Origin of the sequence: Frankia sp. Hr75.2 (assembly GCF_949319125.1) — a bacterium.
GTDB lineage: Bacteria > Actinomycetota > Actinomycetes > Frankiales > Frankiaceae > Parafrankia > Parafrankia soli.
The window spans coordinates 1-57,120 of the sequence record NZ_CASGGV010000255.1 but is presented as its reverse complement, the minus strand read 5'-3'; the positions used below and the strand labels follow the sequence as shown (position 1 = coordinate 57,120).

Sequence of the window (57,120 nt, the reverse complement as noted above, 5' to 3'; positions counted from 1 at the left end):
CGGCGTGGAGAAACATTGTGAGGCGTGCCGCTCCGTTCGGCGCTCCGGTCGCGTCGAGTTACTCGTGGCCGTTTCCCCTGTACAACCGCCTGTTTCTGGCGTCTACGCCCCCGAGAGTGCGCCTCCTGTCGGAGGCACACTCATGACCGGCGCGCAGCGGGTGTCCGCAGCTCAGGTGGAACGGCTGACCGGCCTGCTGGGGCCTCGCGACTGGCGCATCCTCGAGGACCTACGCCGCGTCCGCGTCCTTACCGGCAGTCAGCTTGACCGGCTGCACTTCGCGGATATCGCGCCCACGGCCCGCGGTCGGGTCCGTCGTCGGACCATGAGCCAGCTGGTGCAGCGGCGGGCGGTCACCAGCCTCGAGCGGCGGGTCGGCGGCGTCCGGGCCGGCTCGGACGGCCTGATCTTCTGTCTCGACACGGCCGGAACCAGGGTGCTGGAACGCCGGCAAACCGCCACCGGCCAGCCGGCCGAGGGCGGCCGCGCGCGGCGGCCCCGTACCCCACGCCCACTGTTCCTGGCCCATGCCCTGGCCGGAAGCGATCTGTATGTCAGCCTGCGGGAAACCGAACGCCAGACACCCGGCCTCACGATCGAGGCGTTCGACGCGGAACCGGCCTGCTGGTGGCCAGCCGGGGCTGACAACTGGCTGAAGCCAGACGCCTACGTGGCTCTGGCCACCGAGCAGTTCATTGATCACACCTGGGTCGAGGTCGACCGGGCCACGGAGAGCCTGCCGACGCTGCACAGAAAGTTGCTGACCTACGTCAGCTTCGTGAACCGTGGCGGCCTGGGTCCGGGAGGCGTCGTGCCAGGCGTGCTGGTAACGGTGCCGGACGACGCCCGGGCCGAGCTGATCCGGAGCGCGGCACGGCGTCTTCCCGAACCCGGGCCGGAGCTTGTCACGGTCGTACTCCACGACGAGGCAGCCCGCCTCCTCACGGCCAATATCGTGCCGGAGACCACGCTGTGACTCCCAAGCAGGGGTCGGGGGCCGTCCAGTCAGTCCGGGACTGGTGGATCACGGGCGGCATGGCGGTGGCGGCCCTGTCCGCAGCGATCAGCAGCTTCGCGGGGCTCAGAAGCCTGGCCAGCGCGGCTGGCTGGCCGGAGCCGCTTGCGCCGCTGCTGCCGCTCACCGTTGATGCTTACGCGATCACGGCGACTCGGGTGTGGCTGACTCGTGGTACCGGCTCGGCCGGTGCGCGGCGGTTCGCCCGCTGGAACGCGCTCCTGGCCATGGGCCTCTCGCTCGTCGGAAACGGCCTGTGGCACCTGGCCGAAGCAGGGATGCTCACGGTCGGCTGGCCAATCGTGGTCGGGACCGGCTCCGTACCGCCGATCGTTCTCGGCCTGCTCTCGCACCTGGCCGTCCTGCGCGGGCAGAACGGCGGACCGCCGGGGACAGCGGCCGTCCTCGGCGATCCGTTGAGTCAGGACGCCTCGAGGTCAGAGTCCATCGACGGCCCGGAAGCCGAGGACCCGCTGCTTGCGGCGGCCAGAGCCGCCGACGTCGAGTATCGGGCGTCACACGATGGGCGGCCGATCACACGGGATGCGCTACGGCGAGAGCTCGGGGTGAGTACGGGGCGGGCGGGCGAGGTGCTGCGGGAGATGCGACAGGCCCGAGATGAGGCATGAGAGGCACCACACGGCTGACGATCTGCTTACTTTTCAGGACGAGGCAATGCCAGGCACAGCGATTCGGAAGGGAACCAGTCCGGCCCCTGCCGATGCCCGTCGAGTTCACCTTTCGGCACCGTGTAGAGCCTGTACTGAGGAGGCGTGTCCGGACTATCCGGATGCTCGACACAGAAGCCGCCCGCGTGACGCTTGAAACCATCCCGATCAACCACGTACGCGTAGCCGTTCGAGCCATCTTCCGTGACGAAGTTTATCCCTTTGGAGTAGAGGCAAAACGCCATGCGGGATGAGAGAGGATAAGATTCCAGCTCCGACATCGATACATCGACGGGATCGCCGATCCCTCGCCGAACTTTCAGGCAGTCAACGATGATCTCCGATGCGGACTGGCGTGTACCATCCGACGTGATGTAGTAAGCGGAGTTGTCGGGCGCTCTCAGCATTTTGTTGAGGTATTGCTGCGGCCGTGGCGATCCGCTTGGGGCCGGAGTAGGAGGAGACGGAGCAGACACGACCTCATCCGCTCGCATCGAGCCCTCACGGGAAGCACTCTGATGCTCGCCACCGGCAGCCGATGGCATCATACTTGGACCGGTCGAAGTCTGCTCGACTGCAGCCAAAGGCATCGGGGTCGGCGCGTCTTCGCGGGCCTCCGTCGCAGCATCAGTGCCCGAGCCCTCCGTCGGAAGAGTCCCAACCCTCCAGGCAAGAAGGCAGCCCAGAATGACAGCGACCCCGAAACCGGCGGCGATATGTCCCTGTTTCAACCACGTGGGCTGGGTAAGCCATCCACCAAATAGCCCTCCCAGTACACCGACAAGGACTGTGAAGATAGCCAGGAAGCCCGGATCCTCAAACAAGATCTACTCCCGACAGGCAGAGCCTCTGCGACTCTAAGGTTGGCTCGTAAGCAAGAGATACAAGATCGCCCGAGGCAGCTTTAAGCCTGACCATTATCCAATGAAGTTGCCAGGCTTATCGTACCTGGCTGATCACAGCGAGCAGCACCGGGGGTGCTCGCTCAATGCGATCGTACGGCCCACCAAGGACTAGCGCGTGCGCTCCTCTTCTTCCTCGATCTTGATGGCGATGAGCAGGCCGATACCGCTAACGCATGCCCCCAACAGGACAGTAAACCCAAAGATCACAACGTTTACGGCAGGCGAAAGGCCGGCCTCCATCAAGCCCACCACGACGCAGACACCCCCGAGTGCCGCAAGAAGGCCGATACCTCGCCATCTCCACATCAACGATCTTCGCACCACGACGCTCTCCTTCAGAGCCGTCCATACCGGGACGGCGAGCGGGTTCATCCTTGACATAAAGGAGAACGGCGCGAAGCGAATGGGTATTATTGTGCGTTACGGGGATCATTATGTCAATTGATGGAAACAATCGTCAGAACATGTGACCACCAGAACCACTGATGACTCCACGAGAAGCCGGAAGCAGCGAAGTGGCTAGCGAGCGCGGTTCCTCGCACTAGTCGGATCAGAGGGCACGGGGCAGCGAGAGATACGTCGGAGAGAGCACAAGCACCATCGACCATTCATAGGAATGTCCTGTGGATGTCGCACGGTCAATAGGAACTCGTTGTAAATTATACTGTCCCAAAATCGGGAAGGGCCTGTTATGATCATAATGTAAACGGAGGAAATGCGTGAAACAGAACCCGAAACCAAAACCATCAACCCTTGGCGCCTTTCTGCGGCATGCCCGCACCGAAGGCGGCCTGTCATTCCGGCAAGTCGAGATGATGACGGGAATTCCCCGCAACACGATCTGCCGCCTTGAAAACGATGAAGTTGAGCGCCCAGCCCCGGAGAATCTGGCGCTGCTGGCGAGCGCCCTGGAAGTCAAGACCAGCGACCTTTTCCTGCTGGCCGGCATGCCACTTCCCGAAGGCCTTCCGAGTCTCCCCGTCATGCTGCGTGCTGAATACGACTTGCCTGATGCCGGCATCCGCGAGGCGGAAGCCAGCATCAGGGCCATCGTCGCCAAGTATGAAGCGCGTAGCGCATCGACGGGAAGCAACACGTAAAAATAGCACCCGTGCGGGTGGGCTGCGGAAGGAGGGAACACATTCCAATGGACCACAGCGAGAAAACCATCATCCAGCAACTGAGCCAGCTTGCTCCAGACCGGCCGCTGACTTTCGGCGAGGCCTATCAGGTCGCCGAAACCCAGGCCACGACCTTGCTGCACCTGCTCGATATCCGGCACGCACCGGCCGACGTGGGACGGCTGACTGAGCTGCCGCACATCGAAGTACAGGTTGAGCCACGCTGGCGGATGCCGACGCTGGCCGGCTTCTCCGAGTGGCGTAACGGCCATTGGCTGATCGTGATCAATCGCAACAGCGGCGCCGGTAGGCGGCGCTTTACCCTTGCTCACGAACTAAAACACGTGATCGATCATCCAGCACGGGGCACGCTGTACGCACAAGTCGGCGGGCGGGACGAGCAAGAGCGCAGAAAACGGATCGAGCGGATCTGTGACCACTTCGCCGCCTGCTTTCTGATGCCTCGTCCGTGGGTCAAGCGCGCGTGGGCCAACGGCATCCAGGATATCGACGCGCTCGCCGAGCTGTTCAACGTTTCGGTGTACGCCATGAAGATCAGGCTTGCCTACCTCGGATTCCTCGACGACGAGGACCGGCCAGTGATCAGCTACTTCCGGGGTGAGCAACCCCGAACATACTCGGCTATCTAAAATAGAAGGAGATCGATATGGAACAGTCAAGAAAACTGAGGACCGCCGTCTACACGCGGGTCAACCGGGACACCAGCGAGATCGATACTGTCGACAGCCAGGTCGAGCTGCAGCGTCGATGGTGTGAGCAGACAGCGGAGCGGCTCGGCGTTCGGATCATCCGGGAAGACCGGGGCGCTGGAGCCGGTGGGGGCACGTTTTCCCATCGGGAATCGTCGGAGCGCTTCGCATGAGCCGCTCCGCACGCTACTTCCGCGACGATCTTCCCCGCAGTGGCGGCTCGAAACGGGCCGTCGTCTACCTCCGGGTATCCACGCCAGGGCAGGTCAAGACCGACTACGACCCCGAGGGCATTTCGCTGCCAGCCCAGCGCCGCAAGTCGGCGGAGAAAGCCCGCGAGCTCGGGGTGGAAATAGTCGACGAGTACGTGGACCCAGGCCGCTCTGCTACCGCCATCCACAAGCGGCCCGAGTTCAGAAAGATGATCGCCCGCATCCGGCAACAGCGCGACGTCGACTACGTGATCTTCTACTCGCTCTCCCGGATGCACCGCAACTGGGCTGAAAACGGCATCACCTACGCTATGCTGCGCGATCTGGGCGTCACCATGGTTTCGGCTACCGAGAAGTTCGACGATACCCCCCTCGGCGAAGCCATCCACGGCATGCTGGCGGTATTCAACGGCTTCCAGTCGCGGACCAACGGCGAGGACATCCGCTACAAGATGGGCGAGAAGGCCCGGCGCGGCGGCACCCTCGGGCAAGCGCCCCTGGGCTACCTCAACGTCCGCGAGCAGTTCGAGGGCCGCGAGATCCGCACCGTCGCGCTTGACTCGGTGCGGGCGCCGCTCATCTGCCTCGCTTTCGAGCTGTACGCCACGGGTAGGTACAACTTCCACACGCTCCGCAAGGCCCTGACCGATGCCGGCCTGCGCACCCGTCCCACGCCGAAGCGGCCGGAACGACCCATCTCGATCCACAAGATCGGCGATCTACTGCGAGATCGGTACTACCTCGGCTTCGTCACCTACGAGGGCGTCGAGATCAAGGGACGGCACGAAGCGATCATCGACCAGGACGTGTTCGACCGGGTCCAAAAGATCCTGATCGCCGACCGCGGGGCCGGCACCCGGCAGCGCGTCTACAACCACTACATGAAGGGCGTGGTGTTTTGTGGCCGCTGCGAGCGAAGGCTGATCATCTCCGGCGTCAAGAACCGGCACGGCGTGGACTACTTCTACTACATCTGTCGCGGAAGACAAGATCACACTTGTGACTTGCCGTACTTGAAGGTCGAGGACGTGGAGGAGTCCGTGCTTCGGCACTACTGCCACGTGCGGGTGCCGGACGACGTCCAGCGACTGGCACGCGCCACCATGCGCGAAGCGGTCGCCGGCGGCGAGGACAACGCCCGACAGCTCCGGGCACAGCACACCAGGCGCCTCAAGGAACTCGACCGGCAGGAAGATCGCTATCTTGACTTGGTCGGTGACCCCGACTGGCCGAAGGCCAAGATCACAGCCCGGATGCGGGCTATCCGTGACGAACGGGCCGCTCTCAAGCGACAGCTCGACAACACCAACGCCGAGCTTGAGGTCGGCTACCAGATCATCACCGGCATGCTCGACCTCCTGACCGACCCCCAGGAGCTGTACCGGGTGGCGAAGAAGCGCACCCGCAGCGTCCTGAACAGAGCGATCTTCACCAAGCTGTTCATGGACACCGATGGCGATGGCCCGTTGGTGGTTGCCGACGAGCTGACCGAGCCGTTCGAAACAGTCGTGTACCTACGGCGGGAGACGCACACCGAGCTGGCGACTCCCGCAGCAGACACTCAGCCGGAGCCCCGAACCGGAGATGGCAAGCCAGGGGCCGCCGACGGCGACCGCGAGACGACAGACCGGCTGCGCCGGCGCTTTGCAAGATCGATAACACGGTATGAGCGCAGAAACGACAGTGGCGCCCTCCTTGCGGAGGACGCCACGATCTCGGAACTTGTTACCATTTCGGGCCTACTTGGACACTCTCTGTATCGAGAGGGTTCTAGTTGGACCAATATGGTGGGCTTCGGGGGACACGAACCCCGGCATGCCCGAACGCCACCGACCGAAAGGGCAACTGCGCCCGTCAGGGGCTCGGGGGGCTCGGCCCCCGAGCAGACATGATGAAGCCCTCAGGTGGAACGGGCTGGCAGCATCGATCTGTAAGCCAGGCGAAGATTGTTTTCAATGGATCATGTCTGGATAGACGCGCCAGGACGTCTCCTACGCCACGGAACGCGGGACGACGCGGACGTCGAGGTCTGCGTCGAGAGCCTCGGCGAGCCGTTCCAGCACCGGGAGAGTCGGTACGGTACCGCCGGCCTCGAACCGCGCCACGGCCGATTGCGTCATGCCCGCGGCGCGGGCAAGCTCGGACTGACTCCAGGAGCGCCGCCGGCGCAGTTCCCGTACCGACCGGCCCAGCTCGAACGCCAGCATTGCCGCCTGGTACGCATCCCGCGCACCCAGCTCACCCCTCCGCCGTTCCCGCAGCTCCGCCCAGCCTGCCCGCTCAGTCATCGCCGCCGCCCCCTCATCCTCGCCCACCGTGTGCGACTCGGTCAGGCAGCTTCCCAGCGCGCGCCTCGCGCGGGACACCTCGGCGGCCTCCCGCATCCGCGTCTTGGCGAACGCCGTCAGCAGCACTACCCGCCGGCCCGGTGCGATCCAGTAGGTGACCCGGACCGCTCGGCCCTCCAGATGGAACCGCAGCTCGCGCAATTTGCCGTCAAGCTGCCGCGTGTACGGCTCACCCAGCAATGGACCCTGCTCGGCGAGCAGGTCTACGTAGAAGGCAGCCGTCGCAAACTGTGCGGTCGGCAGCAGTTCCAGCCAGTCCCGCACTTCCGGTTCCAGCTCGACGGTACCCCCAGATCATAGCGTTGACGCTATAACCATGCGACGGATGTCCATGCGCCATGACCGGCTCGGACACCCGCCAGACCACGACACGCCGGACACAGTCGGCCGCAGCTCGTCCCTGCTGGCCAGGCGACACGGGGGGTTGAGCACCTCGGGGGCGATGGCCTCCTCGCCGATGTTTCCGGCTGGCCCCAAGACCGGGTCCTCGACGTGAACGAGTTCTTCGCCGCCACATGGGTGGCCGGCGGTGGTTCGGCGCTGGACCAGCACGTCGTGGGCACGCCGCTCGCGACGCAGGGCACGGTTGGGCCCGGCGCACCGCCGACATGCGCGAGCTGTCCGGGCAGCCAGAGACCTCAGTGGACCGATCGGTGCAGACCGCCTTGACTTTGGACTTTAAGACTTAAATACTCCAAAGAAATAAAGTCTCTTGCGTAGGAGTGTGAGGCATGACCGAGAAGATCGAGGTCGATGACGAGGTCTTCGCCTACCTGCAGGCGCAGGCTCGACCACTGATCGACAACGCGAACGACGTCCTCAGGCGTCTGCTGCTCGGATCGGGACATGCGGGCAAGGACGAGTCCGAGGCAAGGCGGGCAGGCAACCTCGCCCGGCTCGTGAGCGCCGGGCTGGTCCAGGCCGGCGACCGGCTGACACACACCCGCAAGAGGAGCGGAGAGACCTACCACGCGGTAGTGACTGCCGACGGCTGGACGGAGCTACCCGACGGACGATCATTTGCGGGGCCGTCCCCTGCGCTCAGGGAGTACGTCGGAACCCAGATCGACGGAAACAAGAACTGGACGCACGACGCGAGCGGCAAGAGCCTCCGGCAGTTGCTCGACATGCTCGAGTAGCCGGGTTGCCCCGCAGCTGGCAGTTGGTCCCTGCCACCTCGGCGACCAACCTCTCCCGACCCCGGCATGATCGAGAAGAGACGAGACCGGCCGCGGACGAACTCGTCCGCTGACAACCGCTCACGCCGAGACGCCACACCGATCAACCCCACCAGCGAAGATCAGAATGACGCCCGGAACGGCCGAGAGGCACCCGGCGAGGGGCGGACACCCAGGTCGGCCCGTGGTGTATGAGCGACCCTTGACCGGGCTCGGCCCCCGACAAAATGACGAGACGACACAACCTTCCAGAGGAAGGCACACGTCGCCCGAGTCGAGTGGAGGTCCGGGGAGTCGAAACTCCGCGACCTGAGACGAGGTGGTTTCCGCAATGCGCTGGAAAGTAAAGGGAGAACGCGAGGTTCTCCACACCCCGTGGCTCGGTGTCTGGTGTCTCGACGTCGAGCGGCCCGACGGCACGGCGGGCGAACACCACGTGGTCCGGCTCCGGGATCTCGCGGTCGTCGCGGCGGTCGACGGCCGACGGGTCCTCATGATGTGGCGCCACCGGATCGCCACGGACACCTGGGCCTGGGAATTCCCGATGGGGCTGGTCGAGGAGGACGAGGATCCACCGCGTGCAGCCGCCCGCGAACTCGAGGAGGAAACGGGTTGGCGCCCGGGGGCCCTCGCACCACTCCTCTACGCCGAACCCGCGGCCGGCGTCACCAATGCCCGGCATTTCCTGTTCCGAGCCGACGCGTGCGAGCTGGTCGGCCCGCCGACCGAGAAGAACGAGTCCGACCGCATCGAATGGATCCCGCTCGCCCGCATCCCGGAAATGATCAGGAATCGGGAGATCGTGAGCAGCGCCACCCTGGTCGGCGCGATGGCACTCCTGCTGGAATGACCCGGCCGACAGGCCGGCACAGGCCGCGGGCCACGAGAGCGGACCGGCGGCAACCGGCAACCGAGCCTGCCTCACGCCGACCCGGTAGCTCCGACCAGACAGCCTCTGCTTGCCGTCTCCCGGGGCCCCCGCTACGGTTCCCGCTCGCCCCCGGTCTCGCGAAGAAGGCCCACCCGTCGAACGGAACCACGAGAAGGCCACGTGTCCGAACAGCCGCCGGTGTACCTGGACGCCAACCACCCGCTGGGACGCGCGGCCGTCCACGTCATCCGCACCGGCGACGTCCCGGCACTGCGGCGGCTGCTGGCGGAGCACCCGGAGCTCAGCGTGGCGCGGATCGACGATCCGGCGGGTGCGTCGCGCTCGCTGCTGCACATCGCCACCGACTGGCCCGGCCACTTCCCGGACGGCCCCGAGACCGTCAGAACCCTGATCAAGGCAGGCGCGGACGTTGGCGCCAGGTTCACCGGCCCGCACACCGAGACCCCGATGCACTGGGCGGCCAGCAGAGACGACGCGCCTGCCCTCGACGTCCTGCTCGACGCCGGCGCGGACATCGACGCGCCCGGTGCGGTCATCGGCGGCGGCACGCCGCTCGACGACGCCGTCGCGTTCGGCCAGTGGAACGCGGCGCGCCGCCTGGTCCAGCGTGGCGCCCGGACCTCACTGTGGACGGCGGCCGCCCTCGGCCTGCTCGACCGCGTCGCCGCTCGCCTGCGGCAGGCGCCACCCCCCACCACAACCGAGATCACCCAGGCATTCTGGTGCTCCTGTCGGGGCGGACAGCGGCCCACCGCGGAGTGCCTGCTCGACAACGGCACCGACGTCAACTGGATCGGCTACGACGGCCTGACCCCGCTCGACGCCGCCGGGCACGCGGACGCCGCGGAGCTCACCACCTGGCTGCGCGCCCGCGGCGCCCGCACCGCCGCCGAGACAGAGACCGGGACCGGCCGGTCAGGCCTCTGACGCGGCGGGCTGGCGCAGCGGCGCGAGGGCGGTGCTCCAGGCGACGACCTGGTCGAGCAGCGTGCCCAGCGCGGCCAGGTTGTACTCGCCGGGCTTGAACACGCTGAAGTTCTCGAACTCGGTGAGTAGCGAGAGCACGACCTGCTGGCGAACGTCAGCCATCTGCAGCTCGCCGACGATGAGCCGGAGGTGCTCTGCGGCCCGGGCGCCGCCCGCCCCGCCGTAGGAGACGAAGCCGACAGCCTTGTTCGCCCACTCGGCGAACAGGTAGTCGATGGCGTTCTTGAGCACGCCCGAGGTGCTGTGGTTGTACTCGGGCGTCACCATCACGAAGCCGTCGAAGGACGCGATCCTGGCCGCCCAGCGCTTGGTGTGCTCGTTCTGGTACTGGCCCAGCGACGGCGGGAGCGGCTCGTCGAGGTGCGGCAGCGGGTAGTCCAGCAGATCGACGAGCTCGAACTCGGCGTCGGTGCGCTTCGAGGCGACGTCGAACACCCACTTGGCCACCTGCTCGCCGTTGCGGTTCGGACGGGTGCTGCCGATGATGATGCCGATCTTGATGGTCATTGGCGAACTCTCTCCCGGAGGGACATACGTGGGCCCACCGGGCCTGTCCGACCCGGCGGGCTTCGCCTGCTTACTTGCCGCGTCAAGCAAACAGGTGGGTGCTTGTCATGTCAAGCAAGTAAGCTGGCGGCATGACAGGGGCTGATCCGGGTCCTCCGACCCCGCTGTCCGGCGAGGAGGAGGCGTTCCTGCGCGCCTTCGGCCGGGCGCTGCTGATCGTGCCGCGCGCTCTCGACGCCGACCTGCTGCGCGAGCAGCACATGTCACTGAACGAGTACACCGCGCTCATGCTTCTCTCCGAGTCGCCCGGGCTACGGCTGCGCATGAGCGACCTCGCGGCGGCCTGCTCCCTGTCGATCAGCGGCATGACGCGCATCGTGAGCCGCCTGCAGGCACAGGGCCTGGTGCGGAGGGAGCAGTGCCCCGGAGACCGCCGCGGCTGGTACGCGGCACTAACCGATTCCGGCCTCGCCCGGCTCGGCGCGGCCTGGCCGACCCACGTGGCCAGTGTCCGCAGACACATGATGGACCACCTCGCTGAGGTCGACCTGCCAACGGTGACCGCCGCCTTACGACGCTTCGCCTCGGACGCCCTGAACTCCTCGGACGTCGCTCCGGTCGATGCCCCTCGGGTTCCGTACGACCCGTAGGGTTTAACGAGCGGACGTATGGCTCAGGTCAACGCCGCCCTTCGTGCGCACCCAAGTGCGTGAAACACACGCACTATAGCGAATTCCCGGGATCGGGATCAGTGTCCGGATCCGGGCCGTAATCCGGATTATCGTCTGGGTCGTTCGGTCCGGCCGCGGGTCCGACATCCATCGCCGCATGCCCATCACTCGGTGGGACGGACTCTCCGAAGTGTTCACGGAGCTCTTCCGCGATGCCTGGGTTGCCATGCTTCTCCAAGATCAGCGCGATCTGTTGACCGAAAAGCTCGCGCCTGGGATCGTCCGTCTCAAACTTCGCAAGATCTAGAAACCTATCGATAAGATCAGTCGGCCTCGGCTCACGCCGACTCTCTGACCAGAGGCCGTCCATCTTTAGCGAGTGCGCCGAGGAGAACAGGTCGTCGGAACCATTCGGCGCGTGACTTGTGCGCTGGAACCAGTCAGGCAGCTCCCGGTTATTAGCCGCGGCAGACAGGCGGGCGAGGCGCTCGATCTCCCCCACGGCGTTCTCTACATGATCTCCATTACGCGCCAGCCACCAGACGACCGCGCTTCCAGTGTCTTTCAGAACATCCTCGCCAAGGTATTTTCTCCTGTTCTCTTCCCAGCGGCGCTCATGGTTCCACACCTCCTCGTCCTTTCGAACCGCTGCGAGCTTCTTCAGACGTTCTCTATCCTCCGGCGGGAGACCGAGGACTACGTCGTCTGCGGCCACGCCAAGCAGGCCTGAACGGTCCGCCTCCACAACACCAAGGCGACCTTGCAGCTCTTTCTCCACGAGCGCGCTCCGACCTGGATCCCGCTGCTCCGTAATCTGCCTCGCCCGCGCGATGACCGAATCAACAGCAATACCACGCGCAGCCAGGGGTGGATACCCATCAGCCTGCCCGGACGGCCACCAGCGGACCGTAGCGGACAGAAGAAAATCATAGTCCGGAATCTTACTGGGAATCGGGACAGCACTGACGCGAAATTCGTCATTTCTGGATACGAAAATCGGCTCCGGCGCCGGATCCGACTGCGATGGAGAGTCGTACTCCAGTACGCCATAGGCCGACCGACGAATCGCCGCAAGGAAACCGAGAACGAGCACAGCGATCCCGAGAGGAACAAGTAGCTTCCGGTTTCCCCACACGACCACCACCACAAGGACGACCCCAACAGCCAGGGCCGCGCCCGTTAAAAGCTTCCAGCGATTCTTCTGCATAGTTCCTCCGCTTCTCCACGATTCTTCAGGCTCCTGGACCTATCACACTCAGAAGTTCCCAGCACGAAAATTCAGAGGTGCCCTAGGGCATGTGGGGATAGGCCGCTCGAGCACTGCAAATTCAACACACGAATGAAGATCCACTACAGAAGCTCGGCAGGGATTCCCTGAGCTACGCTGATCTTCTTAAGCAGATCATTGGCGATCGACTCCGTCCGGCCCGACCGTTCGCCACCGCTGTAGGCCGACCATGACCGCACCCAGGTGTGCAGCCTCGCCAAGGCTTCGATCTGGCCTGAACAGGCGGCGACCAAGACATCGAGGAGCGCCGCACGATGATGGGAATCGACACTGGCGGCCACGAACCAGTCGACCACTCTGCGCCTCACCGCTACGGCCTGATCCTGTGCGGAGAAGGCAGCACCCCAACACGAGGCGAGGTGCTCCTGGACCTCCTTCTCGTGTAGGAGCGGCATGCCGTCCTTGACCCAACCCGGTTGGGCGGGATCCACGATGTCGAGAAAAATCTCCACATCGATATCCCACTGCCATGGTTCACGCTGGTCAGGCTGCGGCGGGAGCCTCCGGGTCAGGCGCTGCAGCATCAACCGCCTCGCGCCCTGATCAGACTCCACGAGAGCTAACAGCGCCCTGCGCGGCTCCGGAGACTTTCGGCCGTGACGTCGCACGAGATGATGCAACCTTACGACAGCCTGGTCAGGATGCCTCACGGCGATGACCTCTTCGCACAGATTCGTCAGAACGCGGACGAGGCCGAGTTCGAGCTGAGCAAGCTGCGACCACTCGTAAATCTGCCTCCGAAAGGTCGGACCGGCAGTATCGTCGGCGAGTGCGCGCCCGAGCAACCGCCTCGCCGCATCACTAGTCGATTTGTGGCGCGCCCATTCCACGGACAGCTTCGCCAAATCACCCCAGGAGTTGCGACGGCCGTCACGAAGATACTGGTCGGCGAAGGATCCCAGCAGCCCATCTTTTGTCCCGCGCGAATATGCGTCTGACCGTAGGATCCGAGTGACCCATGAGATTATGCCTGGCCGAAGGTCAGGCCTGTATTCCCAGTAGTGTGCACCGACGGCGGCACCATAGCCGATTTTCTCGAAGTGCACACGGCCATCAAGATCACTACGCGCCTCGATCTCGGGCAGGCGCTCCATCAGATCCGGCTTTTCCAGGAGTGAATTTTCGTGCCCGGAGTATCCAGTCGCGTCGAGGAGCTCGTCCGCCGCTCGCAGGACCTGATCAGCCGGAGCTCCATGCATGAAGGCGACGGCCAGCAGGAGCGCCCGTTGCGGCCCTTTGTTCCGACGGACGACAAGGTCCGATATTGCTTTCGAATGATCCTGCAGGCTGTCTTCCACACGAGCGATCCAGGAATCCATACCGTCATCCTGGGAGGCAATTTCGCGTGCCTGGTGGAGGAGGCTCGCCAGCCGTGCCGTCCAATTCAACGACGGACTTGATCCCAGGAGAATATTTAATCTGTCCAGGGTTAATTTGTCCCCAATATTGCCAATTCCAACGACATCAAGGTGGCTACGCAACACCGCGCCCGCGGCCGGCTTCCCAGGGCGGACATAAAATCGCCTGAATTCGGGACTGACATCTGAATTCTCATCAGGGAGCACGATCACAAGATATGCGTCCCGCCGCAGGACAACGGATCGGAGTGAGAGCAGTTCACCCTGAATCTTAGGCCAGATGTCGCGGTCCAGGTTGGACAGGTCAATCCACATCTGGTCGCCACTTCCAACCCGCTCGGAGGCAGAAATTCCACTGCCGTCCGCTTGCTCCGGGAGAATTTCGTGAATACGGCCTACCGGAGTTGCGAGATGGTGGAGCAACATCTTTGCCGTTGTCGTCCGACCACTGCCCGGAGGCCCACCAAGGAGCACGGTCCGTAGCGTCATCAACCTATCGGCTGCTTCTAGAAACCTAGGTGGACACACAAAGATCTCATGCAAGGAATTTAGATCATCTAAGGCGACTTGTCGAGGATTTGACCGCCGGAAATTGACCGGACTATGAATGCCAATGTAATTGTTCTGAGTTCCAGGTCCGGAATGCACGGGTCCCGATAATTCCCAACCCGTCGACATCCATTCCGTCACTTTTCGCTCTCCGACCCCTTTGGAGTTCCGTATTGGTTCCCGAATCCACCATAGACGTCGCCAACGACAAAATGACCAGCTCGCCCTTCACCGGTCACATGCTGCGAGTTGTTGTACTGATCTCCCGTGCCGGTGTGCGTCGGCCCGGAGTTGCCCTTCGCTATAACGCCGCCATCACCCGATATCGTGTTTCCCAGCAGAGAAGGTCCGTACGCCTCGCCCAGATGGTTGCGGATGAGCGGCGAGGCCGTACCTGGTGCCGGTCGGGCACCGTCCGCCTGACGCAATGCGGGTACGACGTTCGCCAAGATGTCTCCGAGAGTAGTCAGGTCCCTACTTATGTTGTGCTCGTCGAGACGATACGACTGCACAGTTGCGAGCCACTTCAGGTCTTCCGGAAGTTCCCTCGTTCTCAGTCTTTCCGTCAGGCGACCATCATGTACAGGAATAACCGTAACCTTGCTTCTATGCGCTTCGAGTATCTCGCGCCGTACCCAGTCATCGGAATTACCAAGCTCCGATGATCGCGTCCAGTTCGGTCCTATGACTACGATCATAACGGCACTTCTTCGAGCTTTTTCGAGGAGCTCGTCCGTATAGATCTGACCCGGAACGATCGACTCCGAAGCACGAAAGATTCGCTCGGCCCCGAAACGATGCGATAGTTCTCTATGAATGTAGATGGCGGCCTTGTCTCCATCACCCGTACGATAGTTGATGAAAACGTCCTGCGCCGGGCTCTCTACTTCGGCGACGGCAGTCATGATTCCTCCGGGTCAATCAGGCTGAGCGACTCGCTCAGATCAGGAGCAAGGGCTTGAACCGAGGGGTTCCGATGATGGCGGCGCAACGTGTGAGCGAGGCGGCGGAGATCGGCCGCGATGGTCGCGGAGTCAACGGCAACGGCACTGGTCAACAGCCCTCGTGTCAGTTCGCAGGCGTGCTCGATGTCGCCCGCCGCCGCATAGGCGCGGGCGCGGCGAGTTCCGTAGCGGACGTGGGTACGCAGCGCACGGGCCGGGACCAGCTTCAACTCGCGGTCCATGATCTCGGCTGCCGGCTTGGGACGTCCGAGGTCATGGAGACACCACCCAGTGATCATTCCAACTGGGTCCGTCAGATTGGTTGTGCCGATGACCGGAGCTTCTCCGGCGTCCGCCGCGGCGGCGGCCAGCAGATCGCGTGCTCGGTCGAGGGAGCTCATGCAGGACCTGAGGTCGCCGTTTATCGCGTGCCCCTGTGCCTCGCGCTGGGCAGCCAGACCTCGTATCCGTGCAGGTAATGCGCTGTCCTGTGCCCGCCGTGCCAGTGCGACCGTCTGTTCACCGTCGTCCCGGTAGAGCGTGACCAGTGCCCGACGGACCATCGCGTAGGCCGCCAGATCCTGGTCTCCGCCCGCCGCCGCCAGTTCGACGGCTCGCTGGGTCCACCACAGGGCTCCTTCGTCGTCGCCTGTCTCCTGGACGAGCCATCCGACGTACTCCGCATACCGTGAGCCGAGGTGCAGGAGCTCCAGCCGAGTTTTCGGATCCGCATGGATGGCGAGTTCACGCATGGTGTGAGTCTGCGCAATGAGAGCAGGAAGAATAACCCCGGGGCTGACCGACTGGCCAATCACCCGATACTGGTCGAAAAGAAGGCGCATAGCTTCCACGGAGCTACGTTCACCAATTCCCCGTTGCGTTCCGACGGCACCGAGACCGATTGCGATCACAGAGACCGCTCCGGATGCCATCAGATCACGTCTGTCCATGGGCCGGAACGAGCTCGAGCCGTCTGGTGACAGCTGCATGACCCATACCTCCTCGCGACTCTCGAGTTTTTCCTCGTAAGCAAAGTCCGTATCAACTGAACGATGACCTATCAAGGAAACAAGCGCGCCGTCTCCGCCGAGGGCCGCGTCGCAGAGCTGGGCCAGTTCACGAGTCGCTGGCTTCAGTCCTCGCTCGACTTTACTGAGCTGACCTTTGCTGTAGTACACCTTCCCAGCGAGGCCGGTAAGGGTGAGGCCCGCGGCAAGCCGAAGCCTTCGTAGCTCACGTCCGAACTCGTGCGAGCGCGCCGACACGCCAGACCCCCCGGCCAGTTTCGATGACGTTGCTCGGTCCACGGTGCGATTCCTTGGCGGTCAGTCGCAACGTTGATCAGAGTTTGCCATCCGTCGTGGCAGGCGCGCGGAGTTTCCGACCGTTTCCCGTTTCCACCTCTAGGTGATCATGGTGGCCCAAGGTGCCATGCGGCCGGCGATGCCTCTTCGGTCATCAGCGCCGCGGCATAGGCCGCTACATGCTTTACCATCGCCACGAAAAGATACTTCGACGGGATCTACAGATTTTCCGCGGCGTCCTTCATCACATCGCGACGCCTTCGGCGGGCGCCGCGGACCGTCTTCACTGCGTCGAACGAGTCATCCTGAACGCACCTCGGGACGCCGCTTGTCGGGGGCGCTCGACTCAATCCCAAGTGGTCCGGGGCGGGTGCTGAGGGGGCGGCGGACCGGCAGCTGTGGTGACGGGCTAACCGGTGGGTAGGCCTGGGAAGAAGATGTGTCGCAGGCCGCCGCCGACGTGGGCGTATGCCCCCGGCGGGCGCGGCGCCGGCCGGCTCTGCTCGCCCTGCCGCCATCCTCGGCTTTGTTGCCGGCCGCCGAGCCGGTGCGGCGGGCGGGCGAGCCGGGCCGGGTGGGGCGCAGGAGGTGGAGAACGGCGGGCAGGAGCGTCGCCCGCAGCACGAACGCGTCGATGGCCATGCCGGTCGCGAGGCCGCACCCGATGACCTTCATGGTGCGGGAGGGCTGCGCGGCGATCGCCATGAAGAGGAACAGCATCACGAGGTTCATGGTCAGCATGACGTGACCGACGTCGGCGTGGCCGCGCCGGATGGGGGTGGTGTCGGTGCGGTGGCGCCGGATCGGGCCCGGCGTGCCGCCGCGACGTCCACGGAGCCGGGAACCGACGGATCGGCGGCGGACGGGCCCGGTGTCGGCACGCCGACGCCGCCGTGCGCGCCGTGTCCCGCCGGTGTTCCGCGTACTCTCCGCGCCCTGCATATCCCCCGTGCCCTCCGTGCCCCCCGTGCTCTGCGCGTCCCGCGTGGGCGGTTCGTTCCCGGCGCGGTCGGCGGGTTCCAGGAGCCGGACGAGAAGGCTGAGGTTCAGGCCTGGCAACAAGCCGAACACGGCGACCAGCACGAGTACCAGCATGGACGGCTCCACCGGCCCGGTCTCCAGTCCCAGCGCCGTGGTGAGCAGGTCGGTCTGGAACAGGATGGCGAGGACGCCGGCCGCCGCGAGCACGGCGAGCACGCTGGTCGCCGCCAGCGCGGCCGCGATCTCCACCGAGCGCAGGATCAGCAGGCCGAGGACCCCGACCACGAGCAGGATCACCAGCAGGAACAGTGTCGTCGCGCCACGGAAGTCCGCCGCCATGTCGACGAACAGTGCCGTGGAGCCGCCGATGTACACCCGGGAGCCGGTGCCGGCCACGGCGCGCGGGATGACGTCGTCGCGCAGCCGGTGCAGCAGGTCGACGGCCGCCGGCGATCGCGGGCCCTCCCGCGGCGCGATCCGGATCACGGCGAGCCCGGCGTCGGCCTTTTCCAGGTTGACAGCCGCTTTGACCACGCCGGGGGTCTTCGCGATGGCGCTCACCACGTCCGCCACGGGCACAGCGGACGGCCCGTCGCCCCGCTCGACCGCGACGAGCATCGGGCCGTTCAGACCGGGGAAGAAGTCGGCGCTGAGCAGGTCGTAGGCCCGCCGGGTGCTCAGGGACGTCGATTCGGCCCCGTCGTCGGCGCCGCCGAGGTCGAGGGTCACGGCGGGGACGGCGAGCAGGATCAGCCCGAGGCCGGCGGCGAGCGCCATGCCGGCCGGCCGGCGGTCCACCTGCCGGGCCCACCAGGCTCGCAGTCCCGGGCGGTGCGGCAGGCCGCGGCCGCTGGTCGTCAGGTGCTGGCGTTCGGTCCAGCCGAGCAGCCGCGGTCCGCTCAGCGCCAGCAGCGCGGGCAGCAGGGTGATGATCACCAGGCCGGTCGCCGCCCCAGCGGCGGCGGGGCCCAGCGCGACACCGTCGAAGAAGCTGAGCCCCAGCAGTGCCACCCCGTCCATCGCGAGGGTGACACAGAAGCCACCGTAGGCGACGGCGGATCCGGCGCGGGCGGTGGCCTGGGCCGCGGCCTCGACCGGGCCGACTCCCTCGCGCAGCGCGGACTGGGCCCGGTGCACGACGACGACGGCGCCGCCGAGGCTGGTCCCGGCCGCGACGACGGCCGCGAGCAGCGGAGCGAAGGCGGTGGTCGTGATCGTGTGGGAGATCAGGACGATGGCACCGAGGGCGGCCACCGTCGCCACCGCGGACGTCGCGGCGCAGACGGCGACCGCGCCGCGGGAGCGCAGGGTCACGCCGAGCAGCAGCAGGGCGGCGACGAGCGCGATGATGATCGGTCGTGGTGAGATCGTGGTCGCGCTCAGCGCGGTCGCGCCCGGGCCGGCGGCCTCGACCTGGAGGTCCGGCCCGTCATAGGCCCGCGCCGTGTCGATGAGGCGCCGCGCGGCGGCCCGGTCCGGGTTCAGCGCCGAGCCCTTCATGATCACGGATGTGACCGCGGTGCGCCGGTTCGCGCTGATCGGCTCGACGCCGAGGACGACCGCGCCGGCCGGGTTGAACGGGTCGATGACCCCGCCCACCTTGGGCAGCTTGCCGAGCTCCGCCGCCATCGCGGCGATCTGCTCGCGAACCAGCGGGTCGTCGACCGTCCCGCGGCGGGCGTGCAACACGATCGACTCGGTGTCCGGGAGACCACCGCCGGGTACGACCTCGCCGACGAGATCCATGGCCCGCGCGGAGTCCGTCCCGGGGACGGCGACGTCGGTGTTGAAGCGCGCGCCGGAGTCCCGCACAAAGACGAGAAGCGTTGCCAGGCCGGCCGCCCACAGGGCGACGACGATCCAGCGGTGTCGCGCGCACATGGCGGCTAGGGCCCCGACACCACCACCTGCGAGATCCGACTTTCCTCTCATTTTGGACAAGTTAGACCTAAGTGGTGGTCCAGGTCGAGGCCTTCCAGACCGTTCGATGCCAAACAAGGTCGAGCATGCCTTAAACGGGCTTAAGCATGTCCAAGACGTTCGAAGCAGGTCGAAGGCCGCCGAAGCGGGCTAACCAGGGTTGACTCGATCAGGGAATCCGACATCCTCGGAGACGCTGCGTCGACCTTCGGCGGCCGGGGCCTGTCATCAACATGCCTCACAGGACTTCTGGTCGAGTCTCGGACGCCGGCGGCCTACCATCGGCTGGTGAACCCGCGGTGCACGACCACGCTGCCAGCTCCCGGTAACGCGAGCGGTGACAAGGCTCCCGTCGCCGGCCACCCTCGCTTCGGAGGGGGGGCGGTGAACGGCGACGGCCTTCCACCCGCGGTCGCCGCGCTGCCGACACCGGGGACCGACTGATGGGGTTCTTCCGCCGCCGCTCCTCCTCGGACCGCGGCCGCCCCAGCATCGAACACGGCCGCCCCACCGCCGAACACGGCCGCGCGGTCGCCGAGCTCGGCCGGGGGCAGACCCCGGTGGCCCCGAGCCGCAGCGCGCGAACCCTGAGCCGGATGTTCGGCGTCTCCTGCGCCGAATGCCGCCTCGGCCCGGCCTCGTTCACCCAGGTCGCCGCGGAGGCGTACTCGTGGGCCAGCACCCACGACCAGCTCCATCACCCGGCCAGATCCTCGGCGCAGGTCATCAGCCGCCGCTGACACCACCCACCGGCGTCCTGGCGCCCGTAGACGTTCACGCCCGCCGGCCGTCCCCCGGCGGGCGGCACTTCGACGGCCACCCCAGTACCACCTGCCCGCGAAACCGCCAAGTCGACGCCGCCCGCGAGCAGGGCACACTGCGCTCCGACGTCACCGCCCTGGACGTCCGCATCCTGGTCGGGGGCTATGCGCGCGTCCTGTCCGATCTCGGGATCCGGGACCCCGAGGAGTGGCGCCGCTACGCAGGCATGGTCATGGCCGCCCTGCGCCCGTGACCAGCCAGCTCCTGGGCTGAGAAGTGTGGCGGGCGAGTGACACCCAGGACTCACTCACCCACCACAGTTCGCCGGGCCGGGCCGGGCCGGGAGGCCGGAGTCAGGGCTGGAGGGTGATCTTGATCCAGCCCTCGTCCCGGTGGTCGAAGTGGGCGTAGGCGTCGGGTGCGTCGGCCAGCGGCAGCCGATGGGACATGACGCAGGACGGCTGCGCCCGGCCGGTGATGATGAGATCGCGCAGGAACCGGTTGTACCGTTTCACGTTGGCCGGCCCGCTGCCCATCCGCAGCCCCTTCGCGAAGAAGGCGCCCATGTCGAACGGGAGTCGGCCGCGTGCGCCGCTCTCGTCGGCGGCACCGGGGTCGCGGGTGGGGTACACGCCGAGGACACCGATCGAGCCCGTCCAGCGCACGCAGTCGACGAGCTGGTTCAGGACGAGGCCGGCCTGCTCCTCGCCGGACGCCGTCCTGGCCTGGTAGCCGACGGCGTCGATGCCGCAGTCGACGCCGCGGTCACGGGTCTCCTCCCGCACCCGTTCCGCGACGTCCTCGGTGGACGAGTCGATCCCGGTGGCGCCGATCCGCTCGCACAGGCGGAGCCGGGAGGGCACGGGATCGACCACCAGCACGGTGGCGGCGCCGCACAGGGTGGCCGAGTACGCCGCCAGCAGGCCGACCGGCCCGGCGCCGAACACGACGACCGTGTTCCCGGCCTGGACGTCGGCCAGCTCGGTGCCGTGGAAGCCGGTGGGGAAGACGTCGGAGAGGGTCGCGAAGTCGAGCTCCTGGTCGTCGCCCGGCGGCAGCCGCAGCAGGTTGAAGTCGGCGAACGGCACCCGGAGGTACTCGGCCTGCCCGCCGGGGTAGGGGCCCATGTCCGGGCAGCCGTACGCCGCTCCGGCCCGGTGCGGGTCGGGGTTGGTGCGCAGGCAGAACTCGGTCCGGCCCCGCTCGCAGTTCGCGCACGTCCCGCAGGAGACGGTGCAGGGAACGGAGACCCGGTCGCCGAGCTGGACGCGGCTCACCGCCGACCCGCGGTCGACGACCGTGCCCATGTTCTCGTGGCCGAGGACCGTGCCGGGCCGCACACTGGTACGTCCCTCGTACACGTGCAGATCGGAACCGCAGATGCTCGTCGAGGAGACGCGTACGATCGCGTCCTGCGGATGCTCGACGCGCGGGTCGGGGACGTCCGCCACGGCCACCTGGAACGGTTCCCGGTAGACGACTGCGCGCATGGCGCTCACCTTCCCCGCCGGGGTTGCCGCAGCAGCCGCTCGAGCTCGTCGATCCGGTCGAGCAGGTCGAGCACGACCCCGGTGGCGGTGTAGGTGATCCCGAGGTCGCGGCGCAGCCGTTCGATGCGCCCGACGCGCGCCAGCGCGCCCGCCGCGAGCACGACACCGCGGTCACCGACGCCGGGGCCGGGGCCGGCGTCGAGCAGGCCGAGCGTCACCAGCCTGTGGACGAGGTCGGGGTGCAGCTGGGCGGCGGCGCAGAAGGACTCCAGGTCCAGCTCGCGGTCCCGCGGGCGGGTGCGGACGAGCGTCATGGTCATGACCGCTCCCTGGGGTTGAAGGACGAGACCCGGGCGAGCTCGCGGAACAGCTCGGTCTCCCGTTCCGCGGGGTCGGGCGGCACCATGATCCGCACGTGCGCGTACAGGTCGCCGGCCGCGCCACCGGGACCGCCACCACCGCCAGCGGCGCCGGCGCTGCCACCCGTGGCCTCCCGGGCCGCGTCCCGGGCCGCGTCCCGACCAGGCGCCGGCAGGCCCCGGCCGCGCAGGCGGAGCCGGCGGCCGCTGGAGGTGGCCGGCGGGACGGTGACCGTCACCCGCTCACCGGCCGGTGTGTCCAGCCCGGCCGCCGTTCCCAGGGCGGCTTCCCACGGGGCGAGCGGCAGGTCGGTGTGGACGTCGCGGCCCTCGACCCGGAACCGCGGGTCGGGAGCCAGGCGCACCACGAGGTAGAGGTCGCCGGGGCTTCCGCCGTCCCGGCCGCGCCCACCCTGCCCGGCGAGGCGCAGCCGCTGGCCGTCACGAACGCCGGCCGGGACGGCCACGTCGACCTCCCGGAGGCCGCGCGGCCCGGGCAGCGTGATCCGCCGCCGTGCGCCGCGGTAGGCCTCGGCGAGCAGGATCTCGATCTCCGCCTCCTGGTCGGCGCCGGGCACCGGGCCCACCCGGCCGCGCCGGCGGGCGAACCCGCGGACCCCGCCGAACAGGTCCTCGAAGTCGAAGCCCTGGAACCCCTCGAAGCCGAAGCCCCCTCCGCGCCCGGCGGTCCCGCCGGCGCCGGCGCCCGGCCCGGCACCTGGCCCGGCGCCTGGCCCGAAGCCGCCCCGTGGGGCGTCCGCCCAGCGTTCGGCGCCCTCCGGCACCCGGCGGAAATCGCGGCCGAACCGGTCGTAGCGTGCGCGGGTGTCCGGGTCGGACAGCACGTCGTACGCCTCGGAGAGGTCCTTGAACCGCTCCTCGGCGGACGGGTCGGAGTTGATGTCCGGGTGGTACCTGCGGGCGAGCTTGCGGTACGCACGCTGGATGGCGTCGGTGTCGGCGTCACGCGGCACGCCGAGCAGCTCGTAGAAGTCCGGGCTCGCGCGTCCCGTCGTCCCGGCGCTCATGTCGCCGTCCGCGGGCCGGCGCTCACCGCGACCGACGCCGGCCGCAGCACCCGCCCGCCGGCCTCGACGCCGGGGCGCAGGACCTCGACGACGGTGCCCGCCGGGGGCGGCTGCGGCGTCGAGGCGCTGTCGACGACGGCGCCGACCTCGTGCCGGGCCGGGTCGAAGGGGCCGGTCTCGTCGTCGAGCCGGGCGACGCCGGAGATCCGCAGCGCGTCGAGCGCGAGCTGGCGCACCCCGCGCACGCCGTCGACGAGGGAGTCGGGGTCGGCGTCCGCGTGGGCGAGGGCCAGCTCCAGGTGGTCGAGCACCGGCAGCCAGGCGAGGACGACGCGGTCCCGCTCGGCCGCCGTGGCGGCGCTGATCTCCCGTCCGGTCCGGCGGCGGTAGTTGTCGAAGTCGGCCAGCGTCCGCAGATGTCTGGCCTGCGACTCCTCCAGCTCGGCCGCCAGGTCCGCGCCGGCGGGGTGGTCAGTCATCATCGCGGGTGGTGAACTCGGCGTCGATCACGTCGTCCCCGCCGGCGCCGTGCCCGCCGGCTCCCGAACCGGTGCCACTCGCGCCCGAACCGGTGCCACTCGCGCCCGGCCCGGCGCCACCCGGGCCGCCGGTGCCCGGCCCGGCCGCCGCGGAACGTCCACCGCCGCCCGGCGCGGCCGCCGACTCACGCGCGCCGGGGGCGGGCAGCGCGTACAGCACCTGCTGGAGATCGTTGACGATCGGGCGGATCCGGTCCGCGCCGGAGTTCTCCGCCAGGGCCCGGTGGGCGTGGGCGACGAGCTGCTCGGCGCGGGCCCGCTCGTGCGCCGGAACGTCGTCGCCGAGCTCGGACAGCCGACGCTGGACCTGGTAGGCGATCGTGTCGAGCTGGTTCTGGGCGTCGGCGTTCTCTCTCAGCCGGGTGTCCTCAGCGCGGTTACGCTCGGCGTCGGCCACCATCCGCTCGATCTCGTCCGCGGGCAGGTTGGTGTTGTCCGAGATGGTGATGCGCTGCTCGGCGCCGGTGTCGGTGTCGCGCGCGGTGACGTTCAGGATGCCGTTGGCGTCGATGTCGTAGGTGACGTCCACCTGGGCCTGGCCGCGTGGCGCGGGCCGGATGCCCTCCAGCCGGAACCGGCCGAGGGTCCGGTTGTCCGCTGCCATCTCGCGCTCGCCCTGCAGGACGACGATGTCCACGGCGGACTGGTCGTCCTCCGCGGTGGAGAACGTCTCCGTCCGTCGCGCGGGGATCGTCGTGTTGCGCTCGATCACCTTCGTGCTGACGCCGCCGAGGGTCTCCACCCCGAGGGAGAGCGGGGTGACGTCGAGCAGCAGCACGTCGGAGACCTCGCCCTTGAGGACCGCGGCCTGGATGGCGGCGCCGACGGCGACGACCTCGTCCGGGTTGACGGTCATGTTCGGGTCCCTGCCGCCGGTGAGCCGGCGCACCGCGGCCTGCACCGCGGGCATCCGGGTGGCACCGCCGACCAGGATGACCTCGTCGACGTCCGGTTCGGCGATCTTCGCGTCGGCCATCGCCCGCCGCACCGCCGGCATGCACCGCTCGAGCAGGTCGGACGTGTTCATTTCGAACTGTGACCGGGTTACCGTGGTGTTGAGATGCTTCGGGCCGTTCGAGTCGGCGGTGATGAACGGCAGGTTGACCTGGGTCTGACTCACCGAGGAAAGCTCGATCTTGGCTTTCTCCGCGGCCTCGAACAACCGCTGCAACGCCTGCGGATCGTCACGCAGGTCGATGCCGTTCTGGTTCTTGAAGTCGTCGGCGAGGAAGTCGACCAGGCGGCGGTCCCAGTCGTTTCCGCCCAGGTGGGTGTCACCGGCGGTCGCCCGCACCTCGACAATCCCGTCGCCGACGTCGAGAACGGACACGTCGAACGTTCCGCCACCAAGGTCGAAAACCAGGACGGTCTCGTGCGAGCGCTTGTCCATCCCGTAGGCGAGCGCCGCGGCGGTCGGCTCGTTGATGATCCGCAGCACCTCCAGGCCGGCGATCCGGCCGGCGTCCTTGGTCGCCTGGCGCTGGGCGTCGTTGAAGTAGGCCGGGACGGTGATCACGGCCTCGGTGACCTTCTCCCCCAGGAAGCGGGCCGCGTCGTCGACGAGCTTGCGCAGCACCATCGCGGAGATCTCCTCGGGCGCGTACTGCCGCCCGCGCACCATGATCCGCACGGCGTCGTCCTTGCCCGGGGCGAGATCGAAGGTGACCGTCCGCAGCTCGCTGGCGACCTCGCTGTGGCGACGTCCGACGAAGCGCTTGACCGAGGTGATCGTGCCCTTGGGGTTCAGGATCGACTGCCGTCGGGCCAGCTCCCCCACCAGCCGCTCGCCACCCTCGGTGAACGCGACCACCGACGGCGTCGTGCGCGAGCCCTCGGCGTTGGGGATGACCGTCGGCTGGCCGCCCTCGACGACCGCGATGACCGAATTGGTCGTCCCCAGGTCTATTCCAACTGCCTTTCCCACGATGTCCTCCCGGTGGGAGTTCTTCCGGCAAATAGGTGGCGGGGACGCGGCGAAGTACCTTCGGCTACGCAAAGCGCTTTCGACTAACGGTAGGACCAGCCCGACGGGCCTCGCAACACCACGTACCGGACCGGGAGATCAGAAATGGTTGCCCGAACAGGAGATCAGAAATGGCCGCCTGAACGGGTCACGGCCGGGCGGCTTGCCGACCGGGCGGACCCCGCCGACGATTGACGGGTAGGCCGCCCAGGAAGTAGGCCGCCCAGGAACATGAGTAATGGCCAGGGAGTGAATCATGACAAACCCCGTGCGCGCAGGATCCGGCCGCCAGGTACCGACCATCCGATGGGATCCGCTCCGCGAGATCGAGGACGCCTGGACCCGCATGGGCAGCCTGCTCGGCGACGTCACCGGCGGCGGCGAACGGCGGCCCTACGGCGTGCTGGCCGGCCTGGCGCCGGCGGTGGACGTCGAGGAGACCGCCGACGAGTTCGTCGTGGAGCTCGAGCTGCCCGGAGCCCGGGCCGAGGATCTCTCGATCGACCTCCGGGACAGCGAGCTGTTCGTCACCGGAGAGATCAGGGAACGGGAGCGCCGTGGCACGCTGCGCCGCCAGACCCGCCGGGTGGGGCAGTTCGAGCACGTCATCCTGCTGCCCGGCGAGGTGGACCCGGACGAGGTGAACGCCAGCCTCGACGACGGCCTCCTGACCGTCCGGCTGGCGAAGGCCCGCCGTAGCCAGCCCCGCCGTATCGAGATCTCCGCGCCGTCGGCCGAGCCGGGCCGCACCATCGACAGCTCGGCCGGCGAACTCTCCCAGGACGACTCCGAAGATTCGGACTCCACGCAGGCTGACTCCCCGCGAGCGGACTCCACGCGAACGGACTCCGCGAAGGCTGGTTCCGCGCGGGCCGGGTCCTCGCGGGGCGGCCGTTCGGGAGCCGGGTCGAAGGGAGCCGAGTCCAAGGGAGGCGGCGGGAAGGCGCGGCGGGCCGAGGAGTCCGGCGGCGGCCTGCCGGACGCTCCGACGCCCTTCGGGCAGAGCTCCTTCGGAGCCGCCGACTCATCCGGCGCCGGCTGACCGAGCGCCATGTCGCATCCGGCGCCGCCCGCGGCCGATGCCCCGCTCGGCGACGACATCGTGCGCGCCTACTTCCAGCGCCGGGCGATGCCGGTCGGCCTGGATGCCGGGTTCTGGATGATCGGCTCCCGGTTCAGCCCGGACAGCCGCCGGCTGCGCGAGTTCGCCTGCCGCAACCGGCTGCCGTACCGCTTCGTCGACCTGGAACAGGACCGGGACGGCGAGCGGATGCTGCGCGCCGCCGACGTGCCGCCCGGCGACACCCCGTTGGTGATCTGGTTCGGCGGGCTGGTGCTACGCAACCCGAGCAACTCCGAGCTGGCCCGGGCCCTGGGCCTGCCGGCGGCGCGGCCGGGAGCCCCCATCCGGGACGTGCTGGTCGTCGGGGCCGGGCCCGCCGGGCTCGCGGCCGCGGTCCACGCGGCCGCGGAGGGGCTGACCACCACGGTCCTCGACGCGGTCGGGACGGGCGGGCAGGCCGGCGACTCGTCCCGCGTCGAGAACCACCTCGGGTTCCCGGACGGGATCTCCGGCCGGGAGCTCGCCGACCGGGCCGTCGTCCAGGCGAACAGACTTGGGGCGGAGATCAGCGTCCCGGCCACAGCCCTCGCCCTGCGGCCGGACGGCGACCTGCACGTCGTCCGCTACGACCCCGGCGGGCTGCCCCTCGAGATGATCAGTCGGACGGTGGTGATCGCCACCGGTGCCCGGTACAACGGTCTCGACATCGCGGGCACCGAGGCCACGGGTACGGATGCCACGGGTGCCGATCCCACAGGTATCGATACCCGTGGGATCGAGCGGTTCGAGCGCGCCGGCGTCCACTATGCGGCGACCCTCATGGAGGCCCGGCTGTGCGGTGGACGTCCGGTCGCGGTCGTCGGCGGCGGCGACTCGGCGGGGCAGGCCACCCTCCTGCTCGCCGACGTGGCCACCGAGGTCTACCTGGTGGTGCGGGAGGACGAGCCGGGTGAGCGCATGTCCCGCTACCTGGTCGACCGGATCAGCCGCCATCCCCGGGTCGTCGTCCTGGCGCACACCGAGGTCGCGGGCGTCGTCGGGGACGGCACGTTGCGGGAGGTCGTCGTCCGGGAGAACCACTCCGGGGCGCGGGGCACGCTCCCGGCCCAGGCGCTGTTCATCCTCACCGGCGCGCGGCCGAACACCGGATGGCTCGCGGGCGCCGTCGCGCTCGACGCCGACGGTTTCGTCCTCACCGGCCACGACGCCGGACGGGCGACCGGCCGGGACCGGCCGCCCCAGGTGCTGGAGACCAGCAGGCCGGGTGTGTTCGCCGTCGGCGACGTCCGCGTCGGCGCCGTCCGGCGGGTCGCCTCAGCCGTCGCCGACGGCGCGGCCGCCATCCGGCTCCTGCACGAGCACCTCGCGCGGACCGGGAGCCCGGTGTCCTGAGCAACGGCCGGGGGCGATCCGACGCGGGTTGTGACCGCTGGTCGCGAAGGCCTGCGCCAAATCATGATCCGGTTCATGGCGGCCCCGTCGCGCACCCGCGAAGCGACGCCTCCGCTCGGACGGCGTAGTGCACGGCGCCGGCCCGGCGGGCCAGCCGGGCCGACGGGAGCGGGCAGGCGGGCACGGTCGTCAGATGCCCGTGGGGGGCTCCAGCACCGCGCGGGCGGCCTCCATCCAGTTCTGGCCGGACAGTCTGCGGAACGCGCTGACGAGGGTGGCCCCGAGGTCGAAGTCCGGTGCGAGGAGCCACTGGGCGTTGAGGCCTTCCCAGGTGGCCATGACCTGCCGTGCCACCTCCACCGGGTCGAGGCTCGGGTGCGCCTGGCCGCGCCGTTGGCGTTCGGCGACGAGGCCGGCGTAGGTCTCGATCGCGACCCGGCGGTGGCGGGCGAAGTAGTCCGCGGCCGGATGACCGGGGGTCGCGGCAAGACCGGCGAGGGCGACGCGCAGCCGCAGCAGCGATTCCCGCCGTGCCGCGGCCTGCGCATGCTCACCGAGGACGTCAAGGTCGAGTCCCGCGAGGCCGGCGGCCGGCCGCACGCCGTCCCGCTCGGCCTGGAGCACCGTGAGTTCCTCGTCCCGCTCCAGCGCCGCGACCAGCAGGTGATCCCGGCTCGGGTAGTGGTAGAGCACCGTGGCCTCGCTGGTGCCGGCCCGCCTCGCGACCTCGGCGGTCGTCACCCCCGCGTGCCCCTTCTCCTCAACCAGGTCGAGGACGGCCTGGGCGATCTCCCGCCGACGCCCGGCCGTGCGCGCGTAACGGCCGCGCGCGCGACCGGCCGTGGAAGCCATGCCCAGACGATACGCATCCCAACATTGAGTTCGAGCTAACTTTCGCTCCTCATCGACACGCTCGACCCCACACACCGGCGAGTCTCAGCCTTGTTCGGGTCTTGCCTTTATGCTTTGCTCAATTTTTGTTGGGGGAAAGATCCTTTTCGCCGTGGCTGGTCCCGGATCCGAGGCGCCGCGGGGCGCGTAGGGAACGCCTGCCAGCCAACGGAGGACCTCGCCCGTGTCCTGGTCGTCCGACCAGCGGCAGCACTTCCCAGCGCGCCCGGCCGGCTGGCGCTTTGGCGACATCGGCGGCGCCGGATCGAAGGGAACGCGGTGACAGCGTTGGCCAGGTACCTCGAAACCAGAGGCACACGGGCGGCACAGGCCCGACCGAAGACGACGGAAGACGACCGAGGCTTACGAGGCTCCCGGGGGGACTCGGGCGCCGGTACGCGCCGGCGTCGCATCCGGCCGCTGCTGACGGGCTCCGCGATACTGCTGATCACCGGCGCGGTCTCGATGACGGCCTCCTGCTCGTCGTCATCGGACGACGCGGCGCCCGCCCCGCGACCGGTGTGGACCAACCTCGGGCACCCGTTGGACATCGACGCGGGGCCGCTCGTGGGCCCGTCCTGCGAGCCGGCCGCGCCGGACGGCCCCCTGATCGTGACCGGGTCGTGCGTCGACCCCGAGCTGACCCGGCCGTACGTCGATGTGGACGAGCGCCGGAAGGCCACCGATCCGGCGACGGACGTCACGGTGAGCTTTCGCTACGTCCACGGCGGGTTCCGGGACACGAAGGCCAAATTCGCCTTCTACTTCCCGGACCGGTACGAGGGGCGCTTCTTCGAGTACACCTACCCCACGCTGGGGACCGAGGACGCCCTGCCGGGAACCATCGCCTTCGCCGTCACGAACGGCGCCTACGCCGTGGCCACCAACAACGCCGGGGGCCTGCCCGGAGCCGGTGAGCTCGGGGGGTACCGCGTCAACGCGGCGTCGGCGAAGTTCTCCCGCGTCGTCGCGGCGCAGGTGTACGGCGACTCGGCCCGGCCGCGCGGCTACATCTACGGGGCCAGCGGCGGCGCGTACCAGACGATGGGCGCACTGGAGAAGACCGACGGCGTGTGGGACGGCGGAGTGCCCATGGTGCCCGGGACCGGGAACTCGATCCCCAGCAGCATGACCGTGGAACTGCTGGGGCTACGGGTGCTCCACGACAAGTTCCCCCAGATCGTCGACGCGATGGAGCCCGGCGGCAGCGGCGACCCCTATGCCGGCCTGAACAAGGAGCAGCAGACGGTGCTCCGGGAGGCGACACGGCTTGGATTCCCGCTTCGTGGCTGGTGGAACTACGCGGACCTGGACGGCGGGGCGTTCTCCGCGGTGGGCGGGGGTGTCCGCATCCTCGACGCGAGCTACGTCGACGACTTCTGGACCAGGCCGGGCTACGCGGGCACCGACCCGGCGTCGTCGGCCGGGACGGCTCGGGTCCGGTTCGAGGCCGACGTCACCGCGGTCACCGGCGACCCGGGCAGCGGGCTGAGGCTCTCCGCCGCACCGACCGGTGACCTGACCGGCGCGGACATCGTCGTCGTCAGCGGTGCCGCCGCCGGCAAGACAGTCCCGCTGGGAGGCTCGGACGGTGACACCGTGACCTTCGGCGACAACGCGGACTCCGCGGTGACCGGCGCGATCAGGCCGGGTGACCGCGTGCGCATCGACAACTCGTGGTTCCTCGCGCTGCAGTACTACCAGCGCTACCAGGTCCCGTCGCGCGACCTGTACGGCTGGAACCAGTTCCGCGACGCGAACGGCGCTCCGCTCTATCCGCAACGGACGGTACTGGCCGGGCCGACGTTCACCCAGGCGGTGAGCGGCGGGGTTCCCACCGGGAAGTTCCACGGCAAGATGATCATGTTGGCCTCCCTGATGGACGTCGAGGCGTTCCCCTGGCCCGCGGACTGGTACGCCAGGCAGGCGAAGGCCACGCTCGGATCGAAGCTGAACGACAACTACCGCGTGTGGTTCATGGACAACGCCGGACACACCCAGCCGCTCAACCCGGCGGCCGAAACGCACCTTGTCAGTTACGACGGCGAGCTCCAGCAGGCCCTCCTCCACCTCGACGAGTGGGTCGCGAACGGGACCGCGCCTCCGGCCAGCACCGCCTACACCGTGGACGGCGACACGCAGGTGCACCCGGCGGCGACCGCCGCGGAGCGCAGGGGCGTCCAGCCGACCGTCACCCTCGCCGTCAGCAGGGTCGGGACCCGTGACGTCAGGCCCGCCGCCCGCGCCGACGCCGCCGCCGGCCAACCGGTCACTCTCTCCGTGCAGGCGGAGACACCCCCGGACGCCGGAAAGATCATCAAGGTGGAATGGGACTTCGACGGCACCGGACGCTACCCGGAGCACTCCGAGCTCGACAGGATCGACCGTGCGGCGCGGCTGACCATCGCCCACACCTTCACCAGGCCCGGGACCTACTTCCCGGTGGTACGGGTGACCTCCGAGCGCAACGGCGACCCGAAGGCGCCCTTCGGCCTCGTGCAGAACCTCGCCCGCGTCCGGGTCGTCGTCCGGTAACCGCTCGTCCGGCAACCACTCGCGCCGCGGGCAGCGTGCTCAGCCAGTTCCGACCGCGCCCGCCTCGGCGGACAGCACCCCCCGCCGGACGAACTCGCGGATGACCTCCTCGGCCACGGCCCGGGCGTCCGCGAGACGGGCCTGGGCGGCGCCGTGCTCGTCGCCGGCGGCGATGGCGTCGATGACGAGCTCGTGCGCCCGGACGACCTCGGCGTGGTCGCGCTGGTCGCTCTGGCGGGCCGTCCAGTCGAGGAAGTCACCGAAGCCGCGCAGGTCGGCGCGCAGCCGGGGGGTGCCGCCGGCCCGGTGCTGGAACAGGACCATCTCGGTGGTGAGCTCGTACCAGCGGGTGCGCGCCTCCGCCGGCGTGGCCCGCAGCTCGCCGAGGATGCGCTGCATCTCGGCGAGGACGCCCGGGTCGCGGCCACGCGCGATCCGGGACACCGTGACGCCGCTGAGCAGGCCGAAGACGTGGAAGTCGGCGCGCAGCGTACGGGCGTCGAAGTGCTCGACGAACGCGGCCCGGTGCACCTGGGTGGAGACGACGCCGTCCCGCTCGAGCAGCACCAGGGCCTCGCGGACGGGCGTGGGGCTGACGCCGAGGGTCGCGCTGATGCTCTCGACGTCGATGCGGTCGCCGGGGCGCAGGCGCCCGTCGAAGATCTGCCGGTGCACCCACTCGACCACGGCGCGGCTCGTCCTGGCTCGTTTCAAGGCATGTTCGGCCACGCCCTCATGGTCGCAGCCCCGGCGACCCACATGCTTGATCGTAGATTAAAAATTGGAAATTGCCAGTCATGTCGTAGTGAGTTACGTTCGGCTGGAGCGCCCGGACAGGCGGGGGCGCTGCGTCGACACCGGGAGGCACGCCGTGGTCAAGTTGGTCGAAGGTTTACGAGTAGTTGACGCCGACTCCCACATGACCGAGCGCCATGACCTGTTCACCGAGCGGGCCCCGAAGGGCTATGAGGACAAGGTCCCGCACGTCCAGCGGATCAACGGCCAGGACATGTGGGTCGTCGCCGGCAAGTCCTTCGGCCGCGCGGGCTCCGGTGGCACGATCGACCACGACGGCAAGAAGCACCCGTGGAAGGACTCCCAGGGCGGGGACTGGGGCATCGAGAGCGTCCACCCCGCGGCGTGGGACGCCGGCCGGCGGATCACCCTGATGGACGAGCTCGGCATCGACACCCAGGTGATCTACCCGAACGCCATCGGCATCGGCGGCCAGAACCTGTTCAACGCGGTCGACGACCCCACGGTCGTCCGGCTCTGCGTGGAGCTTTACAACGACGCGATGGCGGAGGTCCAGGCGGAGTCGGGCGACCGGCTGCTCCCCATGCCGATCATGCCGGCGTGGGACATCGCGGCCTGCGTGCGCGAAGCCCAGCGCTGCGCGGAGATGGGCTACCGCGGGGTCAACATGACCGCCGACCCGCAGGACTCCGGCTCACCGGACCTGGGCGACCCGGCGTGGGACCCGTTCTGGGAGGTCTGTGCCGGGCTGAACCTGCCGGTGCACTTCCACATCGGCGCCAGCCAGACCTCGCTGTCCTACTTCGGCACGACCTACTGGCCGAGCCAGGACGACTACGTGAAGCCGGCGATCGGCGGTGCGTCGCTGTTCCAGAACAACTCCCGGCTGCTGCTCAACAGCTGCTACTCGGGAATGTTCGACCGCCATCCGAACCTGAAGATGGTCTCGGTCGAGAGCGGCATCGGCTGGATCCCCTTCATGCTCGAGGCGATGGACTACGAGCTCGAGGAGAACGCGCCGGAGTACTTCCACAAGCTGCAGAAGCGGCCGTCGGAGTACTTCGCGTCGAACTGGTACGCGACCTTCTGGTTCGAGAAGGGCCGCGGCGACCTCCAGCACCTCGTCGACACCGTCGGCGAGGACAACATCATGTTCGAGACGGACTTCCCGCACCCGACCAGCCTGCACCCGAACCCGCTCGAGATGGTCGCCGAGCAGGTCGGCTCGCTGCGCCCGGAGACACAGCGCAAGGTCATGGGCGAGAACGCCACCAAGCTCTACCGCGTCTGAGGCCGTTCGGGCCCGGCCGGCCGCTCCGTGCCGGCCGGCCCGAAGCGCCCGCCGCCCGGTCATCCCAGCCGCGGTGATCCGCCAACCGTTCCGACGGCCAGCGAATCACCGCGGCTGGCCCGTTCCAGAACTGCGGTCCCGTTCTAGAGCGGCGGTCCCGTTCTAGAGCGGCGGGCCCGCCTCGATTCTCCGCAGGGCGGCGGCGTACTCCCCGGGCGCCGGGCGGAAGCCCTCCAGCCACCAGGTCGCGCCGGCCGCCGCGATCGACTCGACCGTCTCCCGCGCCGCGCCCGGCTCATCCGGCCCGGTCCGCCCGGTGATCACCACGTCGAACACCTCGCCGCCGGCCCGCTGCCGACTGCCGGGCTCACCGCCGGTCCCCTGCCCGGCGGCGTCCCGGTACTCGCTGACGGTGGCGACGATCTCGGCCACCGCGGCAGCCGTCGGTTCCGCGGAACCGTCCCGCGGGTTGATGATCATCGGGGCGACGCCGTCCCACCGGGCCGCGCGACGCAGCGGAAGCCGGTTCGGCCAGTTGCAGCCGATCCAGACCGGCGGCCGCGGGCGCTGCACCGGGGTGGGCAGGAACGTGACGTCGGTGGCGGTCAGGTACTCGCCGCGGAAGTCCACGCGCTCCCCCGACCAGAGCCCCGCCAGCACCGCCAGGCCCTCGTCCAGCCGCAGCGCCACCTCCCGGGGCTCGACCGGTTCGCCCCAGGTGCCGTACTCCGCGGGCAGCGTCCAGCCGAGCCCCGCGCCGAACACCAGCCGCCCCCCGGAGAGCCGGTCCAGCGACGTGGTCTGGCGGGCCAGCGACCCGGGACGCCGCCGCGCCACCGGGGTGACCAGCGGGCCGAACCTGATCCGCTCGGTCGCCAGCGCCACCGTGGTCAGCAGCACCCAGGGGTCGGCCACCTCCTGGGCGGGGCCGTAGGGGAAGACCACGTGGTCCCAGACGAAGAAGCCGTCCCACCCCGCGGTCTCGGCTCGCCGCGCCAGGTCCATGACCCGGCGCGGATCCACGAATTCACCGAGATTGGGCACACAGATACCGGAATGCACGTGGGGAGGCTACCCGGGGACCGGACTACCCGCAGCGTTGTTATCCAGTGACTGCCCGACCCCCCACCCACTACGCAAGATCACGACTGCGGCCAGGACAAATACGGGCCGGTTAGCAGTGCCTGTGCGTGGCCTTGATCAGTCGACGGCTGGGGCTGGTCCGGCTCGCCGTTCTCGGGGCGTCCATGGATCTCATTGAGTCGACGCCCGACTGTCTACCCGTCCGCAATGTTCCACAACCGCGCTGTTCCGTCGCCGCCGCGGATGGTGGTGGTCGGCCCGCGGGCGGCGCGGCGCCGGGCGCGCATGCTCCACGACAAGCACTTCGTACGATGGATAACCCATATGCCCTGGTAAGTACTACCTGTGAACCTCTTCCCCACGCACCGCATCGACTGCACCGTGGCCGGAGCGATGTACGCACTGACCGCCGGAGTCAGGCGGCGCGGCGCACCGTCCGTGATCGGCCGGAGGGGGCACGGGCCACATCCAGACCTCGACAGCCCCCGTGACCGCCCAGGCCCCGACGGCGACGGCGACGGCCTCCTGTGCCTGTCCGTGCGGTCCGCATTCCACCTGCTGCTGAGCGCCGCGCGCCTCCCGGCGGGCAGCGACGTCGCGATCTCTGCCGTCACCCACCCGGACATGATCAGGATCATCGAGTTACACGGCCTGCGGCCCGTCCCCGTCGACATCGATCCGCTCACGCTCGCCGTCGACGAGGCTGCGCTCGACGCGGCGATCACCGATCGGACGCGCGCGCTCGTCGTCACCCACCTGTTCGGCGCGCGGTCCAGCCTCGACGCCGCCGCCCGGGCCGCCCGCGCGCACGGCCTGCTGCTCATCGAGGACTGCGCCCAGTCGATCCAGGGGCCGGCCGACCGCGGCGACCCGCGCGCCGACGTGTCCCTGTTCAGCTTCGGCCTGCTCAAGACCGCCACCGCGCTCGGCGGCGCCGTCGCCTGGACCCGCCGGCCCGACCTCGCCGCCGACATGCGCGCCCGCCAGGAGCGGTGGCCCGCGCAGTCCCGGCGCGAGTACGCCAGACGGGCCGTCGTATGCGTCGTCGCGCTGGCGCTGTCCCGTCCCCGGCCCTACGGCCTGCTCTTCGGCGGTGCGCGACGGCGGGACCCGCAGGCACTGATGCGCTCCCGGGTGCCACGGGACGAACGGGGGTTCACCGGCTGGCTGCAGCGCCGGCCCTGCCCGGCCCTCGCCCGCACGGTGACCCGGCGCCTGGCCCGGTTCCCCGCGAACCGGCTGCGACGGCGCGCCGCCGCCGGCGAGGCGCTCGCCGGCGCGCTGCCACCGGAGGTGTTCCGTCCCGGCGGGGCCGCGGAACACCACACCTACTGGCTGTTCCCCGTCATCGTCGACGACCCGGCCCGCGTGGTCGAGGCGCTGCGGGCGGCGGGCGTCGACGCGGCGCCGACCACCAGTCAGATAGGCGCCGTCGAACCCGCCCCACCGGGCGCTCGGCGAGTCCTGACCGGCCTGGTGTTCCTGCCTGCCTACCCGGAACTCCCCGCGCCGCGGCGGGACCGGTTCGTCGCCGCGCTCACCGCGGAACTCGGCGCGCACCCCGGCGCCTCGCGCTGAGACCGGCCGTCGGACGCGGCCGGCCCGGTGTACAGGAAGGCCGTTCGGATCGCGCACCCGATGACGCCCTTCCCTACAGTCGGCCCTGCCCGGACGGCCGCACGAGCCGCCGAGGCACGAAACACCCCGGCGGGCCGGCGCAGGCCGAAGCACGCCGGTCCGGCTGTCCGAGACCTGGAGGACGGAAATGCCGCTCAGCGGTGTGTCACACGTGAGCCTGACAGTGCGGGACCTGGACATCAGCTGCCGCTGGTACACCGAGATTCTCGACTGGAAGGAGCTGGTGCGGGGCCGCGGTGACACGACGTCCTTCGCCCACGGTGTTCTTCCCGGCGGCCTGAGCATCGTTCTGCGCGAACACGACGGCGGCGGCGCGGACCTGTTCGACGAGACCCGGCCCGGCCTCGACCACCTGTCCTTCTCCGTCGAGAGCATGACCGATCTCGACGTCCTCGAGGAAAGGCTGGCCAAGGCCGGGGCCGTGTTCACCCCCACCCAGGAGCTTCCGTTCGGGTGGATCCTCGCCTTCCGCGACGCCGACAACATCGCGCTGGAGGCCATGCTCGGCCGGTAGCCCACCGGGCCCGCCGGCCGAGCCCGTTTCACCGAGGCGGGCCGGCGGGTCAGACGATCCGGTCGTCCGTGGGAACTTCCACGAGGTACTTGTTGTCCAGCAGGTACTGGACCTGCAGGTTTCCCGTCGTCTGGTTGCACCGTGGCGACGTAGTCCCCCCCGGGACGAGTGAACACACGACCTGGTACTGCAGGCCGTTACCGGGCTGGTCGAACCACGGGCGGATCGCCCCGGAGAACACCCGGAACTCCCGGACCACCTGGTAGGCGTGGTAATTGCAGTCGCCCGGATCCGCGGCGTCGTCGAGGTTGGACGGCGGGATCGACCTGTTCTCGTAGTCCGTCCCCCGAGGCGAGAGGAAGCTGCCGCGCGGCAGGCCGAAACGGTCGATCCGCTGGCCCGGAACCAGCGACACCTCGGTCCTGATCGGCGAGCCGTCCGGGTTGATGTAATAGCCGTCCGCCGTCGGGAAGATCCAGTTCCCCGGTACGGACGGGAACGGCGAGAAACTGGCGGACGGGTCCCACCAGGTACCCAGGAACTGATCGGTCGAATGGCCGCCGGTCCGCGAGTAGTCGTCGACCTCATCACCGACGTCGCCGAAGAACGGAAGCTTTGCCGGCCCCAGCCGGGGATCGTTCTGGTAGTCCGCCGCAGAACATTCATCGAAGGGCTGGATCTTCGGCGGTGAGATCGCGTCGGCGGCGGCCGGGGCCGTTGCGGAGCACAGCATCCCTCCGGCCGCCAGCGAGACCATCGTCCTACGGAAACGCACCTTTTCCTCCCGAAGTCCTGCGCCTGGCGCGGCGACTTCGAACGGTAATTAGCTGATCTTCACCTGGAGCGCGAGGTCGGATTGGAGCATTGCGTCGCGTGTCGCCACCTTCGGGCGAACACCGCGCGGCCCAGGCCTCCGAACGCGCCCCCGCGTGACCCCGTGGCCGGATACCGGCCTGCCGGATGCAGCGTGGCTCACGTCGCGTGAAGGACGTCGCACAGTGGCCGGCCGGGCCCGGGACGTAATCAGAGTGCTTCGCGCGGAGTCGGCACGGCTTCAGGGCCTGGGACGGCGAGCAGGTGCCGGGCCCTGGCACAACGAGAAGGAAGCAGGACGATGAGCAGGAAGATGTACAGCGCGCAGGAGATCAAGGAGTTCATCGAGGAGTTCCGGGCCAACGGCGGCCGGCCCGCCGGCAGGTTCGAGGGCGCCACCCTGCTGCTGCTGGACAGTGGTCCGGAGGCCGACGGGTCGCCGCACGTGAGCCCGCTGAACTTCTACGCCGAACGCGGCCGCTACTTCGTGTTCGCGGCCAACGACGGCGCGGACGAGGATCCGCACTGGATGGAACAGCTGCGGGCGGACCCGAACGCCACGATCGAGGTCGACGGCCAGGTCCTCCGGGTCACGGCCACCGAGCTGCACGGTGCGGAGCGCAGCTCGATGTACGCCCGCCAGGCGCGGCGGTACCCGCAGTTCGAGGTGCTGCAGGAGGCGACGTCCAGGGTCATCCCCGTCGTCGAGCTCGTCCCCGCCGGCAACTCCTGACCGGTCCGTGATGCGGGGAGCCCGTGGCGGACCGCCACGGGCTTCGGGGGCGGCACGCGTTCCCCCGGGCTCGGTGTCGGCTTCGGCTTCGTGGTGTTCGTGGTGTTCACCCACGGCTCGGCGGGGCCGGCAGCTCGACGGCGATCTCGACCCCGAGGCGGTGGCCGCCGGCGAGCCGCAGGTCGTCGCCGCTCCAGAACCGGCCCGGGTCGTACCAGTTCGGCCGCCGGCCCGGCTCCAGGAGCCCCATCGCCTCGTAGGTGAGCGCGACGACCTCGGCACAGTAGGCGGACTCCAGCCCGCCCCCGGTCTCGACACCGGCACCGGATTCCGCGCCGGCGGCCGACTCCGGGCCGGCGGCCGGCGCGGAATCCGGACCGGTCCGGGCCCGGCGGCGCCGGAACGTCCGCGGCGCCGGCAGCCGGCCCCCCAGCCACCGGGTGGCGAGCCGGGCCGTGGACGGGAACGGTGTGCCGTCCAGCCGGGCCACCGTGCGCAGGACGGCCTCCTCGGCCTCACGGCCCGCCGTCGGCTCGAGCTGGCGCAGCCAGGCCCGCTGGCCGTACCGCGCGCCCCACACGACGACGGCCTCGCGGAGGTCGTGCAGCTGCACTCCGCGGTGGTGGCTGCCGGACCAGACGTCACGAAGCGACCGACCGAGCTCCGCGTGCCACATCAGTGGCGGCAGGTCGTCGAGGACGACGGCCATCCCGACGTGGTTCACCGGGCTGTTCGTCGTCATCTGGATCGCCCGGTCGGCGGGACTCCGGCCACGGAAGATCCACACGTCACCGGTGCGGCTGAGCTCCACCGCCTGGTCGAGGGTCAGCGGACGTCCGCCCATGTCCCCCAGCGTAGGAGGTCGCGCCCGTCTCCGTAGCCTGGGCGGATGCAGAGGTGGAAACCGAGCTTCGGATCAGGCGCGGGCCGCTGGTGGAAGGTGCTGGGGCTGGCCGGCGTCGTCGGGGTCGCCGCCGGCGGGGCTGTGCTGGCACGCTCTGAGCGGACCCGCCGTGCCTACACCCCGGACGAGATCCGCGCCCGGCTCCTCGAGCGGCACGCGGAGGCGTCCGGCGACGCGCCCGGGACGCCCCCCGCGGCCGATCCCCCGGCGGCGCCCTGACCGCGGCCGGACGGCCGGCGCCGGGTCAGACGATCCAGTCCGCGGGAAACGTCGACGAGCCCAGGTAACGGATCTTGCCCTGGTGCACGAGGTCGTTCAGCGCGCCGAGGGTCTCTTCCAGGTCGGTGTTCCAGTCATGCCGGTGGATCTGGAAGAGGTCGATGTAGTCGGTGTCGAGGCAGCGGAGGCTGTCCTCGACGGCGCGCGTGATCCACCGGCGGGAGGCACCGCGGCGGTTGCGGTCCCCGCCCATCGGGTTGAAGCACTTGGTGGCCAGGACGATGTCGTCGCGACGGCCCTTGATGGCCTTCCCGACGATCTGCTCGCTCTCACCGTTGCATGTGAGCGCCTGGTAGCGCCCGGTCATGCCGCCTCGCCTCTCGGTGAGGCACCCCCGGTCTGATCCGCTTGCGCGGTGCCGGGTTCCCGTTTCACAGCCACCCGCCCAGCAGGCTGGGTCTTACGGTCGGCTCCACGGGCGTTTACCGTCTCCGACGTACTGGCGGCGACGAGGTGACGCAGGTTGACCGCGGCGTTCAGGTCACGGTCGATCACCAGCCCGCAGGACTGGCAGGCGAAGGTGCGGTCCGACAGCGACAGGTTTGGGTCTTGCCAGCCGCAGCCGGAACAGGTCTTCGAACTCGGGTACCAGCGGTCCGCGACGACCAGTGCCGACCCGTACCACGACGTTTTGTAGGAGAGCTGGCGGCGGACCTCGGCCATCCCCGTGTCGGAGACGGCGCGGGCCAGCCGCCGGTGACGTACCATCCCGGCCACATGCAGGTCCTCCACCACGATCGTGTCGTGGGTTTTCGCGAGCCGGGTGGTGAGCCTGTGCAGCCCGTCACGGCGCCGGCTGGCGACCCGGGCGTGGATACGAGCGAGCCGGGCGGCCCGCTTCGCCCGTCCCGCGCTACCGGGTTTCGACCGGCCGTAGGCCCGCGATGCGGTGCGCAGCCGGCGCAGCGACCCGGTCAGATGCTTCGGGTTCGGCACCGTCTCGCCAGTGGAGAGCACAGCGAGATGCTTCACCCCGAGGTCGACACCGACCGGCCCGGCTGTGCGCTGTCGCCCCGACGGGCCGGTGGGAACCTCCCGGTCGACCTGCACCGTGAACGACACGAACCACCGGCCCGCCGCCCTCGACACGGTCGCACCCAACAGCCGGGCCCCGCCACCAGCAAGCCGGCCGGTCAACGCGCCCATCGCCTCGCTGACCTTCACCCGGCCGATCCGGGGCAGCTTCACATGCCGGTCCCCGGCCGGGCCGTAGGAGCCGGTGCTGTAGCGGAACGAGTCGTGGGCCTTCCCACGCTTCTTGAACCGGGGGAACCCGACCCGGCGGCCCTTCCGCTTCCCCTTCCGGGAGTCGGTGAAGTTCTTCAGCCCCCGGGCAAGCCGGTCCAGCCCGGCGGAGAACGCCTCCTTGGAACACTCGGCCCACCAGGGCGCCACGCTCGACTTGGCCTTGTTCCATTCCAGGCGCAGCGCGGGCAGGGTCCAGGGCACGGGGGTGAGCATGTCGCCGGTCAGGCCATAGGTCTGCTCCGCCTCCCGCTGCGACAGGGCGGCCTTCACCCGGGCCAGACCCCAGTTGAACACGAACCGGGCCGCCCCGGCATGCCGGTGCAGGTCCGCACGCTGCGTGTTGTTCGGGTCGAGAGCGAACCGGTACGCCTGCAGCGTGTTCATTCAACAGCCCCGGTAGCAGCCTCGACAGCCCGACGGGCCCTGTCCGCAGCGCCGCGGCGCCCGTACAGCCGGGCACACATCGACGTCAGGATCTCTGTGACATCCCGGACAAGGTCATCGTCGACCTCCATCGGATCGACGACCAGCAGCCGTCGACCGCAGGCGGCGAGGGCGGCTTCGACGTACTCGGCGCCGAAACAGGCGAACCGGTCGCGGTGCTCGACGACGATCGTGGACACCCGCGGGTCACCCAGCAACGCGAGGAACTCCCGCCGGTCGCCGCCCAACGCCGACCCGACCTCGGTGACCACCTTGCCGACGGGCAGGTTCCGCCCGGCCGACCAGGTGACGACCCGCGCGACCTGTCGGTCCAGGTCCGACTTCTGGTCAGCGGACGACACCCTGGCGTACACCGCCGTCGTGCCGGTAGCCGACCGCGCGGGTTCCTCAACGAGGATCAACCTCCCGACACGGCGAGCGGGCACTGGCAGCTTGCCGTCAAGGAACCACTGCCGGGCGGTCGAGTACCCGACCCCGTTCACGACAGCCCACTCCTTGAGGTTCACACCTACGACCATACGGCACTTACTGGCGCTAATTGGCGCTCAACCGACAACAGATTCCAACCCGCGGACCCGGCATCCGGGCGGCCCCGGCGCCCCCGGCGCCCGGTCAGGCCGGGCGCACCAGCCCCTGGACGGAGGCCCAGCGGCCGACGTCGTCGCGGCGCAGCGCGGTGGCCAGCAGCTCGGGGAACCTGTCCGGGGTGCAGGCGAACGCGGGCGCCCCGAGCTCGGCGCAGGTGGCGGCGAGCCGGTGATCGTAGGCGGGGGTGCCGTCGTCGGACAGGGCGAGCAGAACGACGACGCACACCCCGGCCTCGACGAGCGCCCGCAGCCGGGCCACCAGCGACGACTGGTCACCGCCCTCGATCAGGTCGCTGATCAGGACGAAGACCGTGTCGGTGGGCCGGGTGACGAGCGACGCGCCGTAGCCGACGGCACGGTCGATGTCGGTTCCGCCGCCGAGCCGGACGCCGAACAGCAGGTCGACCAGGTCGTCGAGCTGCTCGGTCAGGTCCACCACCGACGTGTCGAAGACGATCAGCCGGGTGGACACGGCCCGCAGCGTCGCCAGTGACGCGCCGAGCACCCCCGCGTAGACGACGGACGACGCCATCGACCCGGACTGGTCGATGAGCAGGATGACGTCCCGCAGGGCGGCGGTGCGCCGCGCCCTGGTGTGGCCGATGAGCCGGTCGACGATCACGGTGCGCTGCTCAGGCTGGTAGTTGCGCAGGTTCGCGAGGATGGTGCGATCCCAGTCGACGTCGGGCAGGCGGGGAGTGCGGGTGCGGGACGTCCGGTCCACGGCGCCCAGGACGGCGCTGCGCAGCGACTGTTCCAGCCGCCGCTCGATGTCCTCGACGACGCGCCGGACCACGGCGCGGGCGGTCTCCCTGGTGCGTTCGGGCAGCGCGGAGCGCAGCGACAGCAGCGTCCCGACGAGGTGGACGTCCGGTTCCGCGGCCGCGAGCAGCTCCGGCTCGAGCAGGAGCTGACCGAGCCCCAGGCGAGCGACCGCGTCGCGTTGCAGCACGCGCACGACCGAGGTCGGGAAGTAGGTCCGGATATCTCCCAGCCAGCGGGCCACGGACGGCACCGACGCGCCCAGACCGCCCGAGCGCCGCCGGCGCCCCTCCCCGGCCGCGTCCGCGTCGTAGAGGGCACCGAGCGCCGCGTCGATCTCCCCGTCGGGGCCGGACAGGGAGATCCGCCCGTCCAGGACGGGCGCGGCCGGCGCGCCCAGCACCATGCGCCAGCGCCGCAACCGCTCCGTGTCGTCGGCGACGGCGACGGCGACGGCGGCACCGGCGCGGGTGCCGGCGTGGGTGGGCCCCTCGCCCGCCGGAGTGCGCTCATTCATGTGTGGCCGTCCTTTCCAGACCGGGGATCGTGAGGAGTGACGCGACGACGGGCAGGACGAGCGCGACCCGGTCGGCGTCCCAGGCCGCCGGACCGCCCGCCGCCGGACCGCCCGGACCTCCCGCTGCCGGACCGCCCGTGGGTGTCGTCGGGCCGGTGCCGCCACCGGCCGGCCGCGGCAGCCCCGAGCCGGCCCGTTCGGCGATCATGCGGCGCTCCGGTGCCGTGAAGGCCGCGAACACCCGCCGCAACGGCGCGAGGACGACGGTGAACGCGTCGGCGGTGAGCGAGGCCAGCCAGGCGTCGACGAGCCCGAGCATCCGCGGGTCCCGGGCCAGCACCGATCCGGTGGAGCCGAGGAAGCCCTCCAGCCAGCGGGCGGCGTCGGCCGGCGCGACGCCCGCCGCGGACAGCGCCCGGTCGAGGCGGAGGGCCACCTCGGCCTGGTCGATGTCACCCGCGTCCGAGAGGATCCGCGTGCACCTGCCGTTGACCAGGCTGTTGCCACCGTGGATGTCGGCGGCGGCGCGGACGGCGACGTGCCAGCGTTCGACGTGCTCGGGGTCGGCGATCAGTCGGAACGCCCCGTCGGCGCTGTCGATCGCGGCGGCCATCGCGTCCGCCGCGTCGTCGTCGAGACTCACACAGGCGGGCGGGAGCCCCGCGCAGATCCGCACCATGAGGCTCTCGGCGAGGGCGGCGACGCCCGTCGTGTCGGTCGCGCGCACGTCGCCGTACCGGTGGATGCGGGCCAGCGGGGCGAGCGCCGCCATCAGGTGGGCGACGTCGCCGGTGCCGGCGGCGCGGCGTTCCAGCCCGGCCGCGACGACCGCCATCGCCGCGGGCAGCCCGGCGAGCACCGCGGCCTCGAGCAGGGCGGTGACGGCCGGCAGGTCGGCGGCGGCCTCCGTCCGCTCGGTGATGACCGCGGTGGCCGCGTCGGCGACCGTCGAGCCGTACCGGGCGGCGGCGACCACCGCGACGGAGAACTCCGGCTCCCAGCGCAGCGTCCACGCCTCGGCGAAGGTCCCGGTGCCCGACGTCGCCGCGGGCGTCCCCCACGGCACGTCGAGCAGGCGCAGCCGGCGCAGCAGCTGGCCGCGCTCCCGGTCGACGTCCTTGCGCAGGTCCAGCCGGATCTTCTGGTCGTCGGCCCCGGGCCGCAGCCGCAGCCGGCGCTGCAGGCGCGCGAGGTCGGCGGCGAGCGGCACGGTCGGAACGTCCTCGCCGACGGCGCCGAGCACCCGCCCGACGACGAGCTGCTCGCGCACCACCGCCAGCGGAACCGGGTCGCCCCCGCACAGACCGGCGAGCACGGCGTCGTTCAGCTCGGTCAGCCCGGGGACGGCCCGCTCGCGCACGGCGGCGAGCGCCTCGGCGAGACGGACGGTCTCGATCACCGAGGCGGAGGACGCGGGCAGGTCGGCGGCGCGCAGCAGCCCCGCCACCCGGGTCACCCAGCGGGTCGTGACCTGGTCACGCGAGGTCCACAGATGGTGGTACCAACCGGGTGACGCGACCCCGGCGCCGTACCCGGACTCCGCGGCGAGCCGCGCGTGCGTCCACGGAACCCACGTCGTGTCGGTGCGCACGGCTCGCACGCCGCGCAGCGTGCGCTGGTCGGCGGTGGCCGACGTCCGCCCCACCGCCCCGGTCAGCGCCGGCACGTGCCAGGCCCCGCAGACGACGGCGATCCGAGCGGCCGCGTCCTCCCCCGAGCCGGCCCGGCGGATCTCCAGGCGCATGTGCGCCTCGCGCATCTCCTCCCGCCGCCGGTGCTCCACCCGCGTGGGGGACACCCGGTCGCCCGGGCCGGCCTCGTCGCGCAGCTCGGTCATCGCGTTGGCGACCGCGGCGAACAGCTCGAGGGCGCCGTCCCGGCCCGGCTCACCCGGACCGGCCCGGGCGAGCCGGCGGTGTTCGACGAGGTCCTCCCAGAATCGCTCCGGGTCGTCGTGCCCGGCGGCCCGTGCCAGCCATCCGAGCGGGTCGTCCTCGACCAGGTGCGCGGGCTCGCCCGCACCGCCCGCACCGCCCGCACCGCCCGCACCGTCACCGCCAGCGGCATCACCGGGGGAGCTGGCACCGGGCGGGTCGGCGCTGCGCGAACCGGCGCCGTCCGGGCCGCCGGCCTCGGCATCGACGTCGACGGCCCTGGCCGCTGCCTCGGCCCGCTCCTGGCGCCGCAGCGCCAGGGAGAGCCCGAAGGGCAGGTCGATGAAACGCACCGGGACGCCTGTGGCGGCGCCGTGCAGCAGCGCCCGCCACTCGGGGGAGAACTCGGCGAACGGCCAGAAGGCGGCGTCGCGCGGTTCGTCGCGGGCGTAGACCGTCAGCGCGACCGGCGGGGTGAGCGAGCCGGTGTGCGCGAGGGCGGCGTCGCCCTCCGCCGGGCCCTCGACGAGGACGAGGTCCGGGTCGAGCTCGGCGAGCGCCGCCTCGACGGCCCGTGCGGAGCCCGGCCCGTGGTGGCGGATGCCCAGGACGGTGACGCTCATCTGCCGCGCGCCTCCGTGTCGAGATCCCAGCAGGCCTGGTACAGGTCCTTCCAACCGTCGCGGTCCCGCACGACGCCCTCGATGTACTCCCGCCAGACCACGGGGTCGGTGGAGGGATCCTTGACCACGGCCCCGACGAGCCCGGCGGCGACGTCCTCGGCCGACAGCCTGCCGTCGCCGAAGTGGGCGGCCAGGGTCAGCCCGCCCGTGATCACGCTGATCGCCTCGGCGGTGGACAGGGTCGACGACGGTGTCCGCACCGTGGTGCGGCCGTCGCTGGTGACCCCGGAGCGCAGCTCGCGGAAGATCCGCACGACGCGGCGGACCTCGGCGCCCGCCGGCGGCTCGGCCGGCAGGTCCAGCGCGCGGCCCAGCTGGGCGACGCGGCGGCTGACGATCTCGACCTCGACGTCCTCCGTGGCCGGCAGCGGCAGCACGACGGTGTTGAACCGCCGGCGCAGCGCCGAGGACATCTCGTTGACGCCCCGGTCCCGGTCGTTGGCGGTGGCGATGATGTTGAACCCGGCGACGGCCTGCACCTCGCTGGCGAGCTCCGCGACGGGCAGCGTCTTCTCCGACAGCACGGTGATCAGCGCGTCCTGTACCTCGGCGCCCATCCGGGTGAGCTCCTCGACCCTGGCGAGCGAGCCCCCGGCCATCGCGCGCATCACCGGCGAGGGCACCATCGCGTCCTTGGACGGCCCCTCGGCGATGAGCCGCGCGTAGTTCCAGCCGTAGCGGACAGCGTCCTCGGACGTGCCGGCCGTGCCCTGCACGACCAGGGTCGAGTCGCCGGAGATCGCGGCGGCGAGGTGCTCGGACAGCCACGACTTCGCCGTGCCCGGGCTGCCGAGGAGCAGCAGCGCCCGGTCGGTCGCGAGGGTGGCCACGGCGACCTCGACGAGCCGCCGCGAGCCGATGTACTTGGGTGTGATCACCGTGCCGTCCTCCAGCGTGCCGCCGAGCACGTAGGTGACGACGGCCCAGGGCGAGAGCCGCCAGGACGGCGGCCGGCGGCGCCGGTCGGTCGCGGCGAGCGCGGCCAGCTCGGCGGCGAACGCCTGCTCCGCGTGCGGGCGCAGCAGCTGGTCGCCGGAGCCCTGCGGGGCGGCACCGACCGGCCGCGCCGGGACGGCGGTGGTCTCGGGCGCGATCCCGGCGGGCGGCTGGGTCGATGTCGTCATGACGAGCCTTTCTTCGAGCTCGAACGGGAGAGCAGGGTGTCGCGGCGGGCTCGCCGCTGGGCGAGCACGGCCGCGAGGCGCTGGTAGCCGGACACCGTCTCGGCCGGCATGGTGGACGGGTCCAGGTCGGGGATGCCGACGTACGGCTCCACCCGCCAGGCGAGGTTGGCGAGCAGCGCCCGCACCCGGGAGTGCAGCGTGCGGGCCGTTGCCCGCTGCTGGGGATCGGAGCCCGGTTCGTCGACCGGTGCGGTGACGATGGCCGTGATGGCGGGGCCGGCCGCCCGGGTGAACTCCGCCGACCAGGGCCCGGGTATCCCGGCGAGGAGCGTGATGAGGCTCCCCAGGGCGGTGTTGCCGAGGCCGTGCCCGCCGGATCTGCCGAGGAGCAGGCCCCAGCGCCGCGTGGCATGGCCGGTCCCGCTCAGGGCGAGGTCGAACGCGCGCAGCCGGTCGGGCTCCGGCAGGCAGCCGATCAGCACCCCCTGCGAGCGCGGTTCGACCTTCGGGATCAGCGCGAGCGCCCATTCCGGGTCACGGTGCCGGACGACCGGGCCGACGAGGTAGGGCGCCAGGGTCAGCGCGGGGAAGCTCGGCGCGGGCTCCCAGAGCGCCCTGGCGCTCAGGAACTTCTGCGGGGACAGGCCGGTCCGCTCCGGCCACAGCCGCGGGTCCACCCGGGCGATCTCCGCGAGCAGCATCCGGGCCGGCCCGTCGGCCTGCGCCCTGGCGCGGGACGGCCCGTCAGGCGAGACGCCGTCCCGCGCCATCTCGTCGGTGAGCACCGCCGGCGGGTGCACGCGCAGGGTGCCGCGATGCACCGTGAAGGCCCGCTCGGTGCGGGCGGCGGCCCGCGCCGCGAAACGGGTACCGGGAAGTTCCAGCAGGACCTGGACCGCCGCGTCGCGCACGTCGGACCGGCGGTCGTCCAGGGCCGTCTCCAACAGCTCCTCGTCGTACGGGCCGAGGCCGGTGCGCAGCGCCTGGACGAAGGCGAGGCGCTCGGCTCCGCCGGCCCGGCGGAACGGGACGAAGGGAGGTTCGCCCGCGCCGCCGCGCAGCAGCTCGGCGGCGGCCGCCGGGTCGGTGTGCCGCAGCGCGGCGATGAGGGATCGGCGCTGCTGCGCGCTCGCGCTCGGCCAGCCCGCGACGCCGACGGGCCCCGCCCAGCCGGCGTCCGGGTGGAGCGCGGCGAACCAGCGGCCGCGCGGGCCGAGGACCCGCAACAGGCGGGGACGGAGCGCGGTCGACCGCCGGCCGAGCTCGACCAGCGCGGGAAGCAGGGTGTCCGGCGGGCGCCAGCCTCCTTCGGCCAGCAGGTCCAGCCACTCCTCGATCTCGGCTGTCTCGGCGGCGCCCACCTCGGTGGGAACGGGCACGACCGCCGTCGGTGGGCACGGTGGGTGCTCATCCGCCGCGGCGGGAGCCGGCGCGGGCACCGTGGAGGCATCGGCGGCCAGCTGACCGGCCCGCCTGGTCACCGCGGCCAGCGCCGCGACCCGGAGCAGGCGTTCCTCCTCGCCCGGACGCCCGCCGGGATCAGGGAGCCCGGGAATCACCGGCGACGGGCGGCGGCTCACGCCGATCACCGCGGCGTCGACGAGGTCCGTCCACCCCGGTGTCGGCACCGGGGCGACCGGTGCCGCGACTACCGGGACGGGGGCCCGGCCGGGCATGTCCTCCGCCCGCGCGGTGCGCGACGGCGTGGCGGCCAGGGGTGTCAGGGTGAACGAGTCCCATTCGGCGACCACGTCGAGGCCCGCTCCCCCGCCGGCCGCGAGCATGTGCCAGCCCCACTCCGCCACGGCCTCGTCGGCGAGCGGCAGCGCCTCGCCGGCGGAGTCCCGCAGCAGCCACGGACCGCTCCTGGGCAGCGGACCGGCCCCGGCGCCCGGCGGCAGCACCGTGACACCGCGGACGGTCAGCGCGACGACGTCCGCGAACGGGTCGACCGCCAGGGCCGACGCGACGCCGGCCAGCGCCGCCCGGCGCGCCGGGCGCCACCCGCGCCGGGCGGCGCCCGGGATACGGCGCGAGATCGGCCCTGACCCGCGACCCCGCGGGCAGCGGCGGGGGCATCCCCTGGCCGTTCACCGCGAAGTCGACGAGCACCGCCAGCCGCCCCGACTCGACCAGACGTAGCCACTGCCGGCGCCCCCGCGCCCGCCCCGCGCCGAACTCGTGCGCCCCCAGCACGTCGACCTCGCCGACGACGTGCTCGCCGGCGAGCACCGTGGCCACGGGAACGGTGAAACCGATCCGGTCGCGCAGGACCGCCACGACGTCGGCGGGCAGGTCGGCGCGGCGGGCCCAGCCCTCGCACAGCAGGTGCAGCAGCCCCACGCGGTCGACCAGCCGGGACGGCCAGTCAGGCCGCCGGGCCGCCGACCCGGCGATCTGCGCGGCCTCGTGGATCATCTCGGCGAGGCCGGGTGCCTGCGCGTCGACCATGCGGGCGGCGGCGGCCCGCCACCAGTCGGCCGGCCTGGCCTGGGCGGCTCCGAGCCCCTCCCCGGCCAGGTCGGACAGCCAGCGGGCCAGCTCCGCGACACCGGCGTCGACCTTGGCCGCACGGCTCGCCTCGCGCCGGGCCGCCCCCGCCGCGGAGCGCTCGGACTCAGGCCCGGTGGCGGCCCGCGTGCCCGCGCTCGCCGCCGCGGCGAAGCGCGCCACCCGCCGGTCGAGCCATTCCGCGGCCCACGGCGGACGCCCGCCGCCGGCACCGGCCACCTCGCCGGCACCGGCCACGCCGCCGGCCGCGGCGAGCAGCATCAGGCCGAGAGCGTGCTTGCAGGGGAACTTCCGGCTCGGGCACGAGCACTTCGAGGCATGATCCGCGAGGGCCACGACGACCCGGTAGGGCGACTTTCCGCTGCCCCGGCACTCGCCCCACAGCGCCTCGGCGTCGCCGCCCGCCAGCGGCCAGGACCCGGCGACCGCGAGCCTCTCGCCCGCCTTCACGGACGCCTGATCCGGCGCCAGGGCGAGCGCCTGCCCGCGCTCGACGGGTGGGCTGGTGGTGTTCGACACGACGGCGATTCTGCCGGCGGGGTCCGACAGTTCCGTTCCGTCCGCAAGGTCCGGCGCACGCGTTCGAACCAGCGTTCGAAGGCTTAGGGACACCTACGGCGACATCCAAGCCTTGTCGGACTTCGAAAGCCGCCGTCATCGACAAACGAAGGCAAACGAACAAAGATTACCGAGGCCGCTTATTGACCCTAAGCGAGGAGACAGTGACATGATCTCCAGCGCGGCGCTGCCGACGCCGTCAGCCCTCGGGAGAGCCGTCGAGCTCCGGCAGGTGATCGACGGCTTCGAGCTGCAGCTCCGGCACATCAACGACACGCTGGCGCAGCTCGAGCGCGAGGTCCGACGGTGGGAGGCCGGTGGGCGGGCCGAGCAGAGCGTCGCCCGCGCGTTGGTCTCGATGTACGACGCCGGCTGGCACCTGCTGCCGGACCGGCAGTGGCCGGGAACCCGCCGGGCCAACATCGACGTGATCGTCGTCGGGCCCGGCGGGGTCTTCGTGCTGGACGTGAAGAACTGGCGGGAGTTCGCGATCGAGAACGGCCGTCTGCGCCGCGGCGACGCCGACGCGGACGACGATCTCCGCAAGCTCCTGGACCAGACCGTGGCGGTCGAGGACGTCCTCGCGGACGCGGGCCTGCCGCCGACCGAGGTGGTGCCGCTGCTGGTGATGGCCGGGCGGTCCAACCTGCGCGAACAGGTCGACCGGGTGACGGTTCTCGGCGCGCACGACCTGACCCGCGACCTGGCCCGCCGCGGCGCGCGTCTGGCACCGGACCTGGTCGAACGGCTGTTGACCTGTCTCGCGGACGGCTGCCCGCCGATGCCCCGCGCCACGGACCCGCCTGCACCGGCCGCCCGGCCCGTCCGCCGCCAGGCCGCGCGGCAGGCACCTCGGCAGGCGGCGATGCCGGGCCCGCCGACGCCGTCCGCCTCCGGGACTCCCCGCGCGGTCACGGCGGCCATGGGCGCACCAACCGCGCCGGTCACGCCGGTCACGCCATTTCTGCCCCTCGTGCCAGTCGCGCCGATCGCCACGGCACCGTCCAGGGCCTCAGTGGACGGCGAGGCGGGTCAGGGTGCGCTGATGAGCCGCGAGGACCTCTGGCGCGAGCTCCGCGACGCCGCGGACCGCGAGCCCGTCGAGACCTGGATGACCTGGCTGCACCCGAAGCAGGCCCGCCTCGCCGGACGGCAGTGGTCGGGGCCGGCCCGCGTGCGCGGCGCGGCCGGCACCGGCAAGACGGTCGTCGCCCTGCACCGCGCCAAATACCTGGCCGCGCGTGGGGAACGGGTGCTGTTCACCACGCTGGTGCGTACCCTCGGCCCGGTCTACCGCGCGCTGCTCGCCCGGATGGCCCCCGACCATGTCGACCGGGTCGAGTTCGCCACCGTGCACGCCGTCGCCGCCCGCTGCCTGCGCGAGCACGGCCTGGCGCACCAGCACCAGCAGGACGTCGCCGACACCTGCTTCTGGCGCGCGTGGGGTCAGGTCGGGCAGTACTCGGCCCTGCCCGGGCTCGGCCTCGTGACGGGGTACTGGAAGGACGAGATCGCGACGGTCATCAAGGGCCGGGGCCTGACCGAGTTCGCGCAGTACGCGAAGCTGGCTCGGGTCGGGCGCAGCACCCCCTTGCAGCCGACCCACCGCCGCGCGGTGTGGGACCTCTACGAGCGGTACGAGCAGCTCCGGGTGGAGCGCGGCGTCCTCGACCGCGACGATGTCCTGCTGCGCGCCCGCGACCTGGTGCGGGAAAGCTCCGACACCCGGTACGACGCGGTGATCGTCGACGAGGTGCAGGACCTCACCTGTGTCGGCCTGCAGATGCTGCACGCCTTCGTCGGCGACCGGCCGGACGGCCTGCTCGTGGTCGGCGACGGCCAGCAGTCCATCTATCCCGGCGGTTTCACCCTCGCCGAGGCCGGCGTCGCCGTCGTCGGACGCTCCACCGTGCTGGCGCGGAACTACCGCAACCGCGAGCGGATTCTGCGCTACGCCCAGGCGGTGCTCGCCGACGACAGCTTCGAGGATCTCGACGGCGTCCGGGAGCGGGGACGCCGCGAGGTCGACGTCGAGCGCCCCGGCGGCGAGATCCACGAGGTCACCGTGTCCGGCGAGACGGCGCAGGACGCCGCGCTCTGCGACCATCTCGTCGAGTTCAGGCAGCACCGGAACGTGCGCTACGGCGACATGGCGGTGCTCGTGCCGACGAACGACGCGGAGCGGCGATGGCTGCGGGTGCTCACCGAACGGGGAATTCCTGCGGTCTCCCTCATGAATTACGACGGAACCACCTGCGAGGCGGTCAAGGTCGGGACGTACTTCCGCGCCAAAAGCCTCGACTTCGCCCACGTCTGCATTCCCGATCGCAATCTCTTCCCGCGGCCGCAATGGCCGTCCGAGTCCGCCGACGCGTTCGGTGAACGCGTCCAGCTGGAGCGCCGGCAGATGTACGTCGCCATCACAAGGGCGCGGGACAGTGTGTGGGCCGGCATTCACGCCCGGCCCGGCCCGGAGCACCCGCCCGGTGCCGGCTGGCTACCGAGCTGAGCCTCCCCTGACATTCCGCCCCGCCGGCTGGACGTCCGCTCAGGCCGGTCGGTCGGCGACGGCGACCCGACCGCTGCGCAGCGAGGCGCGACGCGGCGTGGGCGTCGTCAGCCTGGTCGCGATGGTGAGCAGGTCATCGTCGCTGCGCACGGTGAAGCCGTTGCGGCCGAGCAGGTCCCGCATCGCGGATGCCGTCCAGCGTGACCGCCAGGGCTCGTTCGCCCAGATCCCGCGGCGGCGGGCCAGGACGTCCATCGAGCGGGCGATCAGCTGCCCGATCGCGATCGCGGCCTGCGGGGCCTGATAGTTGACGATCAGCCGGCTGCCCGGGGCCGAGAGGGTCGCGACGGCGGCCACGGTCCGGGCGGCCTCCGGGCGGGTGAGATACGGGACGACACCCTCCCAGATCCAGGTCGTGGGCGTGTCGGCCCGGTGGCCGGCGGCGGCCAGGGCGCCTTCGAGCCGGTCGCGGGTGAGGTCGACGGAGACGAACCGCACGCGCTCCCCGGGCTTCCCGGGCCGCACCGGCCGCGTCGGCGCCGGCAGCCCGGCGAGCCGCTGACGCTTGTCGCGCGCGGAGTCCGGGTGGTCGACCTCGAAGACGACGCGGTCGGCGAGTTCCGGCATGCGCCACGCCCGGTCGTCCAGGCCGGCGCCGAGGAGCACGGCCTGCGGGGAGGTCCGCTCGCGCACCGCGTCGTCGATCGCGATCGTGCGCGGGACGACGATCTCCGCGCAGGCCCGCACCGACTCGTAGTCGACACGTTCGAGCCAGCCGGAGGGCGGTGTGCCGGCCCGCACCTGCTCGACCGTGCGCCGCTCGTCGGCCCGCAGGAGCGAGACCGCGACCGGGTCGGTGAACCGGCCGGGAGCGATCCGTCCGTCCGCGACCGCCCGGCCCTGGCAGACCAGCACGGCTGTCCGGCTACCCCCGGCCGCCTTCATGCCACACCCACCACCCGGTTCATCGTGTGCCCGCCCCGCCGCCCGGCCAGCCAGTTCAACGACGACCGCGCCTGCCGTCTCCAGCCATCCATGACCCGTCAGGCCCACGCCCCTGTCAACTCGGCCGGGCCGGGCCGGGATCATTCGTCGCGGAGGCGGACCTGCGGACGGCGCGTTCGTGACTGACGACATCCGCGACTGACGACGTTCGCGACTGACGAGGGAATGCCCGTGGACGGCGGGGACATTGACCCTGAGGTGGATGTCGTTGAGGGTTCGCTTCCGCTGGCGGTGCTCGACTTCGTGGGGATCGAGCACGGCGAGAGTCCGAGCGCGGCGATCGCCGGGGCGGTGGCCGTCGCCCGGACCGCCGAGACGGCCGGGTACCGGCGGTACTGGGTCTCCGAACATCACAACATGACCAGCCTGGCGTGCAGCTCCCCCGAGCTGCTGACCGCGCACGTCGGGGCGCAGACGTCCCGGATCAGGGTCGGCGCGGCCGGGATCATGCTGCCCAACCACGCGCCGATGAAGGTCGCCGAGACGTTCCGGACACTGCTCGCGATGTACCCGGGGCGGGTCGATCTCGCGCTCGGCCGGGCGCCGGGAACCGACCCGCTGACCGCGCACGTACTGCGCCGCGGGGCGTCCGCCGACGCGGGCGCGGAGTTCCCCGGGCAGGTCGGCGAGCTCCTCGCGTTCCTCGGTGACGGTTTCCCGGCCGGTCATCCCTACGCGCAGCTGGTGGCAGCGCCGGTGATCGACGAGCGCCCGGAGATGTTCGTCCTGGGTTCGAGCCCGTATGGCCCCCGGTTCGCCGCCGTCAATGGCATGAGCGCGGTGTTCGCCCACCACATGAGCCCTGAGCTGGCGTTCGACGCGCTGCGGGCCTACCGGCGCGAGTTCACCCCGCGGGCCGAGGGCACGCAGCCGTACTCCGCGATGTCCGTGCTCGCCTTCGCCAGTGAGGACGAGGAGGCCACGCTCGACTTCGAGGCGGCCTGGACCCTCACCATCCAGAACATCAGCCGCGGGGTGCGCGAGCCGCTGCGGCCGGAGGACATCCGCGGCTATGCCCGTTCGGAGCGGTTCCGGGCCGCCCGACGCCCCGACGACGGCCGGATGGTGACCGGCGAGCCGAAGGCCGTGGCCGAGCGGCTGCTGGAGATGAAGCAGCAGGCCCAGGTCGACGAGATCGTCATCGTCACGCCGAGCCTGGACCGGGCCCGCCGCCAGGGCAGCTTCGCCGCGCTGGCCGAAGCCTGGCGCCAGGCGGCCTGACCCGAGCGCCGCGCCGGGCAGGGCAGGGCTCCGGGCCGGGCCGGGCCGGGCCTCCTAGCCGCGCCGGACGGTCGTGGCCATGCTCTGCACGGAGCGCTCGATCTGATCCGGGGTGGGTGCAACCGGTACGGGATCGGTTCGCGCCGTGCCCTCGGCACGGAAGGCGTCGAGCAGGTAGGCGGTGAAGCGGCGCCACGCGTCGGGCGCCGCGTCATGGGTCGCGGTGACCAGGCCGGCGTTCGCGAGCAGCAGGATGCCGATGTCGGCGGCGACGAAATCGGGCCGTAGCGAGCCCTCCCGCTGGGCCCGCGCGATGAGCTCCTCCAGGCCGGCGTGTGCCTGCGCCTTGAGTTCCTCGACCACGCTGGACGACGGGAACCGCAGGGTGATCAGATCGCGCAGGCCCGCGTTGGACGCCTGAGCGCCGCACAGGTACTCGACGAGCTGCCGAAAACCCGCCCACGCGCTCGGGCTTTCCAGCGCCCGGCCCACGGCCACCAGGTACTCGCGGATCTTTCCTTCGAAGCTCGCCTCGAGCAGGTCGGCGCGGGTCGGGAAGCGGCGGTAGAGCGTGGCGATCCCGACCCCGGCCCGGCGGGCGATCTCCTCCAGACCGACGTCGATACCGCGTTCCGCGAAGACTTCTTCGGCAGCCTGCAGAATGCGTTCGCGGTTACGCTCCGCGTCGACCCGCAGTGCGGGGACTACCTTCCCGGCTCGCCCAGCCGTCGCCACACGGTTTCCGCCGCGTCGCGCACTGTCCATGTGACGAGCCTACCTTTATATACGGAGGTATCTCTCCACTTAACCTGCTAAGGTTATCCGGAAGATCTCCTCCGTTTATACCAATCGTCACGACCGCCCGCTTGTCCGGCGAAAGGATTTCCGCAATGTCACAGCCCGTCATCGCCGACGATCAGCGGACGCGGTCCGCGCCAGCGGAGGGCACCGGCGGCCGGCGGGGTAATCCCTGGTGGACGCTGACGAGCGTCGCCCTCGGTGTGATCATGGTCGGCCTGGACGGGACGGTCGTCTCGATCGCGAACCCGCGCATCGCCGAGGATCTCGGCGCCTCACTGACCGACCTGCAGTGGATCACGAACTCCTATCTCCTCGCCCTGGCCGCCCTGCTGGTCTTCGGCGGCAAGCTCGGCGACCGGTACGGCCGCAAGCTGATCTTCCTGATCGGCGTGGTCGGGTTCGGGCTCACCTCACTGGCCATCGGCCTGGTCGGCAACATCGTCGGGATCATCGCGCTTCGGGCGCTCCAGGGCGTGTTCGGAGCCATGCTGATGCCGAACACGCTGGCCATCCTGCGCGGCGCGTTCCCGCCCAAGGAGCTGAACCGGGCGATCGGCATCTGGAGCGGCGCGTCGTCCATCTCGATCGCCGGCGGACCGATCATCGGCGGCCTGCTGGTCGAGCACGTGAGCTGGGAGTCGGTCTTCTACATCAATGTGCCGATGGGCGCGATCGCGCTGGCCGTGGGCCTGGCGGTGCTGCGTGAGTCCCGCAGCGAGAGCACCGGGCAGCGCCACGACATCCCCGGCATCATCACCCTGTCCGGCGGCCTGGTCGGCCTCGTGTTCGGCCTGATCAAGGCGTCAACCTGGGGCTGGACAGACCCGAAGACGCTCGCCTGCGTCTTCGCCGGGCTGGCCGTGCTGGTGCTGTTCACGGTGATCGAGACCCGGGTGGCCGCTCCCCTGCTGCCGATGCGGCTCTTCGGCAACCGGTCGATCTCGGTGGGCAGCGCTGTTCTCGTCATCAACTTCTTCGCGCTGTTCGGTGTGCTGTTCTTCGTCACGCTGTTCCTGCAGAACGTCCAGGACACCTCGCCGATCGAGACCGGTGTCCGCATTCTGCCGCTAACCCTGGCGATGATGATCATGTCACCGATCGCAGGCAGCGCCACCGAGCGGTTCGGCCCCCGCCCGCCGATGGTGATCGGCCTGGTGCTGTCCGGGACGGCGCTGCTCCTGTTGACCGGGCTCGAGCCCGGCTCCAGCTTCAACGCGCTGTGGCCGTCGCTGCTGATGCTCGGCATCGGGATGGGCCTGGTCATCACGGCCAGCGCGGAGGCGATCGTCGGCAACGCCCCGGTCGACGACGCCGGGGTCGCCGGTGGCCTGCAGACCACGGCGTTGCAGCTCGGCGGGGTCGTCGGGACGGCCGTCCTGGGCTCGGTGCTCAGCAGCCGCGTGGCATCGGTCATGGTCGACAGGCTGACCGGCGCCGGCACCCCCGCCGAGGTCGCGAACCGGCTGACCGACTCGGAGCAGCTCATCAGCCAGGGAGTAGCGCCCCAGGTGACCGGCGCGTCGGAATCCGTCCAGGCCGCCGTGACCGCGGGCAGCCACGCGGCCTTCATGACCGGCCTGCACGTCTCCCTCGTCGTCGCCGGCATCGCGACGCTCGTCGCGGCGGGGCTGGCCCTCCTGGTCCGGCGCGGCGACAGCAGCGACGGAACCCCCGTCGTCGTGCAC

51 protein-coding genes and 1 pseudogene (1 of these 52 only partly in view) are annotated in these 57,120 nt (G+C 70.4%); 23 read left to right on the top strand and 29 right to left on the bottom strand.

The genetic code is table 11. From position 1 onward, the window contains the following. The 3 genes from AC559T_RS17800 to AC559T_RS17790 form a co-directional block, all read left to right on the top strand. A protein-coding gene (locus tag AC559T_RS17800; protein WP_498869454.1) for a type IV secretory system conjugative DNA transfer family protein crosses the window boundary here: on the top strand, positions 1-21 show its 3' end. The gene continues 2,217 nt to the left of window position 1, outside the view; only the last 21 of its 2,238 coding nucleotides appear in the window; the start codon falls outside the window, past its left edge; the stop codon is at positions 19-21. Positions 22-142: 121 nt separating this feature from the next. Beyond that, a complete protein-coding gene (locus AC559T_RS17795; protein WP_498869453.1) occupies positions 143-976 on the top strand; it encodes a replication-relaxation family protein in 834 nt (277 codons plus the stop codon). Continuing rightward, complete coding sequence (locus tag AC559T_RS17790) at positions 973-1,644, top strand: DUF2637 domain-containing protein (protein WP_498869452.1); 672 nt, start codon at positions 973-975, stop codon at positions 1,642-1,644. Before AC559T_RS17795 ends, AC559T_RS17790 begins: the two co-directional genes overlap by 4 nt. Before the next feature lie 26 nt (positions 1,645-1,670). Here the strand turns inward: AC559T_RS17790 and AC559T_RS17785 are convergent, their stop codons facing one another. Together AC559T_RS17785 and AC559T_RS17780 are read right to left on the bottom strand one after the other, a co-directional pair. Next, positions 1,671-2,507 (bottom strand): hypothetical protein, encoded by an 837-nt coding sequence (locus AC559T_RS17785; RefSeq protein ID WP_498869451.1) that lies wholly within the window; start codon positions 2,505-2,507, stop codon positions 1,671-1,673. A gap of 189 nt (positions 2,508-2,696) precedes the next feature. After that, positions 2,697-2,960, bottom strand: a complete 264-nt coding sequence (locus AC559T_RS17780) for a hypothetical protein (protein ID WP_498869450.1) — start codon at positions 2,958-2,960, stop codon at positions 2,697-2,699. Between the two features lie 347 nt (positions 2,961-3,307). On the opposite strand from AC559T_RS17780, the gene AC559T_RS17775 reads away from it, so the two are divergent. The 3 genes from AC559T_RS17775 to AC559T_RS17765 all read left to right on the top strand — a co-directional run bounded on the left by AC559T_RS17775 (position 3,308) and on the right by AC559T_RS17765 (position 6,523). Next, complete coding sequence (locus AC559T_RS17775; RefSeq protein WP_498869449.1) at positions 3,308-3,688, top strand: helix-turn-helix domain-containing protein; 381 nt, start codon at positions 3,308-3,310, stop codon at positions 3,686-3,688. A 47-nt stretch (positions 3,689-3,735) separates the two neighbouring features. Continuing rightward, positions 3,736-4,359, top strand: a complete 624-nt coding sequence (locus AC559T_RS17770) for an ImmA/IrrE family metallo-endopeptidase (protein ID WP_498869448.1) — start codon at positions 3,736-3,738, stop codon at positions 4,357-4,359. A 229-nt stretch (positions 4,360-4,588) separates the two neighbouring features. After that, positions 4,589-6,523, top strand: coding sequence for a recombinase family protein (locus AC559T_RS17765; RefSeq protein WP_498869447.1), 1,935 nt, complete (start codon positions 4,589-4,591; stop codon positions 6,521-6,523). A gap of 99 nt (positions 6,524-6,622) precedes the next feature. On the opposite strand, the gene AC559T_RS17760 is transcribed toward AC559T_RS17765, so the two are convergent. Then, positions 6,623-7,243, bottom strand: a complete 621-nt coding sequence (locus AC559T_RS17760) for a type II toxin-antitoxin system RelE/ParE family toxin (RefSeq protein WP_498869446.1) — start codon at positions 7,241-7,243, stop codon at positions 6,623-6,625. A gap of 467 nt (positions 7,244-7,710) precedes the next feature. Between AC559T_RS17760 and AC559T_RS17755 the strand changes: the two genes are divergently transcribed. The 3 genes from AC559T_RS17755 to AC559T_RS17745 all read left to right on the top strand — a co-directional run bounded on the left by AC559T_RS17755 (position 7,711) and on the right by AC559T_RS17745 (position 9,976). Further along, positions 7,711-8,118 (top strand): restriction system modified-DNA reader domain-containing protein, encoded by a 408-nt coding sequence (locus AC559T_RS17755; RefSeq protein WP_248830057.1) that lies wholly within the window; start codon positions 7,711-7,713, stop codon positions 8,116-8,118. Positions 8,119-8,488: 370 nt separating this feature from the next. Beyond that, entirely contained in the window at positions 8,489-9,007 is a 519-nt protein-coding gene (locus AC559T_RS17750) for an NUDIX hydrolase (RefSeq protein WP_498869445.1), read from the top strand. 201 nt (positions 9,008-9,208) lie between these two features. Beyond that, complete coding sequence (locus tag AC559T_RS17745; protein ID WP_498869444.1) at positions 9,209-9,976, top strand: ankyrin repeat domain-containing protein; 768 nt, start codon at positions 9,209-9,211, stop codon at positions 9,974-9,976. Here AC559T_RS17745 and AC559T_RS17740 read toward each other — a convergent pair. Further along, positions 9,965-10,543: an NADPH-dependent FMN reductase gene (locus AC559T_RS17740; RefSeq protein ID WP_368954803.1), complete on the bottom strand. Its 579-nt coding sequence runs from the start codon at positions 10,541-10,543 to the stop codon at positions 9,965-9,967. The two genes, AC559T_RS17745 and AC559T_RS17740, sit on opposite strands and share 12 nt — an antisense overlap. 131 nt (positions 10,544-10,674) lie before the next feature. On the opposite strand from AC559T_RS17740, the gene AC559T_RS17735 reads away from it, so the two are divergent. Further along, on the top strand, positions 10,675-11,193 hold the full coding sequence (locus AC559T_RS17735; protein WP_498869443.1) for a MarR family winged helix-turn-helix transcriptional regulator: 519 nt from the start codon (positions 10,675-10,677) through the stop codon (positions 11,191-11,193). Positions 11,194-11,266: 73 nt separating this feature from the next. On the opposite strand, the gene AC559T_RS17730 is transcribed toward AC559T_RS17735, so the two are convergent. The 5 genes from AC559T_RS17730 to AC559T_RS17710 all read right to left on the bottom strand — a co-directional run bounded on the left by AC559T_RS17730 (position 11,267) and on the right by AC559T_RS17710 (position 19,570). Further along, positions 11,267-12,421 (bottom strand): hypothetical protein, encoded by a 1,155-nt coding sequence (locus AC559T_RS17730; RefSeq protein WP_498869442.1) that lies wholly within the window; start codon positions 12,419-12,421, stop codon positions 11,267-11,269. A 143-nt stretch (positions 12,422-12,564) separates the two neighbouring features. Continuing rightward, positions 12,565-14,175, bottom strand: coding sequence for a hypothetical protein (locus AC559T_RS17725; protein WP_498869441.1), 1,611 nt, complete (start codon positions 14,173-14,175; stop codon positions 12,565-12,567). 371 nt (positions 14,176-14,546) lie between these two features. After that, positions 14,547-15,314, bottom strand: a complete 768-nt coding sequence (locus AC559T_RS17720) for a toll/interleukin-1 receptor domain-containing protein (RefSeq protein WP_498869440.1) — start codon at positions 15,312-15,314, stop codon at positions 14,547-14,549. After that, complete coding sequence (locus tag AC559T_RS17715) at positions 15,311-16,618, bottom strand: helix-turn-helix domain-containing protein (protein ID WP_498869475.1); 1,308 nt, start codon at positions 16,616-16,618, stop codon at positions 15,311-15,313. Before AC559T_RS17715 ends, AC559T_RS17720 begins: the two co-directional genes overlap by 4 nt. Positions 16,619-16,957: 339 nt before the next feature. Next, positions 16,958-19,570, bottom strand: a complete 2,613-nt coding sequence (locus tag AC559T_RS17710) for an MMPL family transporter (RefSeq protein ID WP_498869439.1) — start codon at positions 19,568-19,570, stop codon at positions 16,958-16,960. Positions 19,571-20,001: 431 nt separating this feature from the next. On the opposite strand from AC559T_RS17710, the gene AC559T_RS17705 reads away from it, so the two are divergent. Further along, positions 20,002-20,298, top strand: a complete 297-nt coding sequence (locus tag AC559T_RS17705; protein ID WP_498869438.1) for a hypothetical protein — start codon at positions 20,002-20,004, stop codon at positions 20,296-20,298. Then, a complete protein-coding gene (locus tag AC559T_RS17700) occupies positions 20,229-20,573 on the top strand; it encodes a hypothetical protein (protein ID WP_498869437.1) in 345 nt (114 codons plus the stop codon). The genes AC559T_RS17705 and AC559T_RS17700 overlap by 70 nt, the downstream gene beginning before the upstream one ends. 100 nt (positions 20,574-20,673) lie before the next feature. Here AC559T_RS17700 and AC559T_RS17695 read toward each other — a convergent pair whose 3' ends face one another. From AC559T_RS17695 to dnaK, 5 genes are read right to left on the bottom strand one after another with little or no spacing between them, the layout of a single operon-like run. After that, positions 20,674-21,810 (bottom strand): glutathione-independent formaldehyde dehydrogenase, encoded by a 1,137-nt coding sequence (locus tag AC559T_RS17695; protein ID WP_368955034.1) that lies wholly within the window; start codon positions 21,808-21,810, stop codon positions 20,674-20,676. Positions 21,811-21,815: 5 nt separating this feature from the next. Continuing rightward, positions 21,816-22,130: a chaperone modulator CbpM gene (locus tag AC559T_RS17690; protein WP_071065419.1), complete on the bottom strand. Its 315-nt coding sequence runs from the start codon at positions 22,128-22,130 to the stop codon at positions 21,816-21,818. Beyond that, the gene (locus AC559T_RS17685) at positions 22,127-23,197 is read right to left on the bottom strand and encodes a DnaJ C-terminal domain-containing protein (RefSeq protein ID WP_112108153.1); all 1,071 of its coding nucleotides are present in this window, start codon (positions 23,195-23,197) and stop codon (positions 22,127-22,129) included. The genes AC559T_RS17690 and AC559T_RS17685 overlap by 4 nt, the downstream gene beginning before the upstream one ends. Further along, positions 23,194-23,679, bottom strand: coding sequence for a nucleotide exchange factor GrpE (locus AC559T_RS17680; RefSeq protein ID WP_235014499.1), 486 nt, complete (start codon positions 23,677-23,679; stop codon positions 23,194-23,196). The genes AC559T_RS17685 and AC559T_RS17680 overlap by 4 nt, the downstream gene beginning before the upstream one ends. Continuing rightward, positions 23,669-25,660 (bottom strand): molecular chaperone DnaK, encoded by a 1,992-nt coding sequence (gene dnaK, locus AC559T_RS17675; protein ID WP_498869436.1) that lies wholly within the window; start codon positions 25,658-25,660, stop codon positions 23,669-23,671. Before dnaK ends, AC559T_RS17680 begins: the two co-directional genes overlap by 11 nt. A 295-nt stretch (positions 25,661-25,955) precedes the next feature. On the opposite strand from dnaK, the gene AC559T_RS17670 reads away from it, so the two are divergent. Then, positions 25,956-26,741 carry an Hsp20/alpha crystallin family protein gene (locus AC559T_RS17670; protein ID WP_112108155.1) on the top strand — a complete coding sequence of 262 codons (786 nt, stop codon included), beginning with the start codon at positions 25,956-25,958 and terminating at the stop codon, positions 26,739-26,741. Between the two features lie 9 nt (positions 26,742-26,750). Continuing rightward, positions 26,751-28,154: an NAD(P)/FAD-dependent oxidoreductase gene (locus AC559T_RS17665; RefSeq protein WP_112108156.1), complete on the top strand. Its 1,404-nt coding sequence runs from the start codon at positions 26,751-26,753 to the stop codon at positions 28,152-28,154. Between the two features lie 189 nt (positions 28,155-28,343). On the opposite strand, the gene AC559T_RS17660 is transcribed toward AC559T_RS17665, so the two are convergent. Beyond that, on the bottom strand, positions 28,344-29,006 hold the full coding sequence (locus tag AC559T_RS17660) for a TetR/AcrR family transcriptional regulator (RefSeq protein ID WP_071065413.1): 663 nt from the start codon (positions 29,004-29,006) through the stop codon (positions 28,344-28,346). A gap of 504 nt (positions 29,007-29,510) precedes the next feature. Between AC559T_RS17660 and AC559T_RS17655 the strand changes: the two genes are divergently transcribed. Next, positions 29,511-31,580, top strand: a complete 2,070-nt coding sequence (locus AC559T_RS17655) for a hypothetical protein (RefSeq protein WP_498869435.1) — start codon at positions 29,511-29,513, stop codon at positions 31,578-31,580. A gap of 39 nt (positions 31,581-31,619) precedes the next feature. Here the strand turns inward: AC559T_RS17655 and AC559T_RS17650 are convergent, their stop codons facing one another. Beyond that, the gene (locus AC559T_RS17650; RefSeq protein WP_071065411.1) at positions 31,620-32,309 is read right to left on the bottom strand and encodes a GntR family transcriptional regulator; all 690 of its coding nucleotides are present in this window, start codon (positions 32,307-32,309) and stop codon (positions 31,620-31,622) included. Positions 32,310-32,451: 142 nt separating this feature from the next. Here AC559T_RS17650 and AC559T_RS17645 point away from each other — a divergent pair, with 142 nt between their 5' ends. Then, the gene (locus AC559T_RS17645) at positions 32,452-33,627 is read left to right on the top strand and encodes an amidohydrolase family protein (protein ID WP_498869434.1); all 1,176 of its coding nucleotides are present in this window, start codon (positions 32,452-32,454) and stop codon (positions 33,625-33,627) included. Between the two features lie 162 nt (positions 33,628-33,789). On the opposite strand, the gene AC559T_RS17640 is transcribed toward AC559T_RS17645, so the two are convergent. Further along, complete coding sequence (locus AC559T_RS17640) at positions 33,790-34,689, bottom strand: LLM class flavin-dependent oxidoreductase (RefSeq protein WP_368955043.1); 900 nt, start codon at positions 34,687-34,689, stop codon at positions 33,790-33,792. Positions 34,690-35,055: 366 nt separating this feature from the next. On the opposite strand from AC559T_RS17640, the gene AC559T_RS17635 reads away from it, so the two are divergent. Then, complete coding sequence (locus AC559T_RS17635) at positions 35,056-36,288, top strand: DegT/DnrJ/EryC1/StrS family aminotransferase (RefSeq protein ID WP_498869433.1); 1,233 nt, start codon at positions 35,056-35,058, stop codon at positions 36,286-36,288. Positions 36,289-36,499: 211 nt separating this feature from the next. Further along, positions 36,500-36,862 (top strand): VOC family protein, encoded by a 363-nt coding sequence (locus AC559T_RS17630; RefSeq protein ID WP_235014504.1) that lies wholly within the window; start codon positions 36,500-36,502, stop codon positions 36,860-36,862. 49 nt (positions 36,863-36,911) lie between these two features. On the opposite strand, the gene AC559T_RS17625 is transcribed toward AC559T_RS17630, so the two are convergent. After that, a complete protein-coding gene (locus AC559T_RS17625; RefSeq protein ID WP_498869432.1) occupies positions 36,912-37,637 on the bottom strand; it encodes a TNT domain-containing protein in 726 nt (241 codons plus the stop codon). Between the two features lie 339 nt (positions 37,638-37,976). Here AC559T_RS17625 and AC559T_RS17620 point away from each other — a divergent pair, with 339 nt between their 5' ends. Next, positions 37,977-38,408, top strand: a complete 432-nt coding sequence (locus AC559T_RS17620) for a nitroreductase/quinone reductase family protein (RefSeq protein WP_112108161.1) — start codon at positions 37,977-37,979, stop codon at positions 38,406-38,408. Between the two features lie 106 nt (positions 38,409-38,514). On the opposite strand, the gene AC559T_RS17615 is transcribed toward AC559T_RS17620, so the two are convergent. Next, positions 38,515-39,252 carry a hypothetical protein gene (locus tag AC559T_RS17615; RefSeq protein WP_112108162.1) on the bottom strand — a complete coding sequence of 246 codons (738 nt, stop codon included), beginning with the start codon at positions 39,250-39,252 and terminating at the stop codon, positions 38,515-38,517. Between the two features lie 45 nt (positions 39,253-39,297). Between AC559T_RS17615 and AC559T_RS17610 the strand changes: the two genes are divergently transcribed. Next, positions 39,298-39,531, top strand: coding sequence for a hypothetical protein (locus tag AC559T_RS17610; protein ID WP_498869431.1), 234 nt, complete (start codon positions 39,298-39,300; stop codon positions 39,529-39,531). Positions 39,532-39,559: 28 nt separating this feature from the next. Here the strand turns inward: AC559T_RS17610 and AC559T_RS17605 are convergent. From AC559T_RS17605 to AC559T_RS17570, 8 genes and pseudogenes are all read right to left on the bottom strand, one after another. Further along, positions 39,560-39,865 (bottom strand): annotated as a pseudogene (locus AC559T_RS17605) (aldo/keto reductase); the annotation flags it as partial. Positions 39,866-39,894: 29 nt separating this feature from the next. Then, positions 39,895-41,223 (bottom strand): IS607 family element RNA-guided endonuclease TnpB, encoded by a 1,329-nt coding sequence (gene tnpB / locus AC559T_RS17600; protein WP_498869430.1) that lies wholly within the window; start codon positions 41,221-41,223, stop codon positions 39,895-39,897. After that, positions 41,220-41,789, bottom strand: coding sequence for an IS607 family transposase (locus tag AC559T_RS17595; protein ID WP_112108168.1), 570 nt, complete (start codon positions 41,787-41,789; stop codon positions 41,220-41,222). The genes tnpB and AC559T_RS17595 overlap by 4 nt, the downstream gene beginning before the upstream one ends. Before the next feature lie 106 nt (positions 41,790-41,895). After that, complete coding sequence (locus AC559T_RS17590; RefSeq protein ID WP_498869429.1) at positions 41,896-43,149, bottom strand: VWA domain-containing protein; 1,254 nt, start codon at positions 43,147-43,149, stop codon at positions 41,896-41,898. Next, complete coding sequence (locus tag AC559T_RS17585) at positions 43,142-45,646, bottom strand: DUF5682 family protein (RefSeq protein WP_498869428.1); 2,505 nt, start codon at positions 45,644-45,646, stop codon at positions 43,142-43,144. The genes AC559T_RS17590 and AC559T_RS17585 overlap by 8 nt, the downstream gene beginning before the upstream one ends. Then, positions 45,643-46,830 (bottom strand): ATP-binding protein, encoded by a 1,188-nt coding sequence (locus AC559T_RS17580; RefSeq protein WP_498869427.1) that lies wholly within the window; start codon positions 46,828-46,830, stop codon positions 45,643-45,645. The genes AC559T_RS17585 and AC559T_RS17580 overlap by 4 nt, the downstream gene beginning before the upstream one ends. After that, entirely contained in the window at positions 46,827-48,389 is a 1,563-nt protein-coding gene (locus tag AC559T_RS17575) for a DUF5691 domain-containing protein (protein WP_498869474.1), read from the bottom strand. The genes AC559T_RS17580 and AC559T_RS17575 overlap by 4 nt, the downstream gene beginning before the upstream one ends. After that, entirely contained in the window at positions 48,370-49,860 is a 1,491-nt protein-coding gene (locus AC559T_RS17570; protein WP_498869426.1) for an SWIM zinc finger family protein, read from the bottom strand. Before AC559T_RS17570 ends, AC559T_RS17575 begins: the two co-directional genes overlap by 20 nt. A gap of 208 nt (positions 49,861-50,068) precedes the next feature. Between AC559T_RS17570 and AC559T_RS17565 the strand changes: the two genes are divergently transcribed. Further along, a complete protein-coding gene (locus tag AC559T_RS17565; protein ID WP_131626313.1) occupies positions 50,069-52,408 on the top strand; it encodes a nuclease-related domain-containing DEAD/DEAH box helicase in 2,340 nt (779 codons plus the stop codon). 39 nt (positions 52,409-52,447) lie between these two features. On the opposite strand, the gene AC559T_RS17560 is transcribed toward AC559T_RS17565, so the two are convergent. Continuing rightward, the gene (locus AC559T_RS17560) at positions 52,448-53,353 is read right to left on the bottom strand and encodes a class I SAM-dependent methyltransferase (RefSeq protein ID WP_498869425.1); all 906 of its coding nucleotides are present in this window, start codon (positions 53,351-53,353) and stop codon (positions 52,448-52,450) included. Between the two features lie 225 nt (positions 53,354-53,578). On the opposite strand from AC559T_RS17560, the gene AC559T_RS17555 reads away from it, so the two are divergent. After that, complete coding sequence (locus AC559T_RS17555) at positions 53,579-54,634, top strand: LLM class flavin-dependent oxidoreductase (RefSeq protein ID WP_498869424.1); 1,056 nt, start codon at positions 53,579-53,581, stop codon at positions 54,632-54,634. A 54-nt stretch (positions 54,635-54,688) separates the two neighbouring features. On the opposite strand, the gene AC559T_RS17550 is transcribed toward AC559T_RS17555, so the two are convergent. Further along, positions 54,689-55,399: a TetR/AcrR family transcriptional regulator gene (locus AC559T_RS17550; protein ID WP_083391096.1), complete on the bottom strand. Its 711-nt coding sequence runs from the start codon at positions 55,397-55,399 to the stop codon at positions 54,689-54,691. 125 nt (positions 55,400-55,524) lie between these two features. On the opposite strand from AC559T_RS17550, the gene AC559T_RS17545 reads away from it, so the two are divergent. Continuing rightward, positions 55,525-57,120 (top strand): MFS transporter (locus tag AC559T_RS17545; protein WP_112104748.1); only part of this gene is annotated, 1,596 nt, incomplete at its 3' end.

What these genes read in the sequence shown, in the direction of transcription:
- AC559T_RS17565 (WP_131626313.1), top strand. Translation starts at nt 50,069, where the DNA reads ATGATCTCCAGCGCGGCGCTGCCGACGCCGTCAGCCCTCGGGAGAGCC.
- AC559T_RS17765 (WP_498869447.1), top strand. Translation starts at nt 4,589, where the DNA reads ATGAGCCGCTCCGCACGCTACTTCCGCGACGATCTTCCCCGCAGTGGC.
- AC559T_RS17735 (WP_498869443.1), top strand. Translation starts at nt 10,675, where the DNA reads ATGACAGGGGCTGATCCGGGTCCTCCGACCCCGCTGTCCGGCGAGGAG.
- AC559T_RS17705 (WP_498869438.1), top strand. Translation starts at nt 20,002, where the DNA reads ATGGGGTTCTTCCGCCGCCGCTCCTCCTCGGACCGCGGCCGCCCCAGC.
- AC559T_RS17740 (WP_368954803.1), bottom strand. Translation starts at nt 10,543, where the DNA reads ATGACCATCAAGATCGGCATCATCATCGGCAGCACCCGTCCGAACCGC.
- AC559T_RS17680 (WP_235014499.1), bottom strand. Translation starts at nt 23,679, where the DNA reads ATGATGACTGACCACCCCGCCGGCGCGGACCTGGCGGCCGAGCTGGAG.
- AC559T_RS17695 (WP_368955034.1), bottom strand. Translation starts at nt 21,810, where the DNA reads ATGCGCGCAGTCGTCTACCGGGAACCGTTCCAGGTGGCCGTGGCGGAC.
- AC559T_RS17655 (WP_498869435.1), top strand. Translation starts at nt 29,511, where the DNA reads ATGACGGCCTCCTGCTCGTCGTCATCGGACGACGCGGCGCCCGCCCCG.
- AC559T_RS17690 (WP_071065419.1), bottom strand. Translation starts at nt 22,130, where the DNA reads ATGACCATGACGCTCGTCCGCACCCGCCCGCGGGACCGCGAGCTGGAC.
- AC559T_RS17755 (WP_248830057.1), top strand. Translation starts at nt 7,711, where the DNA reads ATGACCGAGAAGATCGAGGTCGATGACGAGGTCTTCGCCTACCTGCAG.
- AC559T_RS17730 (WP_498869442.1), bottom strand. Translation starts at nt 12,421, where the DNA reads ATGCAGAAGAATCGCTGGAAGCTTTTAACGGGCGCGGCCCTGGCTGTT.
- AC559T_RS17780 (WP_498869450.1), bottom strand. Translation starts at nt 2,960, where the DNA reads ATGAACCCGCTCGCCGTCCCGGTATGGACGGCTCTGAAGGAGAGCGTC.
- AC559T_RS17750 (WP_498869445.1), top strand. Translation starts at nt 8,489, where the DNA reads ATGCGCTGGAAAGTAAAGGGAGAACGCGAGGTTCTCCACACCCCGTGG.
- AC559T_RS17665 (WP_112108156.1), top strand. Translation starts at nt 26,751, where the DNA reads ATGTCGCATCCGGCGCCGCCCGCGGCCGATGCCCCGCTCGGCGACGAC.
- AC559T_RS17685 (WP_112108153.1), bottom strand. Translation starts at nt 23,197, where the DNA reads ATGAGCGCCGGGACGACGGGACGCGCGAGCCCGGACTTCTACGAGCTG.
- AC559T_RS17615 (WP_112108162.1), bottom strand. Translation starts at nt 39,252, where the DNA reads ATGGGCGGACGTCCGCTGACCCTCGACCAGGCGGTGGAGCTCAGCCGC.
- tnpB (WP_498869430.1), bottom strand. Translation starts at nt 41,223, where the DNA reads ATGAACACGCTGCAGGCGTACCGGTTCGCTCTCGACCCGAACAACACG.
- AC559T_RS17550 (WP_083391096.1), bottom strand. Translation starts at nt 55,399, where the DNA reads ATGGACAGTGCGCGACGCGGCGGAAACCGTGTGGCGACGGCTGGGCGA.
- AC559T_RS17560 (WP_498869425.1), bottom strand. Translation starts at nt 53,353, where the DNA reads ATGAAGGCGGCCGGGGGTAGCCGGACAGCCGTGCTGGTCTGCCAGGGC.
- AC559T_RS17670 (WP_112108155.1), top strand. Translation starts at nt 25,956, where the DNA reads ATGACAAACCCCGTGCGCGCAGGATCCGGCCGCCAGGTACCGACCATC.
- AC559T_RS17795 (WP_498869453.1), top strand. Translation starts at nt 143, where the DNA reads ATGACCGGCGCGCAGCGGGTGTCCGCAGCTCAGGTGGAACGGCTGACC.
- AC559T_RS17710 (WP_498869439.1), bottom strand. Translation starts at nt 19,570, where the DNA reads ATGAGAGGAAAGTCGGATCTCGCAGGTGGTGGTGTCGGGGCCCTAGCC.
- AC559T_RS17580 (WP_498869427.1), bottom strand. Translation starts at nt 46,830, where the DNA reads ATGACGACATCGACCCAGCCGCCCGCCGGGATCGCGCCCGAGACCACC.
- AC559T_RS17590 (WP_498869429.1), bottom strand. Translation starts at nt 43,149, where the DNA reads ATGAATGAGCGCACTCCGGCGGGCGAGGGGCCCACCCACGCCGGCACC.
- AC559T_RS17725 (WP_498869441.1), bottom strand. Translation starts at nt 14,175, where the DNA reads ATGTGGATTGACCTGTCCAACCTGGACCGCGACATCTGGCCTAAGATT.
- AC559T_RS17620 (WP_112108161.1), top strand. Translation starts at nt 37,977, where the DNA reads ATGAGCAGGAAGATGTACAGCGCGCAGGAGATCAAGGAGTTCATCGAG.
- AC559T_RS17585 (WP_498869428.1), bottom strand. Translation starts at nt 45,646, where the DNA reads ATGAGCGTCACCGTCCTGGGCATCCGCCACCACGGGCCGGGCTCCGCA.
- AC559T_RS17610 (WP_498869431.1), top strand. Translation starts at nt 39,298, where the DNA reads ATGCAGAGGTGGAAACCGAGCTTCGGATCAGGCGCGGGCCGCTGGTGG.
- AC559T_RS17720 (WP_498869440.1), bottom strand. Translation starts at nt 15,314, where the DNA reads ATGACTGCCGTCGCCGAAGTAGAGAGCCCGGCGCAGGACGTTTTCATC.
- AC559T_RS17660 (WP_071065413.1), bottom strand. Translation starts at nt 29,006, where the DNA reads ATGGCTTCCACGGCCGGTCGCGCGCGCGGCCGTTACGCGCGCACGGCC.
- AC559T_RS17555 (WP_498869424.1), top strand. Translation starts at nt 53,579, where the DNA reads ATGCCCGTGGACGGCGGGGACATTGACCCTGAGGTGGATGTCGTTGAG.
- AC559T_RS17770 (WP_498869448.1), top strand. Translation starts at nt 3,736, where the DNA reads ATGGACCACAGCGAGAAAACCATCATCCAGCAACTGAGCCAGCTTGCT.